This is a genomic window from Roseateles noduli (genome assembly GCF_050626985.1).
Taxonomy (GTDB): Bacteria; Pseudomonadota; Gammaproteobacteria; order Burkholderiales; family Burkholderiaceae_C; genus Roseateles; species Roseateles noduli_A.
This window is the reverse complement of record NZ_CP192463.1, coordinates 1-57,671: the sequence shown is the minus strand read 5'-3', so window position 1 is coordinate 57,671 and position 57,671 is coordinate 1. Positions and strand designations below refer to the sequence as shown.

Sequence of the window (57,671 nt, the reverse complement as noted above, 5' to 3'; positions counted from 1 at the left end):
TTCGGCGACAGCTTCGCCGCGGATTCGGTCAGCTTGTCCTGGTCCCACCCCCAAGCCAGCGCGGAGCCCAGGCCCGCCGCACACACCAGCACCGTCAACGCCAACGCCCGTTGCGCCGGCCGGATTGTCCGGCCGGCGCGTGACGCTGTACGAGTGACGAAACGTGACATGCGCTGCAATGTATCTGCCCCGGCGCGCTCCGGCGGGCGAAGTGCGACATGCAATGCGCCCCCGGGGACGCCCCTTCCGACAAGCGGCAATTTGCCGCATCCCCCGCGCCCGCCGGGTAGGAGAGCGCCGGGATAATCCGGCTCTCACATGAAGACCCAAGCCATCCGCCAGGAACTCGATCAGGCCCGCGCCAACGGCCCGCTGCGCCAGATCCAGATTCCGCCCTGCCCCGAGCTGCTGCAGCGCCTGCGCGCGGTGATGGCATTGCCTCAGCCCGACCTCCACGAAGTCGGCCGCGTCGCCGCCGCCGACGTCGCCATGTCCGCGACGCTGCTGCGCGTGGCCAACAGCCCGTTGCATCTGGTGGCAGGCAACGTGCCCTGCACGACCGTCGGCCAGGCGATGTACCGCCTGGGCCTGGATGAGAGTGTCGCGCTGATGCAGGCCTTCCTGGTCCGTCATGCGATCCCCGTCAACAGCCCTCACCTGCTGCGCTTCTGGCAGCGCTCGACCAAGCGTTCGGTCGCGATGGGCTTCATCGCCGGCCAGTTGCCCGGCATGCGCGTCGACCTGGCGCAGAGCTACGGCCTGTTCTGCCATGTCGGCATGCCGGTGTTGCTGCAGAGCGTGCGCGGCTATGGCGCGACGATGGTCGAAGCCGGCGCCCGCATCGACCGCCCCTTCATCGCGACGGAGAACGCCAACCACCGCACCGACCACGCTGTCGTCGGCGCGCTCGTGATCAAGGTCTGGCACCTCGCGCCGGAACTGATGACGGCGATCCGACTGCATCACGACTTCGAAGCGCTGAAGGACGCGAGCATCGAACCGGAGATCCGCTCGCTGATCGCCGCGGGGCTGATCGCCGAGCACCTGATGCGCCAGCACGAGGGGCTGGACGAGGACGTCGACTGGGCCGCCAACCGCGACGCGGCGCTGGCTTGGCTGCACCTGTCGGAGGACGAGCTCGAGCAGTGGGACGACGCGATGCGTCCGTTGCTGGACGAGGCCTGAGTTCGGCTTGCGGGGCCAGGGGGCCGGCCCTCATACGTCTCGCAGGCTCCACAAATCGGGCCGACCCCCTGGCCCCGCAAGCCTCCAGCTCGTGGTGGGCGTCGGCGTGGCGTGCGACGGTCAGGTGGCACGTACGGCCACACGGGCGGCCGCCAGGTCCCAACGCGCGCAACCGACACTCTTGAACAACCGCGTGCGGGCGTCGTTCACGGGCCGTTGACCGAGCACGAGGTCGTCGAGCGCGTCCTGCGGCTCGAAGCGGCCGGCCGCCATCAGGTCGCCGGCCTCGGCCTGCGCGCCGACCGGGTCGTCGACCCAGATCTGCGCGCCGCGGACCAGCTCCTGCGGCAGCTCCACCATGTCGTCTCGGAAGGCGCCGACACCGATCACCACCGCGCCCTCGCCCACGCCGGGACGCAGCACCGGCACGCGACTGGTGGTCGCGCACACGATCACGTCCCAGGGGTGACGCGTCTGGGATTCCGCCGGCAGCGGCTCGACGCCGAGCTCCTCGACAAAACCTGGCACCGTCTGGTGCCCTTGCACGTGGATCGTCGCCTGCGGATGCAGCGCCTGGAGCGCCTCCACATGCGCGCGCGCCTGCACGCCGCCGCCAACCACCAGCGCGCGGCGCGGCGCCTGGCGGACCAGGTGCTGCAAGGCCAGCATGCTGACGGCGGCCGTACGGCGCGCCGTCAACGCGGGCCCGTCCAGCACCGCCAGGCGCTGGCCGGTGCGGCTGTCCAGCACGACGACCTCGCCCGAGATCGTCGGCAGGCCGAGCGCCGCGTTGAGCGGATGCACGCTGACGAGCTTGGTGATCGACAGCGTGTCGCTCAGGCAGGGCATCACCAGCAGCACGCCGTCCTGGCGCAGCGGCAGCACCTGCCGCGGCGGACAGGTGAGCCGGCCGTCGCGATGTTCGCGGCAGACCGTCGCGATCTCCTCCATCAGGAGGGACCACGGGAGCGCGCGCGAAGTCGCGGCGGCGTCGAGGACCAGCATCCGGGCGCGGGCTCCGTGGACGGCGCTTACTTGCGCGGCGGCGGGACGTCGGTGCACGAACCGTGCGCGACTTCCGCGGCCAGACCGATCGACTCGCCCAGCGTCGGGTGCGGGTGGATCGTCTTGCCGATATCGACCGCGTCGGCGCCCATCTCGATGGCCAGCGCGATCTCGCCGATCATGTCGCCCGCATGCGTGCCGACGATGCCGCCGCCGATGATGCGGTGGGTCTCCTCGTCGAACAGCAGCTTGGTGAAGCCCTCGTCGCGGCCGTTGGCGATCGCGCGGCCGGAGGCCGACCAGGGCAGCAGGCCCTTCTTGACCTTGATGCCGCGGGCCTTGGCCTCGTCCTCGGTCACGCCGACCCAGGCGACTTCCGGATCGGTGTAGGCGACGCTGGGGATCACGCGCGCATCGAAGCGCGACTTGGCCAGCGCCTCGTCGCCGAGCAGCTCGCCGGCGATGACTTCCGCCGCCACGTGGCCTTCATGCACCGCCTTGTGCGCCAGCATCGGCTGGCCGACGATGTCGCCGATCGCGAAGACGTTGGGCACGTTGGTGCGCATCTGCACGTCGACCGGGATGAAGCCGCGATCGCTCACGATCACGCCGGCCTTGTCCGCGCCGATCTTCTTGCCGTTGGGCGTGCGGCCCACCGCCTGCAGCACCAGGTCGTAGACCTGCGGCTCCTTCGGGGCGCCCTCGCCTTCGAAGGTCACCTTGATGCCTTCGGGCGTCGCTTCCGCAGCCACCGTCTTCGTGTTCAACATGATGTTGTCGAAGCGCGGCGCGTTCATCTTCTGCCAGACCTTGACCAGGTCGCGGTCCGCGCCGGTCATCAGCGTGGGCAGCATTTCCACGACGTCCAGGCGCGCGCCCAGCGTCGAGTAGACCGTGCCCATCTCCAGGCCGATGATGCCGCCGCCGACGATCAGCATGCGCTTGGGGCGGCTGGTCAGCTCGAGCGCGCCGGTCGAGTCGATCACGCGCGGGTCGTTCGGCATGAAGGGCAGGCGCACCGCCTGCGAGCCGGCCGCCAGGATGATCTTGCGGAACTTCAGCGTCTGGGTCTTGCCTGTGCGTTCCTGGGCCTCGCCTGCGGTCTCCTCGACCGACAGGTGGTTGGCGTCCAGCAGCGTGCCGTAGCCGCGCACGACGGTGACCTTGCGGCCCTTGGCCATGAAGGCCAGGCCGCCGGTCAGCTTGCCGACGACCTTCTGCTTGTGGGCGAGCAGCTTGGGCAGCTCGACGGTCGGCTCGCTGAACGAGACGCCCAGGTCGGCGAAGTGCTTGACCTCGTCCATCACCGCCGCGACGTGCAGCAGCGCCTTGGACGGAATGCAGCCGACGTTCAGGCAGACGCCGCCCAGCGTGGCGTAACGCTCGACGATCGCGACCTTGAGGCCGAGGTCGGCCGCGCGGAATGCCGCCGAATAGCCGCCAGGACCGCCGCCGAGCACGATCACGTCGTACTCGCCTTCGGCCGGGCCGGTGTAGGTCGCGGCTTGAGGAGCCGGTGCCGCCGGAGCGGCTGCAGGCGCAGCCGTCGGAGCGGGCGCAGGCGCCGCTGCGGCCGGAGCCGGCGCAGCAGCAGCCGGTGCCGGAGCTGCGGCGGCATCGCTCTCCAGCACGACCAGCAGGTCGCCCTGGTTGAGCTTGTCACCCAGCTTGACCTTGAGTTCCTTGACCACGCCGGCGACGGAGGACGGGATCTCCATCGAGGCCTTGTCGGACTCGACGGTCACCAGGCTCTGCTCCACCTTCACCGTGTCGCCGACCTTGACCAGGACTTCGATGATCGCGACGTCCTTGAAGTCCCCGATGTCGGGAACCTTGACTTCAACTTGTGCCATGTTGTCTCTCACTCACGGATTCTTGGCGCGCCCGGCCGACGCCCGGCCGCCCCATGGCTGCCGGGTACGCGCCCGCCGGGTGCACATCACAAAGCGATGCGGCGGAAGTCCGCCAGCAGGGACGCGAAGTACACGTTGAAGCGTGCGGCCGACGCGCCGTCGATGACGCGGTGGTCCCAGCTCAGCGACAGCGGCAGGATCAGGCGCGGCTGGAACTGCTTGCCGTCCCACACGGGCTGCGTCGAGGACTTGCACACGCCCATGATCGCGACTTCCGGCGCGTTGATGATCGGCGTGAAGTAGGTGCCGCCGATGCCGCCCAGCGACGAGATCGAGAAGCAGCCGCCGGTCATGTCGGCCGGGCCGAGCTTGCCGTCGCGGGCCTTCTTGGCCAGCTCCGACATCTCCTGGCTGATCTGGAAGATGCCCTTCTTGTCGCAATCGCGGATCACCGGCACGACCAGGCCGTTCGGCGTGTCCGCGGCGAAGCCGATGTGGAAGTAGTTCTTCAGGACCAGCGTGTCGCCGTCGAGCGAGGCGTTGAACTCGGGGAACTTCTTCAGCGCCGCGACGGTCGCCTTGATCATGAAGGCCAGCATCGTGACCTTGATGCCGGACTTCTCGTTCTCCTTGTTCAGCTGGACGCGGAAGGCTTCCAGCTCGGTGATGTCCGCGTCGTCGTGGTTGGTGACGTGCGGGATCGTGACCCAGTTGCGATGCAGGTTGGCGCCGCTGATCTTCTTGATCCGCGACAGGTCCTTGCGTTCGACCGGGCCGAACTTCTCGAAGTCGACCTTGGGCCAGGGCAGCAGGCCGGGGAAGGCGCCACCACCGGCAGCGCCGCCGGCGGGCGCCGCGGCCTTCTGCGCGACGGTCTGCGTCGTGCCGGCCATGACGGCCTTGACGAAGCCCTGCACGTCGGATTCGGTGATGCGGCCCTTGGCGCCGGAGCCCTTCACCTCGTCGAGCGGCACGCCCAGTTCGCGGGCGATCTTGCGGATGCTCGGCGACGCGTGCGGCAGCTTGCCGGAGGGCTTGGTCGGCTCGTGCGGCGGCAGCGCGGCGGTCGGGACCTGGCGGTCCGACGGCGCCGCGGCCGGCGCGCTCGCGGCGGCCGGCGCCGGGGCGGCGGCGGCTTGCGCGGGAGCGGCAGCAGCCGGTGCCGGCGCGGCGGCACCGCCCGCGGCCTCGATCACGGCGATCTTCGAGCCCTTGGCGACCTTGTCGCCGAGCTTGACCAGCAGTTCCTTGATCACGCCGCCGTGCGACGACGGGATCTCCATCGAGGCCTTGTCGCTCTCGACGGTGATCAGGCTCTGCTCCTGCTTGACCGTGTCGCCGACCTTGACCAGCACCTCGATCACCGCGACCTCGTCGAAGTCGCCGATGTCGGGCACGACGATGTCGACGGCACCTGCCGCTGCGGCCGGGGCAGCCGGCGCGGCGGCCGGAGCCGCTGCGGGTGCGGCCTGCGGCGCGGGCGCGGCAGCCGCCGGTGCGGGCGCTGCGGCGGCCGGGGCCGGAGCGCCGGCGGCGTCGCTCTCGAGCACGACGATCAGGTCACCCTGGTTGATCGTGTCGCCGATCTTGACCTTCACTTCCTTGACGACGCCCGCCACCGAGGACGGGATCTCCATCGAGGCCTTGTCGGACTCGACGGTCAGGAGGCTCTGTTCGACTTTCACCGTGTCGCCGGGCTTGACCAGCAACTCGATGATCGCGACGTCCTTGAAGTCCCCGATGTCGGGAACCTTGACTTCCACCAATGCCATTTGTGTTGTCTCCGAGTCCGACGCTTAGGCGTACAGCGGGTTGATCTTGTCGACGTTGATGCCGTACTTCTTGAGCGCTTCCGCGACCTTGGCCTGCGGGATCTTGCCCTCGTCGGCCAGGCTCTTCAGCGCGGCCACGACGATGTAGTGGCGGTTGATCTCGAAGTGCTCACGCAGCTTGGAGCGGAAGTCGCTGCGGCCGAAGCCGTCGGTGCCCAGCACCTTGTACGAACGGCCGGCCGGGATGAAGGCGCGGATCTGCTCCGCGTAGTTCTTCATGTAGTCGGTCGACGCGATCACCGGACCCTGCACCTTGCTCAGCTGCTGCGTCACGTAGGGCACGCAGGCCAGTTCGGTCGGGTGCAGCAGGTTCCAGCGTTCCGCGTTCTGGCCGTCGCGGGCCAGCTCGTTGAAGCTGGGGCAGGACCAGACGTTGGCGCCGACGCCCCAGTCCGATTCCAGCAGCTTCTTGGCGGCCTGGCTCTCGCGCAGGATCGTGCCCGAGCCCAGCAGGTTCACCGTCAGCGGCTGCGCGCCCTGCGGCTGCACGGCCTCTTCCAGCAGGTACATGCCCTTGAGGATCTGCTCCTCGGTGCCGGCCTTCAGGCCGGGCATCGGGTAGTTCTCGTTGAGCAGGGTCAGGTAGAAGTAGACGTTCTCCTGGTTCTCGACCATGCGCTTCAGGCCGGAGTGCAGGATGACGGCGACTTCATGCGCGAAGGTCGGGTCGTAGCTGATGCAGTTCGGGATCGTGCCGGCCAGGATGTGGCTGTGGCCGTCCTCGTGCTGCAGGCCTTCGCCGTTCAGCGTCGTGCGGCCCGACGTGCCGCCCAGCAGGAAGCCGCGCGCCTGCATGTCGCCCGCCGCCCAGGCCAGGTCGCCGATGCGCTGGAAGCCGAACATCGAGTAGTAGACGTAGAACGGGATCATCACGCGGTTGTTCGTCGAGTACGACGTCGCCGCGGCGATCCAGCTGGCCATGCCGCCCGCTTCGTTGATGCCTTCCTGCAGGATCTGGCCGGCCTTGTCCTCGCGGTAGTACATGACCTGGTCCTTGTCGACCGGCGTGTAGTTCTGGCCCGCGGGGTTGTAGATGCCGATCTGGCGGAACAGGCCTTCCATGCCGAAGGTGCGCGCCTCGTCGACCAGGATGGGCACCGTGCGCGGGCCCAGGTCCTTGTCGCGCAGCAGCGTCGTCAGGAAGCGGACGTAGGCCTGCGTCGTCGAGATCTCGCGGCCTTCGGCCGTCGGATCCAGCACGGCCTGGAAGGTCGCCAGGTCGGGCACCTTCAGCGACTCTTCCGCCTGCGGACGGCGCTTGGGCAGGTAGCCGCCCAGCGTCTTGCGGCGCTCGTGCAGGTACTGCATCTCCGGCGTGTCGTCGGCCGGCTTGTAGAACGGGATCTTCGACAGTTCGCTGTCCGGGATGGGGATGTTGAAGCGGTCGCGGAAGGCCTTGATGTCCTCGTCCTGCAGCTTCTTGGTCTGGTGCGCGGTGTTCTTGCCTTCACCGATCTTGCCCATGCCGTAGCCCTTGACGGTCTTGATCAGCATGACGGTCGGCTGGCCGACGGTGTTCACCGCCTTGTGGTACGCCGCGTAGACCTTCTGCGGGTCGTGGCCGCCACGGTTCAGGCGCCAGATGTCCTCGTCGGACATGCTCTCGACCATCTTCAGCAGCTCGGGATGCTTGCCGAAGAAATGCTTGCGCACGAACGCGCCGTCATTGGCCTTGTAGGCCTGGTAGTCGCCGTCCAGCGTCTCCATCATGACCTTGCGCAGCAGCTCCTGCTTGTCGCGCGCCAGCAGCGGGTCCCAGTACGAGCCCCAGATCAGCTTGATGACGTTCCAGCCGGAGCCGCGGAATTCGCCTTCCAGCTCCTGGATGATCTTGCCGTTGCCGCGCACCGGGCCGTCCAGGCGCTGCAGGTTGCAGTTGACGACGAAGATCAGGTTGTCCAGCTTCTCGCGCGCGGCCAGGCCGATCGCGCCCAGGCTTTCCGGCTCGTCCATCTCGCCGTCGCCCAGGAAGACCCAGACCTTGCGCTTGGACGTGTCGGCGATGCCGCGGGCGTGCAGGTACTTCAGGAAGCGCGCCTGATAGATCGCCATCAGCGGGCCCAGGCCCATGGACACGGTCGGGAACTGCCAGAACTCGGGCATCAGCTTCGGATGCGGGTAGCTCGACAGGCCCTTGCCTTCGACTTCCTGGCGGAAGTTGTTCAGCTGGTCCTCGGTGATGCGGCCTTCCAGGAAGGCGCGGGCGTAGATGCCGGGCGCGCTGTGGCCCTGGATGTAGAGCAGGTCGCCGCCATGGACGCCGCCCTCCGCGGTGTCATCGCCGTGCCAGAAGTGGTTGAAGCCGCAGCCCAGCATCGTCGCCAGCGAGGCGAAGCTCGAGATGTGGCCGCCCAGGTCGCCGCCGTCTTCCGGATGCAGGCGGTTCGCGCGCACCACCATCGCCATCGCGTTCCAGCGCATGAAGGCGCGCAGGCGCTCTTCCATCTCGATGTTGCCGGGGAAGCGCTCTTCCTTGTCGGCCGGGATGGTGTTGACGTAGGCCGTGGTGGCCGAGAAGGGCACGTCGATGCCGGCCTGACGCGCGTGGTCGATCAGGGTCTCGAGCAGGAAGTGGGCGCGATCACCGCCTTCCTCACCGATGACGGCGGACAGGGCGTCCAGCCATTCCTTGGTTTCGAGGGCGTCGGTGTCATTGGCGGCTGCGCCGAGGAACGACTGGGGCTGCGCGGACATGTCTTGTCTCCTAGCTATCTCAATCACGGCCTTCTGGCGGGCTGGTTGCCACGCGAGGCTCTCGGTTCGAACGGGTCACTGTGCCCGAACTTGCGAGAACCGTCATGCGTGCGCCGTCATGCGTTCGCACGCGGCAAACCCCACCGGAAGGGCTATGGCGGCGGAGTGTCGCATAAGCCGCTCATTTTCCAAATAGCGCGATGCGTTTCCATATCATGAAATGCAATAGCCTTTGGAGGCCTCGTTTCGTGACGGATGTCTTTCACGATGCGATCCGGGAATGCCCGGATCGGGAATGCCCCGGGGCCGCCCGGCCCGGGGCGGGCTGAACGCGCCGGGATAATCGCGCCCATGTTGTCCCGCCTCGATGTCCAAGGCTTTGCGCGCCGTGCCCTGAATCCCGTCAAACGCCTGATCTCGGCGTGGTGGCGCCGGCAGTCCCCGTCCCGGCAGGACCGCTTCGCGACCTTGGGGCCGCTGCTGTCGGTGGTGCTGTTCCTGGCGGCGATCGTGTCGGCCTTCTGGTACCTGCGCAACGAGGAGATCGAGCGCGAAGCCGAGGCCGTCAAGCGCGACACCGAGATGGCGCAGCAGCAGATCCGCTCGCGCCTGATCGAGAACGAGGACCTCCTGATCCCGCTGCAGCGCGACCTGGCCAACCGCTCGATCGACAACCTCGAGTTCACGCAGCGCGCGATGGCGATCGCGCGCAACCGGCCCGAGATCACCCACATCACCTGGCTGAACGCGCGCCGCGAGAAGCGCGTCAGCGTCGCGGCGATCGGCGAGCAGGCCGAGTCGCTGATGACGCTGGAGGGCAGCGACCCGTCCATGCCCAACGGCCACGCCAACAGCGAGCCCGAGCGCGCCTTCCAGGGCGCGCGCGACCGGCGCACGCGGACGTATTCGGCCTCCTTCGCCGACGCCAACAACTCGACCGTCTTCCAGCTGCAGCTGCCGCTGAGCGACCGCGCCGGCTTCGCCGGCGTGCTGATCGCCGAGTACGCGGTCGAAGGCCTGCTGCGCTACTCGGTCCCCAACGAGCTGACCTCGCGCCACGCGGTCGCGGTACTCGACCCGCGCGAGCAGGTCGTCGCCAGCACGGTCACGCCGATGCCGGGCAAGCGCATCACGCGCGCCCCGATCTATCACGAGGTGCCGATGGCCCCCGCGCCCGGCCTGGTGTTGCGCGGCCAGGGCTATCGCACGTCGATCGGCCTGATCTCCAACACGCTGTTCTGGATGGTCATGGCACTGTCGGTGCTGACCGTCTGGATGCTGCTCGGCACCTGGAAGCACATGCGCCGCCGCGCGCAGGTGCAGAACGCGCTCGCCGCCGAGACCAACTTCCGGCGCGCGATGGAGAACTCCATGCTGACCGGCATGCGGGCGATGGACCTGGAGACGCGCATCAGCTACGTCAATCCGGCCTTCTGCGCGATGACGGGCTTCGCCGAGTCCGAGCTGATCGGCCGCAAGCCGCCCTTCCCCTACTGGCCGCCGGACCGCTACGAGGAGAACCTGCGCCTGCTGCAGCAGGAGATGCAGGGCCGCAGCCCGGCCGGCGGTTCCGAGGTGAAGGTGATGCGCAAGGACGGCAGCATCTTCGACGCCCGCATGTACGTCTCGCCGCTGATCGACCCCAAGGGCAAGCAGAACGGCTGGATGACCTCGATGACCAACATCACCGAGGCCAAGCGCGTGCGCGACCAGTTGTCGGCCTCGCACGAGCGCTTCACCACGGTGCTGGAAGGCCTGGACGCGGCGGTGTCGGTGCTGTCGGTGCAGCAGGGCGAACTGCTCTTCGCCAACCGCAGCTACCGGCTGTGGTTCGGCGCCGATCCGAAGGGGCACGCGATGCTGGCGGGCTCGCAGCCGGCCGGGCTGGCCGGCGCGACGAGCACTCAGGAGGCGGGCTACGCGGCGGGCGCGGGCGGTGACGGCGGCCATGGCGAGGAAGAAGACGTCGACGGCTACGGCGGCCTGCCCGCGCAGCACCTGACCGAGGTCGGCGGCGATTCGCGCGAAGTGTTCATCGCGCAGCTCGACATGTGGTTCGACGTCCGCGCGCGCTACCTGCAGTGGACCGACGGCCGCCTGGCGCAGATGCTGATCGCCACCGACATCACCGCGCGCCGGCATGCCGAGGCCCAGCAGCAGCAGCAGACCGAGAAGGCGCAGGTCACCAGCCGGCTGATCACGATGGGCGAGATGGCGTCGAGCGTCGCGCACGAGCTCAACCAGCCGCTGACCGCGATCACCAACTACTGCAACGGCATGGTCTCGCGCGTGCGCGGCGACAACATCCAGAAGGACGACCTGATCGTCGCGCTGGAGAAGACCGCCAAGCAGGCGCAGCGCGCGGGGCAGATCATCCACCGCATCCGCGCCTTCGTGAAGAAGAGCGAGCCGCAGCGCCAGCCCGCGTTCGCGGCGTCGATCGTCGAGGATTCGGTCGAGCTGGCCGGCATCGAGCTGCGCCGGCGCAACGTGCAGATCCACACCTACGTCGCGCAGCGGCTGCCGGTGATGCGCGTCGATCCGATCCTGATTGAACAGGTGCTGCTGAACCTGCTCAAGAACGCCGCCGAGGCGATCGACAACGCGGCGCTGCCGCCCTCGCGCCGCCACATCGAGTTGCGCGTCGTGCCCAAGCACACCGCCGAACTCGGCGCCAACATCGAGTTCTCGGTGACCGACATGGGACCGGGCCTACCGGTCGAGGTCATCGAGCGCATGTACGAGGCCTTCTTCTCCACGAAGGCCGATGGACTGGGGATCGGCCTAGGGTTATGCCGGTCCATCATCGAGTCCCACCAGGGTCGGATCCGTGCCGAGAACCTCTACAATGGCCCGTCCATCGTCGGGTGCCGGTTCGCCTTCACGATCCCCGTGGACATTCCGCGTCCGGAGTCTTCACTCGCCCCTCTGGACAAGAGCGGCGACGCAGGGACGGGCACTGCACACAACACCGCAGCAACACCATGAGCTTGATTCCGAAGAAGGGTAACGTCTATGTCGTCGACGATGACGAGGCCGTGCGAGATTCCTTGCAATGGTTGCTGGAAGGCAAGGACTACCGGGTCAAGTGCTACGACTCCGCCGAGAGTTTCCTGAGCCGCTACGACCCGCGCGAAGTCGCCTGCCTGATCGCCGACATCCGCATGGAAGGCATGAGCGGCCTGGAACTCCAGGACAAGCTGATCGAACGCAAGAGCCCGCTGCCCATCGTCTTCATCACCGGCCACGGCGACGTGCCGATGGCGGTGCAGACGATGAAGAAGGGCGCGGTCGACTTCATCGAGAAGCCGTTCAAGGAAGAGGAACTGCTGTCGCTGGTCGAGCGCATGCTGGACCAGGCCCGCGGCGCCTTCGCCACGCAGCAGGAAGCGGCCAGCCGCGACGCGCTGCTGTCGCGCCTGACGACGCGCGAGGCGCAAGTGCTGGAACGCATCGTCGCCGGCCGCCTGAACAAGCAGATCGCCGACGACCTGGGCATCAGCATCAAGACGGTGGAAGCGCATCGCGCCAACATCATGGAGAAGCTGAACGCCAACACCGTGGCCGATCTGCTGAAGATCGCGCTCGGCGCGAACACGCAGGCCAAGGCCGGCTGATCCGACGACGACACCGAGAGGCCGCTGCGAAGCGGCCTCTTTGCATTCCGGGCAGAGCGATCCTCTGCCCTTGCGCTTTTCTGCTTTTCCAGTTTCTGCTTTCCCCGTTTTTGAGTCACTGAATCCGGAGTACCGACATGACCGCACAACTGATCGACGGCAATGCCCTGTCCAAGCAACTGCGCGCCGAAGTGGCGACGCGCGCCGCCGCGCTGACGGCCAAGGGCGTGAAGCCTGGCCTGGCCGTGGTGCTGGTCGGCGAGAACCCCGCGAGCCAGGTCTACGTGCGCAACAAGGTCAAGGCCTGCGAGGACGCCGGCCTGCACTCGGTGCTGGAGAAGTACGCCGACACGATGACCGAGGCGGAGCTGCTCGCGCGCGTCGACGCGCTGAACAACGACCCCACGATCCACGGCATCCTGGTGCAGCTGCCGCTGCCCAAGGGCATCGACGCGCACAAGGTCATCGAGGCGATCGCGCCGGAGAAGGACGTCGACGGTTTCCACGTCGCCAGCGCCGGCGCGCTGATGGTCGGCCAGGACGGCTTCAAGCCGTGCACGCCCTACGGCTGCATGAAGATGCTGGAGTTCATCGGCTATGACACCAAGGGCAAGCACGCCGTCGTGATCGGCCGCAGCAACATCGTCGGCAAGCCGATGGCGATGCTGCTGCTGCAGGCCAACGCGACCGTGACCGTCTGCCACAGCGCGACGCCGGACCTGGCCCACTTCACGCGTCAGGCCGACATCGTCGTGGCGGCGGTGGGCAAGCGCAACGTGCTGACCGCCGACATGGTCAAGCCGGGCGCGGTGGTGCTGGACGTCGGCATGAACCGCACCGAGGAAGGCAAGCCCTGCGGCGACGTCGACTTCGACGGCGTCAAGGAAGTCGCCGGCTGGATCACGCCGGTGCCGGGCGGCGTCGGGCCGATGACGATCACGATGCTGCTGGTCAATACGATGGAGTCGGCAGAGCGCGCTGCCGCCGCTCGCTGATCCTCATCGCACCATGACAAACGGGCGGCCAGTGGCCGCCCGTTGTCGTTGAAGAGCGCGTCCGTACTGCCACCGCCGCTGGCCCTCACCCCCTGCCCTTGTATGTAGCAAAGTAGCCCAGGCCGTCACAGGCCGACCAGCCCAGGGTAGGCGCTTCGGCGCCATGCCGAGGGAGAGCGAGGGTCGTGGTGGCCGACCTCATTCGCCATGACGGACAGCCCGAACGGTTGTGAGGTCCATTGAGGCCGTATCGAACGCAAGGAAGGGCGCTGTCATGAGCGAAGAGATCTTCATCGGTATCGACGTTTGCAAGGCTTGGTTGGACGTGGCTCAGGTGCCCGCTCCGCCTTGTATGTAGCAAAGTAGCCCAGGCCGTCACAGGCCGACCAGCCCAGGGTAGGCGCTTCGGCGCCATGCCGAGGGAGAGCGAGGGTCGTGGTGGCCGACCTCATTCGCCATGACGGACAGCCCGAACGGTTGTGAGGTCCATTGAGGCCGTATCGAACGCAAGGAAGGGCGCTGTCATGAGCGAAGAGATCTTCATCGGTATCGACGTTTGCAAGGCTTGGTTGGACGTGGCTCAGGTGCCCGCTCCGCCTGCCGACAAGTCCGGTGCGTTGGCCACGAGGGTGGACAACGACGAGCCCGGACGAGCAGTGCTGGTGTCGCAGCTCAAGAAGCTGGGGCCCACGCTGGTGGTGATGGAGGCCACCGGTGGCTTCGAGGCGGCGCTGGCGGGTGAGCTGTGCGCGGCGGGAATCGCCGTGGCGGTGGTCAATCCCAAGAAGGTGCGCGACTTCGCCCGGGCCGCCGGCGTCCTTGCCAAGACGGACCGGCTGGACGCGAAGGTGCTGGCCGAGTTTGCTCAGCGCATGCGTCCGCAGGTGTACGCGCTGCCGGATGAGACGCAGCAGGAAATCATCGAACTGGTGGATCGGCGAGCGCAGTTGGTGACCATGCGCGCACAGGAAAAGAACCGCTTGTCCACGGTCAAGCACGTGGCGCGCACGAGCGTGCGACAGCACATCGAGTGGCTGGATAAGCGGATCAAGGAGATCGACAAGGATCTGGACGGTCGCTTGAAGGACTCGACGATCTACCAGCCCAAGTACGAGCTGCTGGACAGCGTGCCGGGTATTGGCCGAGTCACGATCACGATGCTGCTGGGACGCCTGCCGGAGTTGGGCAGCTTGGACCGCAAGCGCGTGGCGGCGCTGGTGGGCCTGGCGCCGTTTGCCGACGACAGTGGCAAGCGGCGCGGCCAGCGCTACATCCAGGGCGGACGAGCAGACGTCCGCACGGCGATGTACATGGCTGCGCTCACGGCCAAACGATGCAACGGGCCCATCAAGGCGTTGTACGAACGCCTGCGCTTGGCGGGCAAGCCCTTCAAGGTCGCGATGACTGCATGCATGCGCAAGCTGCTGATCATCCTCAACGCCATCCTCAAAACCGGCCAACCCTGGAGAAACGCCGAAGGCGCTTGACACGGTTGCTCTCCCGCAAGCGGGAGAGGGGGTAAGAAGAGCTCAGTTCGTATCGGCCTCGCGCAGCGTCTGGACGACCGGGCGCTGCAGCACCCCGCGCAGCGCCCACCAGCCGGCCAGTTGCGCCAGCACGGCGCCGCCGATGGTCGTGCCGATCAGCACCCAGGGCTTGAACTGCCATTCGAAGTCGAAGGCGTAGTGCGTCAGCGCCCACCCCAGCGCCTGGGCGGCGATGCCGGCGAGGAAACCGGCGAGCGCGCCCAGCCCGAGCAACTCGGCGCGCTGCACCGCGGCGAGCAGCGCGCTCGACGCGCCGAAGGCCCGCATCAACGCGAACTCCCGCGTGCGCGCATCACGTGACCCCACCGCCGCCACCAGCAGCACGACCACGCCCAGCGCCAGCGCCACCGCGAACAGCAGCTGCACGGCCATGATCACCTGCTCCAGCACCTGCTGGACCTGGTGCAGTTCCGCGGACACGTCGATCAGCGTCAGGTTGGGGAACTCCTTGACCAGCTTGCGATCGAGCGCCGCCGCGGCGCCCTGCCCCTCCGGCGAGCGGTACGCGGAGATGAAGCTGACCGGCAGCTCCGGCATCTCCGCGCGCGGGTACAGCACGAAGAAGTTGACCCGCATCGATCCCCAGTCGACCTTGCGCAGCGAGGTGATCTTCGAGTCGACCAGCACGCCCGCGATGTCGAAGCGCATCGTGTCGCCGAGCTTCAGGCCGAGCTGCTCCGCGAGGCCCTGCTCGACGCTGACGCCGTCCTTCTCCTCGGCCGTCCAGGTCCCGCCGGCGATCAGGTTGTGCGACGGCAGCGTGCCGCTGTGACTGAGGTTGAACTCCCGCTCCACCAGGCGCTGGGCGCGCTCCTCGGTGAAGCGGCTGGCCTTGATCGCCTCGCCGTTGATGGCGACCAGCCGGCCGCGGATCATCGGGTACCAGTCGTAGTCCTTGACGCCGGCCTTGTCGAGATCGCCACGGAAACCCGGGCCCTGCTCCGGCTGGATGTTGATGACGAAACGGTCCGGCGCGTTCACCGGCGTCGCGGCGCGCCAGCTCTCGATCAGGTCGGTGCGCATCAGCACCAGCAACGCCAACGCGAGCAGCCCCAGCGACAACGAGCCGACCTGCAGCACCGCGAAGGCCGGCCGCGCGGCGACTTGCCGCGTCGCCAGCAGCAGCCAGCGCGGCGCGCCGGCCTGCGGCACGAGCCGACGCAGCGCCAGCACGGCGCCATAGGCGAGCAGCGCGAAGAGCCCCAGCGCAACGGCGAAGCCGCCGGTGGCGAACAGCCCCAGCCGCCAGTCCGCCGACAGCGCCGTCAGCACTGCGGAGAAACCGATGACGCCTGCCAGCAGCACGGCGATCGAGCCCATCTTCGGTCGGCCCAGTTCACGCCGGATCACGCGCAGCGGCGGCACGGCCGCCAGCTGCAGCACCGGCGGCAGACCGAAGCCCAGCAGCAGACTCATGCCCATGCCCAGTCCCAGCAGGACCGGCCAGATGCCGGGCGCCGGGAGATTGACCTCGATCAGTCCCGCGAGCATCGCGATGAAGCCGTAATGCAGCAGGAAACCGAGCAGCACGCCGATCGCGCTGCCGATCAGGCCGACGGTGGCGAACTCCAGCGTGAACACCCAGGTGAGCCGGCGCTGCGGCTGGCCGAGCACACGCAGCATCGCGCAGTCGTCGAGGTGGCGGTTGGCGAATTCACGCGCCGCGAGCGCGACCGCGATGGCGGCAAGCAACGCGGCCAACAGCGCGACGAGGTTCAGGAACTTGGTCGCGCGGTCCAGCGTCTGGCGCATCTCGGGGCGGCCGGTCTCGAGCGACTCCAGCCGCACGCCGCGCCAGTTGCCGTCCTTCAACTGCTGACGGGTCTGCGCGTTGAACTGCTGCACCGAGGCCGCCTCACCGATCACGGCGAAGCGATAGGTGATGCGGCTCGCGGGCTGGATCAGCGCGGTCGCGGCGATGTCGGACTGCGCCAGCATCACGCGCGGCGCGAAGTTCATGAAACCGGCGCCGCGATCGGGCTCGTTCGAGATCTCGCCGGCGATCTTCAGCGTCGAATCACCGAGCAGCAGCGGATCGCCGACCTTCAGTCCCAGTGCGCTCAGCACGCCCGGATCGACCCACACGGTGCCGGCCGCCGGCGCGCCGACCTGGCGACCGTCCTTCAGCGACAGCGCGCCGCGCAGCGGATAACGCGGGCTGACCGACTTCACCGCCACCAGCCGGCTGCCGCCGCCCTGGTCCTCGTTGGCGCGGGCCATGCTGGGGAAGTTGAGCGTCTCGACGCTGCTCAGGTTCAGGCGCTGGGCAAGCTCCTTCAGCGGCGCGGGCGTCGGTTGATCGCTGGCGACGACCGCGTCCCCGCCCAGCAGCTGCGCCGCGTCGCGACGCAGGCCCTGGTCCAGCCGATCCGACAGGAAGGCCACCGCGCACACCGCGGCGACGGCCAGCATCAGGGCCAGGATCAGCAGATGGAGTTCGCCCGCGCGGAAGTCGCGCCAGGTCTGCAGTCCCATCTGCCGCCATAACGACGGCGGTCGGCGGCCGATGGGAGAACCGGAAGCCGGCCGGGCCGAGGGGGTCCCGGCCGGCGTGCCGGCAGATGCGCCGGCAGGTGCGCCGGCGGGGGTGGCGGACGGAGAAGACGGGTGCGCGCTCATGCGCGGACTGTAGCGAACCGCATGCCCGCGCGCTGGCACAGGGGTGCGGCCATGCAATCGGCTTGAACAGTCCGTGCAACCGGTTTTGACGATGCGGCTCCTGCCCGGGCGTTCAATGGACTGCATGAACACCCACTTCCCTCCCCTGTTCGTCTCCCATGGCTCGCCGATGATCGCGCTGGAGCCCGGCGAGGCGGGCGCCTTCATGCAACGCCTCGGCCGGACGCTGGACGCCGTCTGGGGCCGGCCGAAGGCGGTGCTGGCGATCTCCGCGCACACGACCGCGCGCGAGGCCGTCCTGCTCGGCACGGATCGCCACGAAGCGGTGTACGACTTCGGCGGATTCCCGCCGGCGCTGTATCAGCTGCGTTACGACGCCCCTGGCGATCGCGCGCTGACCGCGCGGATCGGCGAGACGCTCGCCCTCCCCGTCTTCGACCACGGCGGGCTGGACCACGGCATCTGGACCTCGCTGCGATTCCTCTATCCCGATGCCGACGTGCCGGTCATCCCGCTCACGCTGACGGCGCAGGCCTCGCCGGCGCAACTGTTCGAGCTGGGCGAAAGGCTGCAGGCGCTGTCGCGCGAGGGGGTGCTGATCCTGGGCACCGGCAGCATCACGCACAACCTGCGCCTGCTGATGCGGGCGACGGCCGAGGGTCTGCCGGAGATGGCCGAATCGGCAGCCTTCCGAAGCTGGTTCGCGGAACGCTCCGCCGCACGGGATTGGGACGCGCTGGCAGCCTATCGGACGCAGGCGCCTGGCGCCGCGTTGATGCATCCGACGGATGAACACCTGCTGCCCTGGTATGTCGCCGCGGGCGCCGGCGGTCGCGACGACGCGCCGATCCGCATCCACGAAGGCGTGACCTTCGGCGCGCTGGGGATGGACGCCTACGCGTTCGGTCCCCAGGCCGGGCGCCTGTCCCAGGCGCTGGTCGGTTGAACGGTCGGCAGCTCTTGAAGCCTCAGCGCCCCCGAGGGATCGGGGGCGTCCGAAGCGCCGAAGACGTCAGAGGAAGATCGCCGCCAGGATGCCGAGGATCAGCGCCCACTTGACGACGTAGTAGCCGGTGCGGGACTTCGCCTTGAACGCCTTGAAGAACAGGCGCACCTTGTAGGCGTGATAGAAGAACTTGTTGAGGCCGCCGATGGGCTCGCTCTCCAGGTTCTGCGTCGCGGCGGACGTCATCACCAGCTTGCCGAACGCGCGATTCAGCCAACGGATCGGCGCGAAGTGGACCGGGCGCTCCACGTCGCAGAACAGGATCACGCGCTGATGCGTCGTGGTGTTCTCGGCGTAATGGATGAAGGTCTCGTCGAACATCACGTCCTCGCCGTCCTTCCAGTGGTACTTCTCGCCGTCGACGTCGATGTAGCAGCCCGGATCGTTGGGCGTCGTCAGGCCGAGGTGGTAACGCAACGAGCCCGCGTACGGGTCGCGGTGGCGCACCAGCTTCGCGCCCGGCGGCAGCGACGCGAACATCGCCGCCTTCACGCCGGGGATCTGCTTGAGCAGCTCGACCGTTTTCGGGCACAGCGCGTTCGCCGAGGCCATGTCCCGGTCGTACCACTTCAGGTAGAAGCGCTTCCAGCCGGTGCGGAAGAACGAGTTGAAGCCGATGTCGTTGTAGCCGGACGCGGCCTTGATGTAGCCCTCGTCGTTGAGCTTCAGGGCTTCCTCGCGGATCACCTGCCAGTTGTCGCGCAGCAGGCTGAGCTCGGGGAACTCCGAGGTCTTCAGGTAGGGCGTGGCCGGCGCGCGGGAGAACAGGTACATGACCGCGTTGATCGGCGAGATCAGCACGGTGAAGTCGGTCAGCGCGCGGGCCAGCTTGAAGCGGACACGCCCGCGGAAGTGGGCATACAGCGCCGAGGCGATGAAGATCGCCAGCACCCAGTAACGCGTGGGCGGCAGCCAGTCGGCCATGTGCGGGACTCCAGCAAGAGAAGCCCGCGATTATCGACGATCGAACGCGAGCGACACGGCCCAGAACATCAAGCCCCCGAACGCCAGGGCGACCCCCACCCATCCAGTGGACGTCCAGCCGTGGCCGGCGGCGATCGCCAGGCCGCCCAGCCAGGGGCCGAGCGCGTTCGCCGCGTTGAAGGCCGAGTGGTTCAGCGCCGCGGCCAGCGTCTGCGCCTCGCCGGCGACGTCCATCAGCCGGGTCTGCAGCACGGCACCGAGACCGCCGCCGCAACCGATCAGGAACACCACCGGCAGCAGCGTCCACAGGCTGCCGGCCGCGAACGGGTACAGCGCCAGCGAGGCCGCGCTCCACAGCAGCAGCCCCCCGATGGTGGGCATCAGCGCGCGGTCGGCGGCCCAGGCGGAGACCAGCGTGCCCGCGGTCATGCCCATGCCGAACACGCTCAGCACCACCGGCAGCATGCCGGGGCCGGTGCGGGTGACCTCCAGCAGCGTGGAGCCGAGGTAGGTATAGACGGCGAACATGCCGCCGAAGCCGATCGTCGCGATCCCGAGCGTCAGCCAGACCTGGCGACGGCCGAGCGCGCCGAGCTCGCGCATGGCACTCGCGCCCGGCTGGACGCGATCGCGCGGCGCGTGCAACGCGACCAGCGCGGCGGTCAGCAACGCCAGCAGCGTCACGACGCCGAAGCCCCAGCGCCATCCGGCCCATTGCCCCAGCGCGTTGGCCAGCGGCACGCCGACGATGGTCGCCACGGTGAGTCCCAGCATCATGAGACTGATTGCCTGCGCGCGGCGCGCCGGCGCGACCAGCGAGGCGGCGACCAGCGCGCCGACGCCGAAGTAGGCGCCATGCGGCAGGCCGCTGAGGAAGCGGAATAGCAGCATCGCGTGATACCCGGGGGCGAGCGCGCTCAGGCCATTGCCGACGGCGAAGGCCAGCATCAGCGCGATCAGCAGCGTGCGTCGCGGCACCTTGGCGCCGAGCACCGCCAGCAGCGGTGCGCCGACCACCACGCCCAGCGCGTAGGCGCTGATCACGTGGCCCGCCGTCGGGACATCGATGCCGAGATCGGGCGCGAAGAACGGGACCAGGCTCATCGCCGCGAATTCGGTCGTGCCGATCGCGAAACCGCCGATCGCCAGCGCGAGCAGGGCCCAGCCCGTGTGCGCGACCGGCGTCGGGTCGTCGGAGAGCTGGGGAGAAGCGATCGGAGAGGCGGCGGACATGTCGGACGGCTGAAAGGAAACGCTCAGGGAGCGTTCAGGAAACGTTCAGCATTGCAACACGGATCGGGTCGCCCCACCGGTGGCGGGGACTGGAGAGCGCCCTGGGGAAGGGGCTGGGACCGCCTGCCTGGAGCGGCGCCGTAGGCACTCGTCGGAGGCGTGTCTCTGGAGCGGGCGAAGGGAGTCGAACCCTCGTCATTGGCTTGGGAAGCCAAGGTAATAGCCGTTATACGACGCCCGCGGAGGAGGCGCATTATGGCCCAAGCGAGCGGCGGTCTAGCGGCCCCAGGCCACCGCTCAGCGGGTGCGCTGACCGATCAGTTGAGACAGCAGGCGCTGGAGTTCTGCTTCGGCCAGCGGGTTCAGGCCCACGAAGCGGCAGCCGATGTGGACCTGTTCGCCGGCCAGGAACGACCGGAAGCTGCGCCGGATACGCACCTCGAGATCGGTCACCAGCACGAGCTGATCGCCGACCATCACCCTCGCCTGCGAGACCTTCTGCCCGAGGAACAGGCCGCGTCCCTCCTCGACCGTGCCGCGCAGCCCAAGACCGCCCAGCGACACATCGTCCACGCTCAGGCTGCGGGCGCGGCCCAGCAGCACGAACTCGACGCGCACCGCGGGCCCGAGCGGCACATCGCGGCGCGGGGTGCTGCGGCGCTCGTCGCCGTCGCCGTCGCCGTCGCCGTCGACATCTTCGGGCGCTGCGCCAGCGTCGGCCTCAGCCGCAGCCGCAATCACATCGACGGCGTCGACGTCGGCGGCAGCGGGGGCGATGCCTTCGGCGGCGACTGGCGCTTCATTGGCCGCAGGTGGTTTCGGTCGGAATCGGAGGCGGAACATGGGAAGGTCGGAAAGCACAGGCCCCCGGGTTGTATGCGCTCCGGGTGAACGCCTTCATGTCTGGCCGACCTGGAAACGTGACCGATTTCACGCCCGCGAACATCCGCTTACAGGACCCACCCGCCGTCGATCGTGAGGCTGGCGCCGGTCATGTAGCCCGACTCGGGGCCGGCCAGGTAGGACACCAGGGCCCCGATCTCTCGGGGCTGGCCCATCCGGCCCAGCTTCAACTTGTCCTGGAGGTAATCCGCGAACGGCGCGGTCATGTCAGTGGCGATCGGCCCCGGCTGCACGTTGTTGATCGTGATGCCCCGCGGCGCGAGATCCAGTGCCAGGTTCTGGACCATCGACGCCACCGCGGCCTTGGTCATCGCGTACACGCTGCTGCCCGGCGAACCGGTGCGGACCGCCGTGTTGCTGCCGATGGTGATCACGCGCCCACCATCGCGCATCTGCGCCACCGCGGCCTGGATCGCGAGGAAGACGCCGCGTACGTTGACGCTCAGAGACAGGTCGAGGTCTTCGAGCGACACGACGTCGATCGTCCCGTGCCGCAGCACGCCCGCGTTGACGACGACCGCGTCCAGCCGTCCCAGCCGCTCGGCCGCCTCCGCCACCGCCGCGCGGATCGCGACCGGGTCGGCGCTGTCGGCCTGGATCGCCAGGCCTCGCCCGCCGGCGGCCTCCACCACGCCGAGCGCCGCTTGCGCCGCGTCCGGCCGCGACACATAGGTCAGCGCGACGTCGAAACCGTCCTTCGCGAGCCGCTCCACGATGCCCGCGCCGATGCCGCGCGAACCGCCGAAGACCAGCGCGACACGTCGAGTGCCCTGCGGCTCCGGGTTCATGTTTTCGTCCTTCACGGCTTCCACTCTTTTCTGGAACGATCGTTCCACAATCGGTCAAAAAAAAGCAGGCTCACTTCAGAGCCTGCAGCGACAGTCGCGCCAACGCGCGCAATTCGGTGTCCGTCGCGCCCCCGCGCGCAGCCAGACGCAAGGCGGCGATCTGCGCGAAGACGAAGGCCACCGCGTGTTTCGCTTCGACCACCGCGGACAGCTCCCCCTTGGCCTGCGCATCCCGGATGCGTTCCAGCAGCGCCGCCTGCATCGCCCGGCCGCCCGCCGCGCGGATCTCGACCAGCGCCGCACTGCCCTCGCTGTCCATGCCGAACTCCTGCACCGAGCCCACGCCCAGGCACGGGAGGTGCGCCTCGTTCACGACGCGCTTGAGCAATCGCTCGATGCCGTCCAGCGCGGTCTTGCCGCTCTTGAGCGCCTCGATGTGCCGGCTGGTCTCGCTCTGCGCGTAACGCTGCAACGCCGCGCAGTACAGCGGCCACTTGCCGCCGTAGGTGCTGTACAGGCTCTGCTTGCCGATGCCCATCGAGGCAGTGAGCATCTCCGCGGAACTGCCCGCGTAGCCGTGCTCGCGGAACACCGCCACCGCGGCGTCCAGCGCCTCGTCGGGATCGAACTGCTTCGGTCTGGCCATGGGGCGGACTGTAGCCGTTCTGGAATGACCGTTCCATAAATGAGGCTTTCACCTCGGACCGGCGCCAGGATCGAACCGACCTCAGTCCCAGGCGGGCGCGAAGTCCGGATTGGCCAGCCGTTCGCCGCGATCGAGCGTGGCGATGCGGGCCATGTCGTCATCGCTCAGGCGCAAGCGCAGCGCTTCCAGATTGGCGGCCTGGTTGGCGGGCTTCGTCGACGACGGGATCACCGCGAATCCCCGTTGCAGCAGCCAGGCCAGCGACACCTGCGCCGGCGTCGTGCCATGCCGCGCGGCGATGTCGAGCAGCACCGGCTCGGTCATGACCTTGCCGTAGGCCAGCGGCATGTAGGCGGTCAGGTGCAAGCCCGCCGCCTTTGCATGATCGACGACCTGGTGGTTCTGCAGGAAGGGGTGGATCTCGACCTGGTTGGTCGCCAGCTCGTGGACGCCGACGAGATCGATCGCTTCACGCATCTGCGCGACGGTGAAATTGGACAGGCCGATCGCCCGCGTCAGGCCGAGGCGCTTCGCTTCGATCAGCGCGTCGAGCGTGTCCTTCAGCGGCACCGCGCCGCCGGGCGACGGCCAGTGGATCAGCGTGAGGTCGACAGCCGCCATGCGCAGCTTCGCGAGGCTCTCACGCAGGCTGGGAATCAGGCGGTCGCCGGCCAGTTGCTCGGTCCAGATCTTGGTCGTGACGAACAGCTCGGCGCGCGGCACGCCGCTCTCGGCGATCGCCTGGCCGACCTCGGCTTCGTTGCCGTAGATCTGCGCGGTGTCGATGTGGCGGTAGCCGAGCGACAGGCCGCTCTTGACCGCATCGATGACGATCTGGCCCTTCAGGCGGAAGGTGCCGAGGCCCAGCGGCGGCATGGGGATGGCGACGGGATAGGAGGTGGGGTGGGAGGTGGGTGTGCTCATGAGGAACTCCGGAAGATGCGGGACAGGCGCAGCGAGCGTGCGCGATCAATGGCCGACGGCGATCGGCGCGGCGCCGGCGGCACGCGCCGGCAGCGGGAAGCGGCGGTCGAGGCGACCTGCCAGCACGGTGAGCGCGAAGGCGCCGAGCACGACGATCGCGCCGATCCAGGGCGTGTGCAACAGGCCCAGATGCTCGACGATCAGACCGCCGCCCCAGGCGCCGCCGGCGATGCCGAGGTTGAACGCGGCGATGTTCAGGCCCGAGGCGACGTCGACGGCCTGTGGCGCATGCGCTTCGGCCTGCTGGACGACGTAGAGCTGCAGCCCGGGCACGTTGCCGAAGGCGAAGGCGCCCCAGGCGAGCACGGTCAGCACGGCGAAGACCGGTGACTGCGCGGTGAGGCTCAGCACGAACAGCACGGCGGCCAGCCCCAGGAAGATCAGCTTGAGCGCGCCGATCGGGCCGCGCTTGTCCGCGAGCTTGCCGCCCCAGACATTGCCGACCGCGACCGAGAGGCCGTACACGAGCAGCACGAGGCTGACGCCGTTGGCGGAGATGCCGCTGACCTGCTGGAGGATCGGGGCGAGGTAGGTGAAGGCGATGAACGAACCGCCGTAGCCGACCGCCGTCATCGCGTAGACGAGCAGCAGGCGCGGCTGACGCAGCGGCTCGAGCTGGTGAAGCAGGCTGGCCGGCGCGGGCTGGGCGAGCTTGCGCGGCACGAAGGCCAGGCTGGCGACGAAGGCGATGAGGCCGAGCGCCGCGACGGCGAGGAAGGTTGCGCGCCAGCCGAAGTGCTGGCCGACGAAGGTGCCCAGCGGCACGCCGGTGACCAGCGCGACGGTGAGCCCCGAGAACATCGTCGCGATGGCGCTGGCCGCCTTTTCGCGGGGGACGAGGCTGGTGGCGATGGTCGAGCCGATCGAGAAGAACACCCCGTGCGCCAGGCCGGTCAGCACGCGGGCGACGACGAGCGCGCCATAGCCCGGCGCGAGCCATGCGAGCAGGTTGCCCGCGGTGAACAGCAGCATCAGCGCGAGCAGCAGCCGCTTGCGCGGCCAGCGGCCGGAGAGCGCGGTGAGGACGGGGGCGCCGACGGCGACGCCCAGCGCGTACAGCGAGACCAGCAGGCCCGCGGACGGCAGGCTGACGCCGAGGTCGGCGGCCATGGTCGGGATCAGGCCCACGATGACGAATTCCGTGGTCCCGATGGCAAAGGCGCTGACGGTCAGCGCCCACAAGGCGATCGGCATGAGGGGCTCCTGCAAAGCGTGGAAAGTGAGGGAACGGTCGCCAGTGTTCCCTTTTCCAACTTGCAGAAAAAGCCGTCAATCTTCAAAACATTGTTGATTAAAAGGCAAGTTCCAGTGAGCCAACCGATGCGGCGCACCCTTCAACTGGCGAACCAATTTCACGGGCGCATCACTGCGAAGCTTCCTTCCTGCAAGAGCGCCCGCCATGCCCCTTTCATTTCCAGCTTCATTCCGGAGCATCCCCTCTTCATCCGCTCAGATTCAGCACCCGACCACTGGACAGAGCCATTCGTACGGACCAGACCCCTACAAGCTGCAACGCTTCCTCGATGCGCAGAAGCAGAGGGACAGCGGGCGTGACCTGATCGACGTCGACATCAACTCAGGCCAGGTGCAACACGACTGGATGTGGTACGTCTTTCCCCAGGTCAAAGGCCTCGGGAACTCAGCGCTCTGCAATGACTACGGCATCAATTCATTGGCGGAGGCTGAAGCGTTCTTCAAGCACCCCGTCCTTGGCAAGAAGATGATGGAGCGGCTCGACACGATTGACCATGCCCTCAGGACTCAGTACTGCATGAACGCCGACATCTACCTCGGAAAGCAGCGTGCCCCGAAGCTCGCGGCGTGCCTGACGCTCATGTTCCAGGCGACCGGCGACAAGAAGATCGAACGCTTTCTGAAGGACCACTTCGGCTCAAACCATGAGCCGACCATGAAGGTCCTGCGCGGATGGCAAGACTGGCACTACCGCCAGACGAGCGTGGACCCGTACAACCTCGAGCGATTCTTCGATCGCGATCCAAAGCGGTTTGACCGGATCGTCCAAAACCTCAGCAGAGGCTCGATGGAGCTTCAATCCTTGCCTTACATCTTTCCGCGGATGCGTCGCGCCGGCGAAACGCAACGGATGGATCGAGCAGGCATGACCTGCGAGGATGAGATGTGGACCTACGCGTACCGTCCCGAACTCCGCCGCAACTTGAACTTGGCCATGGATGCGCTGCTCGCCAACAGGGCGGGCGTCACCGCGCAGGACATCTTTGGCAAAGCCGGTGCCACGCAGGTCGAGGCGTCGATGAGATTCATCAACAGGAGCGTGGATCTGACGGACTTGTTCGACAAGTCAAAGGAGATTCTTGAACGATTCTTCGGCGCGGAGGACCGCCGAGCGCCCAAGGCCTCGCCATCCGTCGCCGACGCCACGACGGCACGTCCACACGCGCAGCCTGATCGGAACCAACGCGTCAACGCGCAGCGACTCCCGGCGGCTCATGTCGGCACTTCCAAGGCGGCAAGCTCGCACGCCACGCTTGGGCAGACCGTTCCTTTCAACCCGGAACGCTTCCTGAAGACCCATGGTCGGACGATCGACAACTTCGTCAACGAGTTGCGGGCAGGCCGCAAGCAGACGCACTGCATGTGGTACGCGTTTCCTCAGCTCGAAGGCCTGGGCAAAAGCAAGGAGGCCAGGACCTACGCGCTCAGGTCGATGGACGATGCCCGTCTCTACCTGGCTGAGCCCCTCTTGAGACGGAACTACGAGCGCTGCCTCGATGCGTTGATGGATGACAGGAACAAGGGCCGCGACGCCTTGTCGATTCTGGTGAATCCGATTGACGTGCAGAAGCTCCAATCCTCGCTGACCCTCTTCCGGTTTGCCGCTGACGACGACACCTTGATCACGAAGATCGACGACGTCCTGGCGCGCTACTTCGGCCACCACCTCTGCCAGCGGACGAGGGACGCCTGCTTGAATCAGTCAATGTCACGCTGACGCAGGCGCTGCGCCACTCGCCTTGCGAGCGCGTGACGCGGGGCCGGCTCTATCATCCGGCCCTCCCCGCGCCCTCACGCCGTCGATGAAAAGCTCCCTCGATGAACTCGCCGTCCTCGCCGCCATCGTCGATGCGGGATCGATCAGCGCGGCGGCGGAGCAGTTGGGGCAGACGGTCTCCGCTGTCAGCCGCTCGCTGAGCCGCCTCGAGCAGAAACTGGGCACGACGCTGATGCGGCGGTCCACGAGACGTCTGGAACTCACCGAGGAGGGCCAGTTCTTCCTCGCCCGCGCCCGCAACGTGCTGGCCGCGGTCGAGGACGCCGAGGAACAACTGGCGCTGCGCCGCGATCAGCCCGCAGGGCGGCTGCGCGTGAATGCGGCCTCGCCGTTCATGCTCCATGTGCTGGTGCCGTTGATCGGCGGCTTTCGCGAGCGCTATCCGCAGATCGACCTCGAACTCAACAGCAGCGACCAGATCATCGACCTGCTGGAGCAGCGCACCGACGTCGCGCTGCGCATCGGCACGCTCGCCGACTCTTCGCTGCATGCGCGACCGCTCGGCAGCTTCCGGCTGCGGGTGCTCGCGAGTCCCGCCTACCTCGCCGCGCGCGGACGTCCGACCCAGGTCGAATCGCTCGCGAACCATTCGCTGCTCGGTTTCACCGCGCCGGAAAGCCTCAACACCTGGCCCCTGCGCTGGTCCGGCGGCGAGGGCTATCCGATCAAGGCCGCGGTGAGCGCGTCCTCGGGCGAGACGCTGCGTCAGTTGGCGCTCGCCGGCCAGGGCCTCGTGTCGCTGTCCGATTTCATGACCGCGCGGGACCGCGCCGACGGCACGCTGGTGCAGGTCCTCGCGACGCACACGGTCGACACGCGCCAACCGGTGCACGCGGTCTATTACCGCAACACCGCGCTGGCCTCGCGCATCAGCTGCTTCCTCGACGACCTCGCAGCCCAGATGGCGAACCTCACTGCCTGACCTACCCTGTCGTGCCCGCGTCGATGCGCGCCGGACCGCGTCATGCGACCTTCACTTGTTCACGTCGCCCATGCACAGGTACTTCGTCTCGACGTATTCATCGATGCCCTGGTGCCCGCCCTCGCGGCCCAGGCCCGACTGCTTGACGCCGCCGAACGGCACCTCCGCCGTCGAGATCAGGCCCGTGTTGATGCCGACCATGCCGTACTCCAGGCCTTCGGACACGCGCGTGATGCGGCCGATGTCGCGGGCGTAGAAGTAGCTCGCCAGGCCGAACTCGGTGGCGTTGGCCAAGGCGACGCCCTCGGCCTCCGTGCCGAAGCGGAACACCGGCGCCACCGGACCGAAGGTCTCCTCGCGCGCGCACAGCATGTCGGCCGTCGCGTCAGACAGCACCGTCGGCTGGAAGAAGCGGTCGTGCAGCCGCGCGCCGCCGACCAGCACCTTCGCGCCCTTCTCCACCGCGTCGGCGACGTGGCGCTCGACCTTCTCGATCGCCGCGTCCTCGATCAGCGGCCCCTGCGTCACGCCGGGCTCGAAGCCGTTGCCGACCTTCAGCCCGCCGACCTTCTCCGCCAGCTTCGCCACGAACGCGTCGTACACGCCCGCCTGCACGTAGAGCCGGTTCGCGCACACGCAGGTCTGGCCCGCGTTGCGGTACTTGCTGGCGATCGCGCCCTCGACGGCGCTGTCGATGTCGGCGTCGTCGAAGACCAGGAACGGCGCGTTGCCGCCCAACTCCAGCGACAGCTTCTTGATCGTCGGCGCGCATTGCGCCATCAGGATCCGGCCGACCTCGGTCGAGCCGGTGAACGACAGGTGCCGCACCACGTCGCTCTCGCACAGCACCTTGCCGATGGCGATGGAGTGCTCCCCGTCGCCGGTGATCACGTTCAACACGCCGGCCGGCATGCCGGCGCGCTGCGCCAGCTCCGCCGCGGCCAGCGCGGTCAGCGGGGTCTGCTCCGCCGGCTTGATCACGACCGGGCATCCGGCCGCCAGCGCCGGCGCCACCTTGCGGGTGATCATCGCCAGCGGGAAATTCCACGGCGTGATGGCCGCGCACACACCCACCGGCTGCTTGATGACCATGTAGCGCTTGGTCGCGTCGGTCGTCGGCACGATCTCGCCGCGCACGCGCTTGGATTCCTCCGCGAACCATTCGACGAAGCTCGCGCCGTAGACGATCTCGCCGCGCGCCTCGGCCAGCGGCTTGCCCTGCTCCGCCGTCAGGATGCGCGCCAGGTCGTCCGCATGCTGGATCAGCAGGTGGTACCAGCGCATCAGGATCGCGGCCCGCTCCTTGGCCGTCTTCGCCCGCCAGGCCGGCCAGGCGGCGTTCGCGGCCGTCACCGCCGCGTCGGCCTCGGACGCGCCCAGGTTGGCCACGTGCGTCAGCAGCGCGCCGGTCGCCGGGTCCTCCACATCGAAGCGGCTCGTGCCGCCCACCCACTCGCCGTTGATCAGCGCGTCGGTCTTCAGCAGGCTCGGGTCCTTCAGCTGCGCCAGCGGGGAGGTCTTGGGGTCCATCGTCGCCATGTCATATCTCCGCGTCCCGTCTCCGGGCAAGACAGGCATCCTAGCGGCGCCACCGGGGCCCCCATGTCAACGCCGCGTCACCTCCTGTGCGCCCGTGTACGGCTTCCCGGCCGGTGAAGCCGCTCCTCCGGCGCCGGTTGACTCCGCATCACAACACTGCGGCGAGGGCCGGGAGGGCCCGCTCCTATAATCGAAAGCTTCGCGAAATCAGGCGCTTGCAGGCGGCCGCCCGCCGCCCCGGCGTCGATCCCGGGCGGACATGCGCCCGGATCGGAACCGGCAGGCCGCGCAGCCGCGAAGACACAACTGGATTCACATCGCAGCGTCGTCTGCGCCACACCCGACCCGCCAGGCCCATCAAGCAAAGGACAGGCATGAAAGCCGCAGAGATCCGCCACACCTTCCTGAAGTTCTTCGAGTCCAAGGGCCACCAGATCGTCGCGTCCAGCCCGGTCGTGCCCGGCGACGACCCGACGCTGCTGTTCACCAACGCGGGGATGAACCAGTTCAAGGACGTGTTCCTGGGCTTCGACAAGCGCGCCTACTCGCGCGCCACCACGGCGCAGAAGTGCATCCGCGCCGGCGGCAAGCACAACGACCTGGACAACGTCGGCTACACCGCGCGTCACCACACCTTCTTCGAGATGCTGGGCAACTTCAGCTTCGGCGATTACTTCAAGAAGGACGCCATCGGCTACGCCTGGGAACTGCTGACCGAGCACTTCAAGCTGCCGGCCGAGAAGCTGTGGGTGACGGTGTATTCCGAGGACGACGAGGCCTACGAGATCTGGAACAAGCAGGTCGGCGTGCCCGCCGAGCGCATCGTGCGCATCGGCGACAACAAGGGCGGCCGCTACATGTCCGACAACTTCTGGATGATGGGCGACACGGGTCCCTGCGGCCCCTGCACCGAGATCTTCTACGACCACGGCCCGGACGTGGCGGGCGGCCCTCCGGGCTCGGCCAACGAAGACGGCGACCGCTACATCGAGATCTGGAACAACGTCTTCATGCAGTTCAACCGGACTGAAGACGGCGTGATGCACAAGCTGCCCAAGCCCAGCGTCGACACCGGCATGGGCCTGGAACGCCTGGCGGCCGTGCTGCAGCACGTGCACTCGAACTACGAGATCGACCTGTTCGTGAACCTGCTGGCCGCGGCCAAGCAGAGCGTCGACGCCGCAACGCCTGGCACCGGCGACTGCGACAAGGAATCCCCGTCGCTGAAGGTCATCGCCGACCACATCCGCGCCTGCTCCTTCACCGTCGTCGACGGCGTCATCCCGGGCAATGCCGGCCGCGGCTACGTGCTGCGCCGCATCGCCCGCCGCGCGATCCGCCACGGCTATAAGCTGGGCGCGCGCGCGCCGTTCTTCCACAAGCTCGTGGCCGCGCTGGCCAAGGAGATGGGCGAGGCCTATCCCGAGCTGCGCCGTGATGAAGCCCGCGTCACCGAGGTGCTGAAGCAGGAAGAGGAACGCTTCTTCAAGACCATCGCCACCGGCATGGAACTGCTGGAATCGGCCCTGGCCGGCGGCGCGACGCAGATCGACGGCGACACCGCCTTCAAGCTGCATGACACCTACGGCTTCCCGGTGGACCTGACCGCCGACGTCTGCCGCGAACGCGGCGTGACCGTCGACGAGGCCGGCTTCAACCGCCTGCTGGAAGAACAGAAGGACCGGGGCCGTCAGGCCGGCAAGTTCAAGATGGCGCAGGGCCTGGCGTACACCGGCGCCGCGACCACCTTCCACGGCTACGACCACCTCGCGCGTGAAGACGCCCGGGTCGTCGCGCTGTACGTCGACGGCAGCGCGGTGCAGAGCGCCGACGCCGGCGACGACGTCGTGGTCGTGCTCGACCACACGCCCTTCTACGCGGAAAGCGGCGGGCAGGTCGGCGACGCCGGCGAGCTGCGCAACGCCACGACCCGCCTGGTCGTCGACGACACGTTGAAGATCCAGGCCGACGTGTTCGGCCACCACGCGCAGGTCGTCGAAGGTTCGGTCAAGGTCGGCGACACCTTCGCCGCCAAGATCGACGCCGAACGCCGCGCGAAGACGGTCCGCAACCACAGCGCGACCCACCTGATGCACAAGGCGCTGCGCGAAGTGCTGGGCGCGCACGTCCAGCAGAAGGGTTCGCTGGTCAACGCCGAGCGCACCCGCTTCGACTTCGCCCACACCGCGCCGATGACCGCGGACGAGATCCGCAAGGTCGAAGCCATCGTCAACGCCGAGATCCTGGCCAACGCCGACACGCAGGCCGCCGTCATGGCGCTGGACGATGCGCAGAAGAGCGGCGCGATGATGCTGTTCGGCGAGAAGTACGGCGAGACCGTGCGCGTGCTGAGCATCGGCTCGTCGAAGGAACTCTGCGGCGGCACGCACGTGCGCCGCACCGGTGACATCGGCCTGTTCAAGATCGTCGCCGAGAGCGGTGTCGCAGCTGGCATCCGTCGCGTCGAGGCCGTCACCGGCGACAACGCGCTGCACTACCTGCAGTCGCTGGAGACGACGGTGCAGGCCGTCGCCGGCACGCTGAAGGCGGCGCCCGCCGAACTGGAGCCGCGTGTCCACGCGGTGCTGGAGCAGCTCCGCGCGCTGGAGAAGGAACTGGCCGCCGCCAAGAGCAAGTTGGCGTCCGCGCAGGGCGACGAGCTGCTGTCGCAGGCCGTCGACGTCAAGGGACTGAAGGTGCTGGCGGCGACGCTGGTCGGCGCCGACGCCAAGACGCTGCGCGAGACGATGGACAAGCTCAAGGACAAGCTCAAGACCGCCGCGATCGTGCTGGCCGCCGTCGACGGCGACAAGGTCCAGCTGGCCGCGGGCGTCACCGCCGACGCGACGGCCAAGGTCAAGGCCGGCGAGCTGGTCAACTTCGTCGCGCAGCAGGTCGGCGGCAAGGGCGGCGGCAAGCCGGACCTGGCGATGGCCGGCGGCACCGACGCCAAGGCCCTGCCCGCCGCGCTGGCGAGCGTGCAGGCCTGGGTCGGCGAACGCGTCTGACTCCCCCCTCGAACAGACTCCGGGACACGGGCGACGATCGAACCGCCCACCCCGGAGTTTCGACGAACAACCTCTTCAAGGGCCCCGGTCGGGCCCTTGTCGTTTCAAGCCACTGGAGCAACCATGACTGACACCCCGATGGACGACGACTTCGGCGACTCGATCGACGTCGAGAACGCGCAGCGCCTAGGCGAGCTGCTGGCCGTGCTGGCCGGACAGGCCGATCCGGATGCGCCGGCGATCACGCTGGACACGATGGACGGCTACCTGACCGCCTTGCGGGTCGGACCGTCCGACGCCGCGCCCATCCAGGCGATGGACGCGCTGTTCGGCGAGGACTGGCCCGCCGGTCTCGACGAGCAGGACCTGACCGACGCGTTCATGGAAGCCTTGCACGTGCGCTGGAACGAGATCGGCGACAGCCTGGAACCCCAGCCCCTGCTGGAAGCGCCTGAGCAGATGCACCTGACGCCGCTGATCTCCGAGTTCGACGAGGAGACCAAGGCCGAGCTGGTCGCGCAAGGCACGATCACCGCGGAACTGCTGGAGCGCATGCCCGCGCCCGGCGCGATGTGGGCGCAAGGCTTCCTGCAGGCGGTCGAGGACACGAACGCATGGTCGCTGCCCGCCGGTGACGGCGCCGACGACCTGCAGGCGATGCTGGAAGCGATCGAGGCCGTGACGCTGGCCGAGGACACCACGCCGCGCGCCGAGTACGTCCAGCGGGCCTACGAGGAGCCGGAAGGCATCGACCAGAACGCCCTGATCGACGACATGCTGTTCACCGTGCAGGACCTGCGCCTGTTCTGGATGCAGCAACGCGTGATGAAGGAAGCGATCTCCGGACTGACCTCGGATCCGGACACGACGCACTGATCGCGCGGATCAGGCGGACCCCACGCATCGAAGGCGGACTCGGGCCGCCACGCACAAACGCCGGCCTCGCGCCGGCGTTTTTCATGGCGCCGGCGACAAGGCGGCGCTCAACGCGGCGCTCAACGTGGCGCTCAACGGGGCGCTCAACGGGGTTCGCCTCAAAGCCGGCCCTTGCAGTTCGGCGCACCGCAGCGGCAACGCAACCGGCCTTCGTGATGGCTCTCGCCGTAGTCGGCGCAGATCTCCTCGCCCGGGGCGATGTCGCGGATCGCGTAGAACTCGGCCCGGCCCTGCCGGATGCGCAACACGGCATTCGGCGCGCAGCTGTGATTCACGTGGCGCAGCGCGCAATCGGACTTCGTCGCATCGATCGCGGTCTTGTCGGTCACCTCGACCACGTGGATCCGGCGCCGGCCCTCGATGCGCCGCCGGGCCTCGCGCACCGGGACGATCTCGCCGCGCATCTCGCCGATCTTGCGGCGCGCGGGAATCGACTCGGCGGCGAAGACCCCGAGCCCGTCGATCGGACTCTTGTCCACGGCCAGCGCGAAGCGCTCAGCCGGTTGCGGCTCGCCCTTCGGGCGCGAGGCCGTGTCGGCGGCGGAGGCGGGGGCAGGAGCGGCAGCGACGGAACTCAGTCGAGGCATGAAGGCGACGCGCGGCGCCGGCCGCGACGAAAAGGGGAAACGCGCATTGTCGCGCCCTTGCCACTGGTCTCACGGAGAGCGCGCTTGACGCGTCCGGCGCGTCGCCAAGATACTGGTTCGCATGTCCTTCGCGCTCCGCACCACCCGCCTCGTCCAGATGTGCTGCCTGCATCCGCTGCAGGCGCACCTGTGCGCACGCGGCCAGGGACGGCGTCGAACGCGGCAGACGCCCCCAGGATCCCGGACCCCACGGTCCTGAAGCGATCCACCGGATCCCCCTGACAAGGCCCGCGCAACCCGCGGGCCTTGTTCATTTCCGCCCCCCTCGGTCCTTCCATCCCACCAGGAGAACTCCGATGCAGACCTCGACGAATCCGACCCGTTCCACCGACGATCGCGACGCCGGCTATCGCGCCGTGCGCATCGCCGAGGGCCTCACGCTGCGCCGCCCTCGTCCCGAGGACGCACGCGCGCACGCCGAGCTGGTAGGGCACCCGGGTGTGCAACCGTCGCTGCTGCAGGTGCCTTACACCTCCGAGCTGCTCTGGCACGAGCGCTTCTCGAAAGTGCCCGACACCAACAGCGGCGAGTTGCAGCTGCTCGCATTCGACGGCGAACGATTGCTGGGGTCCGCCGGACTGCATTCGGTCGGACCGCAGGCGCGGCGCCGGCACGCCATGATGCTGGGCATCGGCGTGCATCCGGACGCGCAGGGGCGCGGTGTCGGCGCCGCCCTGATGGACGCCCTCATACGGCAGGCGGACGACTGGCTCGGCGTGCTGCGGATCGAGCTCACCGTGTTCGCCGACAACGCACGCGCGATCAGGCTCTATGAGCGTTTCGGCTTCGAGCACGAGGGCCGCCTGCGGGGCTACGCGTTGCGCGACGGTCGCTACGTCGACGCGTTCACGATGGCGCGGCTGCATCCGCGGCCGCCCGTGATCGAGCGGACCGCGGCCTGAGCCGGGAGCGCGACGGGCCCAGCCCGTCCGTGGCGGTCAATCGGCAGCCAGCGCGGGCGCCTGCGCCTCGACCACGCCGTTGACCAGGCGCCACAGGTCGTCACCGTCCAGCAAGGTGAGCATCTGCGGCCCGTGGCCCTTGAGCAGGTGCACCTGCGCCTGCGCGGCCCAGCCCGGTCGCGTCGGGCTGGGTTGCAGTTGCTCGGCGCCTGCCACGAAGACCTGCCCCAGTTGCTGGACCGCCAGCACCAGGCGTTGTCCGGCGCCGGTCTGGCAGACCATCAGCGCGGCTTCGTCGCCGCAGGGACGGTGGAACAGCAACTGACCGAGGTCCAGCACAGGCAACATGCGGCCCTCGAAGCTCAGCATGCCGCGCACGGCCACGGGGGCCGTGGGCCAGGCGGTGATGCGCTGGCGCTCCAGCGCCGCGACCACCTGCATCGCGGGGAGTCCCAGCCACTGGTGGTCGACGAGGAAGCTCGCCACGTCCAGCGTCTTCGCGCCCGCTGGCGGCATCGGCTGGAACGCCACGGGCATCGCGCCTGCGCCGGCCGACTCGCCGGCCGCCAGACGTCCGCCCAGCGGCAGCATCACCAGCGCGGCGAGATCGGTCGCGTCGGGCGGCGTGAGGCGCCGGTACTCCCGGTAGCCGCCCGACATCGCCAGACCATAGGCATGGACACAGCCATCGAGCTCCAGCTCGCCGGTCACATGCTGATCCGACGGCAACGTGGAGAGCGCAGGCAGCGCCATCGGCAGTCGATCGCCCGGCGACCAGCGCGCATCGCTGCTCGCCACGACCTCGCCCGCGCGCGTCACCAGCAGCGCCGCCGCACCGGCCTGGTCAGGCAGGGCCGCACGCAGCATCGCGCGGAACTGCGGCGCGCCGTCGAACACGATCGCGATGCCACCGACCATGGCCGCACCATCCGGATGCGGCACTCCGGCCGCGTAGACGAGACAAGGCGCATGGCCGTCGTCGCCGTAGAGGCCGGAAGGCGCATGCGACGACACCACATACTGGCCGGCATCGCGCAAGCCGAGCGCGCCGGATACCCAGTCCCCTTGCAGGGAACGCCCGACGTGATGCGCCTGGGTCGGATCCGACACGGCGACCACGCACCCGGCGTTGTCGAAGACGAGCAGCAACGAGTAGACGGTGTAGAGCGCGTGGATGCTCGCGAGCACCGCTCCGGCCGATGCGGCATCGCCGTCGGCGAGCGCACGTTGCAGTCGCGCGTCGAGCGCCCACCAGCGGCAGTCGTTGGCGCGTTCATAGAGGTTGCGGTTGACGATGGAGATCGCCAGTTCCGCCTGGAAGCCGGCCCCATCGAAGACGGCGTCCAGCGCGCCGTCCTCGAGCTGCGCGATCGCGCGTTCGAACACCTGGCGCAGTTGGTCTCCCGTGCGTTCGACCTCGTTGAGCAGGGTCACGGCGAAGGCGTTCCCGCCAGCCTGGCCAGCCACGGCGCCCTCGCCGGCGCGAGCACCGGGCTGCGCATGGGCGCGGCTCTTGAGCTTGCCGTTCCACAGCGAGCGCGACAGCTCGCGCTGGATGCGGCGCGCTTCGATGGGGATGCTGCGCAGTTCCTCGTCGAACAGCTCGCGCGTGTCGAGGTCGCGCGCGCGGCCGGCCTGGCGCTCGGCGGGCGCATCCGCGAAGGCGTGCTGCAGCGGCTGCAGCATCTGCGCCCGCCAACCGGGTCCGAAGTAGCCTTCATAACCGCTGGCCGTGCTGTCGCAGGCCAGGTAGTCCCGACCGGCGAAATCGAGTCGCCAGCCTTGCGCTTCGCCGGCATCGGCCAGCGGCGCGCCGAGCGGGATCTGCCAGGGGTCCGACGTCAGCAGCACGCGCCCTTGCGCGTCCTTGAGCACCAGCACCGAGCGTGGCACGCCCGAGCACAGCGCGCGGAAGAGGCCGAGCATCTCGTCCTCCAGCTTGAAGGACAGGCACAGCAGACCGCGCGCGCCGTCGTGGCCGCTCACCGCCGCTGCGTAGATCAGGCCGCTGCGGCCACCGAGCAGCCCGGTCGGGCCGTGCACTTCGACGAAGGCGCGGCCGGGCTCGAAGGCACCCTGCAGCCGTGCGTCATCGACGACGGGCGCGCAACTCGATTCATCCAAGGCCGCCAGACGACGCCCGTCGGCGGCCAGCAGCGCGACCTGGTCGTAGACGGAGTACTTGGCGACGTAGGCGGCAAAGCGGCGACGCAGCGCCTCGACCTCGGCGGCATCGATATCTCCGGCCGCATCCGCCTGGAGCAGCGCGCGCAACGGGCCGTCGCTGGCGAGGAAACCGACATCGGCGGTCCGTTCGAAGAGGTTGCGCACCAGGATGTCGATCGCGACCTGCGAACGCCCTTGCAAATGCCCGACCGCATGTCGCAGTTGCCGGCGGGCCAGGCTGTCCAGCAGCCGTCCGGTCAGCGCCTCGAACGCGGTGCGGGTGTCGGCCATGTCGGTGGCCGCGCCGCTCATCTGGCCCAGCAGCGCCAGGCTGTCCCAGGCGCCCTGCAAGCGCAGCAGCGGCTCCCGGTACTCCTCCAGCAGCGGCATGGCGGTCAGCAACGGCGCCACTTCGGCGCTGAACGGCAGGCCTTTCCGATAGACCTTGTTGGATCCCTGCGTCATCTCATTTCCTCCCAACGACCACGCCCTCGTGAGGCGACGCGCGGCAGTGTGGCGCGCGTTGACGACGTTGTCAGGGGGAGAAACGCACGGTTTCCGAGAGTAACTTCGTTGATCGCACGACGATCAGCGATGCAGTACCGCGCTGGTGCGGCGATGCCGCGAGTTGGGGAGAAAACCCCCGGGCGATGCGACAGCCTGGTGCGTCAGTCCATCGAGACCGCGGCACCCTCGGAGGTACGGCGCTGCGTCTGGGCGTGGACTTCGCCGTCGGATGCACGGCTCTGGGGCTGGCTGGTGGCATCGGTGCCGCGTTCCGGCGCCGCAGGTTGCGGCGCGGGCGGGCGGCTCGGCTGGCGCTTGCCCGTGATCAGCAGCCGGGCCAGCTTGACGACCTCGCTGGCCTGGGCGGGCGCGGCCGGCACCCACAGCGCGGCGCCGAGCACGGCGACGCCCAGCACCCTCCAAAGGGGCCGGTAGGCGGTCAGCGCTTGTTGTTGTCGGCTTTGCATGGTCTCCCCGCGCGAATCTGCATCTTAGCGACGATGAGAGGAGTATCGAAAGTCAGCCCCCGGGCCGCCAGGGGGCGGCGACGAACTGCGCCTTGGAGCGGTTGACTTGCGGAATGGGGGGACGGGAGTCGCCCTTGGGCGGGAGCCCCTGCCTCAGCCCGGCTCCGCGCACCTCGAAGCGCACCTCCTGCAGCACCCGCCCGCGCGCATCGAGCAGCGCCAGTTCATGCCGTCCCGGCATCGGCAGCCAGTCCCAGCTCGCCCCGCGCCCGATGACGCGGCCATCCAGCCGCCATGCCGCGAGGGCGCCACGGTCGAGTCGACCCTCGTGCGTGAATCGCAGCCGTTGCGCCTGCGGCGGGATATCCGGATCCAGCGCGTAGATCGCGCCGTCGATCGGATTGCTGAGCGCCACGGAGGTGCCCGCCGACTGGATGACCGCCTGCTCGGTGCCCGCGACGAACCACTCGCGCCGCACAGGCTCCTGACTGCCCTCGAAGCGCGTGTCTCGCGGCACGACACCGGCCGGCGGCCTGATCGCCGGCGGCACACCGCCGGCATGAAGCGCCAGCATGATCTCGCGCCACACGGGCGCCGCACCGCTCACGCCAGACACCTGATGCATCGCTTCGCCGCTCGAGTTGCCGACCCACACGCCCACCGTGAACCGGCTGGTCCAACCGATGCACCAGTTGTCGCGCATGTCCTTGCTCGTGCCGGTCTTCACCGAGGCCGGGAACGGCAATGCCAGCGCGCTGGACAGTCCGAAGGTCAGCGCGCGGGCGTTGTTGTCGGCCAGGATGTCGCCGACGATGAAACTGGCCTGGGGATCCGCGACCCGGCGCGATGCCACGGGCAGCGTTCTGGCCTGCTGGCGCGCATCGCTCCGAGGCGCGCTCACCTCGGCATATCGCCCCCCATTGGCCAGCGCACGGTACGCGTTCGTGAGGGCCAGCAACGTCACGTCGGCGCTGCCCAGTGCCAGCGAGGGGCCATAGAAGCCGCCCGTTTCCGGCAGCTGCAGGCCCAGCGCGTTGAGCCGTTCGAAGACCGCCTCCGGCGTCAGCATCAGCGCCAGCCGCACCGCCGGCACATTCAGGCTGTTGCCGAGCGAGGCTCGGGCGCTGATCCAGCCGCGGTGCCGCTTGTCGTAGTTCTGAGGCAAGTACATCCCTGCCCCTGTCGCGATCTGCGCCGGCGAGTCGTCCAGCAGGCTGGCCGCGGTGATCAGGCGACGCTCGATCGCCAACTCATAGAGGAAGGGCTTCAGCGTCGATCCCGGCTGCCGGCGAGCAAGCACATGATCCACCTGGGCCGCATCCGACAGTTGGCTGCCACTCGATCCGACCCAGACGCGGATCTCGCCGCTGGCGTTGTCCAGCACAAGCACCGCCCCGTCCTCGACCTGCCGGCCGGACAGCTCCGCCAGGTGCCGCCGCAGCGACAGCACCGCCACGCGTTGCCAGGTCGCATCGAGCGTGCTGCGTTGGACCGGCGGCCCGTCCGCTCGCAGTGCGAGGCGCACGTAATGCGGCGCCCACTGCGGCGCATCCGCGACTGACAGCGCCTTGCGCCGCAGCACGGCGCCGACCTCGTCGACGAGCCCGTCACAGCCCTGCCCCATCGCGCGCAGCACGCCGCAGGCGCGCGTCGCGAGGGTCTCGCTCGCGGCGTTCGGTCCGCGCAGCATCGCCGCGAGCAATGCGGATTCGCGCGCGTCGAGCCCGCCGGGGCGCTTGCCGAAGAGCGCCTGGGCCGCTGCGGGCACGCCGACAAGCTCGCCACGAAGAGGCACGCGGTTCAGGTAGGCCTCGAGGATCTGCGCCTTGGTCCACCGCTTCTCCAGTCGTGCGGCCACCCACGCCTGCCCGAGCTTCTGCGTCATGCTGCGTCCGCCGCGCCGGGCCAGATCCTGATCGAGGAGGCCCGCGAGTTGCATCGTCACCGTCGATGCACCGCGCGTGCGGGTGTTCCACAGATTGGCCCAGGCGCTGGCGGCGACGGCCGACCAGTCGACGCCGCTGTGCTCGTAGAAGTGCTGGTCCTCGGAGACCAGCATCGCTCGCAGCAGCGAGGGCGACATCTGGTCCAGCGGCACCCAGGCGAGCACACGCCGATTGGGATCGACGCGCAAGGTCTGCAGCAGTTCGCCTCGACGGTCCAGCAGTTGGAAATCCGACAAGGGATGCGCCGCGCGCGTCTGCGCGAACGAGGGCAGATCCGCGGCCTGCGCCGCGACGACGGCTCCGGCGCCGAGGAGCGTCACGGCCAGCGTGCGCCTCCACCGCGCCAGTCCGCGCAAGCGCCCGGCCGCGGGCGTCTTCAAGGCTGCACCTCCAGGGTCGCATTCGGGACCTCGCCGAAACGGTCGGGCGAATACATCGCCTCGGCGCGCGTCGTCGGCATCTGGAAGCGTCCGGCGTTGTTGAGGCGGATCGTGTACTCGAGCACATGCCTGCCGCGCGGCAGGTAATCGAAGTAGGCGCGCCACGCCGTGAAGCTGCGTTCGATGAAGCTGGGCCACGCCTGACCCTCGGCACGCTCGCCCTGCGTATCGATCGTGCCCTCGACCACGGCCGCGCCTGTCGGCATCGGGTCGCTGAGCACCACCCAGGACATGTCGGCGGCCGCGTCGACCTCCAGCCGCACGCGCATCACGTCGCCGCGCGACCATCGCGGCGCCGCCTTCTGCGACACGGCAGTGATCGTCCGCTTGATCGCATAACCGGCCGTGAGCGGCGCCTTCAACGGGACGGCGGACAGGGCCTGCACGGTGGCCCAGGGCCGGCCGTCGCCCGTCTGCGTCACGGTCAGCGTGCCGTTGCCGGAGGCGGGCCATGGCAGACGCAACTCGCCGCCCTCGGGCTTCGTCGCCCAGTCGAGCGCGACACTTGAAGCCGCCAGCTTGGCCTCGGTTCTCCCCTTGACCGGCTGCGATTCGAAACGCGCCGAGAACTTCTCGAGCGCCAACGCGCCCCACAGGTTCGCCGTCGTGTTGAACCAGGCGCCCCGCTCCTGACGCGCCAGCGCGCCGACGACCATTCGGGGCAGGTCCTCCTTCCAGCCGGGGTCGTCCACCAGCGCCAGGATCGCGCGCGCCGCCGTCGCGTCGCCGCTGCCCATCAGCCACCACCAGGCGTCGGACTCTTCGTTGACGAAACGCAGCGTCGTCCCCGCGAAGCTCAGCCGACTGCGCAACTGGTTCTGCGCCGCGGCAATCTGGTTGGCGCGGTCGGGCGCATCGGTCATCCGCTGGTGCAGCACCAGCCAATCCACGAGGGTGCCGGTCGGCCAGGTCGTCAGGTTGCGGCCCTCCACGGTGCCCAACTGTCGAGGCGTCGCCTTCCCATACCGTGCCAAGGCGGCCAGCGCCGCAATGCGCCGCGGTTCATCATCCGGGCGCGGGGCCCAGTGGCGGCGCTCCAGTCGTCCCTCGACGAATGCAGCCAAGCCATCGAGCGCCTTGCCCAGTTGCGACGCAGGCAAGGGGCGGCCGGCCTCTTGCGCCACCGACAGCAGATGGGCCGTCAGGACGTCGCTCCCCTGCGTCAGATGCCTCGAAAGCGGGAAATAGGCGAAGAGTCCATCGGCGTCCTGGTAGGTCGCCAACTGCCCCATCAGCCCATCCCATGCGGCGCTGTCATGCAGCGCGATGAACTTCGAACTCTGCTGCTCGAGGCAGGTATACGGGTATTGCTCGAAATAGCGACGGATGCCCGGCAGCGCCGTCGACAGCTTCGGTTGCAGGCCGATCTGGAGGCCACCCCGCTTGATGCCTTGCGCAGGGAGCGCGTCGGCGGGCGCGCCGACCGGGATGCTGATCGGCGCGTCGAGTTGACGCAGCGTCGCCTGCAGCACCCGTACAGGCACCGCGGGCTGGACAGCCTGCGTGGTCCGCATGGCGTCCTTCGCGCCACCGCCCTGCTCCTGGGCCTGCGCCTCCCAGACGATGCGCTGGGCGCCCTCGGGAATGACCACGTCCCACGTCAGCTCCTGCGCTTGACCCGCGGCCAGCTTGACGGTGCGCGCCTCGGCGGGCACCGCCTGGTCGCCGCTCTCGCCGCTCGCCTTGCCCGTCAGCGTCACCTTGAGGTCCATCGCACGACTCGTGGCGTTGCGAAGCGTGAGCATGGCTTGGACCCGGTCGCCTTCGCGCACCAGCGGCGGCAGGCCGGAAAGCAGCTGCAGATCCTGGCTCACGTTGATGCTGGCCTCGCCAGTACCGAACCGCTGTCCCGGCGCATCGACCACGGCCACCAGCCGGAAGCGCGTGAGCGAATCGTTCAGCGGCACGCGCACGAGCGCCTCGCCCCGTGCATCGACGGCGACCAGCGGCTGCCAGGTCAGCAGCGTGTCGAACAGCTCGCGCGTCGCGAACCCGCCCCCGCCCCCGGCGGCCACGGCCTTGCGACCGTAATGCCGCCGGCCAATGATCTCGCTGTGGCCGGTGGCCGTCGTCACGCCCCAGGGGCGCGTCTGGATCATGCCGTCCAGCAGCTTCCAGCTCGGGTTGGGCGCCAGGGCCAGCAGCCCCTCGTCCACCGCCGCGAACGCGATCTGAGCGTCGGGAACCGGCTTGCCGTCCTGGGTCACGCGCAGCTTCACCTGCGCGCTCTGCCGCACGCCGTATTGCGCCTGCTGCGGTACGACCTCGACCTGCAACCGGTGCTTGGCCTGGCCGATCTCGATCGGTGCCATGCCCAGCTTGAACGACGGCTTGGACAAGTCGACCATGGCGGTGGGGGCTTGATAGTCGCCCGAGGCACGCCACTCCCGCCACCAGTTCACCGGCTCGCGCCAGCCCCACGAGAAGAACGAATACCACGGCACTTCGCGCAATCGGCCGCGCAACACCATCACGCTGACAAAAGCGTTCGGCGTCCAGTTGCTGTCGATCTTCAACTCCAGCCAGGGGTCGCGCCCCGACAGACGGCGGACCTCGCTGTACAACACGCCTTCCCGCTCGACGGTGATCAGCGCGGTGGCGTCGCGATAGGGCATGCGCACCTGGAACCGGGCCGTTTCGCCGGGCTCATAGCGCCGCCGTTCCGGGATCACATCGATACGATCGTCGTTGTCCTGCGCGAACCAGAGTTCCCCAGCCTTCGTCACCCACAGGGACCGGGCGGCACGTGCGGTGCGACCACCATCGTCATTGGAGGACCCGATCAATTCGATCTGCCCGCCTTGACTCAGCTTGACTTCGCACTGCATGAGCCCCAGCGCATCGGTCTTGCCGCTGCAGAGCTCGCCCAGGTCTTTCAGGTTCCGTTGATGCTCGTAGGCATAGAAGCCGCCCACCAGTCGCTTGCGCGTGCTCAGCGTCTGGATCTGGCGTGCACTGAGGGTGATCTTCCGATTGGCCATCGGCTTGCCATTGGTGTCCAGCGCCACCGCCTGGACCGACAACGCCTGGCCGTTGGCCACCCAGGTCGCTGCGCGCAGACCGACGATCACATCGGCGGGCCAGACGACCTGGGATGCGGAGCGCGTGTGCGTCTGTCCATCGGGGTCGCGGTAGTTCAGCTCAACTCGCAGTTCGGCGGGACGGTCGATGTTTCCCTTCAGCGGCACCTTGAACGACGCACCGCCTTTCGCGTCAGTCTGCAGTGCGAGCTTGTCCAGAACGAGTCGGCTCGCCCCGGGCGTGCCGCCGCCGGATTCACCGTCGCCCTCGTCCATGTCACCCGCAGACCCGGAATCCTGTGGCCCCGCCGGCGACGGTGGTTCAAAGGCGAAATCATCGAACCCGGGGAAGTTGGTCCAGCGGGGCTGCAGCATGGCACTGACTTCCACCGGCGACTTCGCCATCGGGCCACCAGCCATGTAGTTCAGTTGGGCCGCCCAGGCCTGTTCTTTTGCACCTGTCGCTGGTGCTTTTGGCGGGATGAGGCGCGCATCGACGAGCGGCACGCGGAATTCCTCGACGCGTACGCTGCCACTGTCCCACGTCCGACGCCCACCGCGCGCGTCCCCTCGCTCCATCACGAAGCGATATCGACCGAGCTTGGCCTCCGGCGGTACCTTCCATGAGCTCAGCGCGTAGCGAGCGCCTTGCCATCGCAGGTCCAGCGTCGCGACGTCCTCCCCGGTGCCTTCAAACACGACACGCAGCTTGTCAGGCAACTGGTCTGGTGTCGCATCCGTCAGCCCCTGCACGGTTTCCAGGCGGAAGAAATGCTTCATCGACAGCGTCTCGCCGGCGCGCAACAGCGGGCGGTCGGTGACGGTATGGGCGCGCGCCGCGCGCTCTGAGCCCCACGCAGTCGGCACATTGAAGCGCCACGGCTCGATGCCTCGGCTCCACCCGCTGAACATGAACGACTGGTCCAGGGCCTTCCCTGGCTGAGCGAGCCTCGCCGTGATGAACAGGCCCGCCTCGGCGATGCACTCGCCGCCGCCGCTGTCGCGGTCCAGGTTCGGCCGATCAATGCGCGCCAGGCCTTGCCCATCGGTTCGGCCGCTCCAAAGGGCCTTGCCGCGGCAGTCGTAGACCGACACCTGAGCCCCTTCGACTGGCCGCCCCTTGTCGAGCGATGTCACCCACACCAAGCTGTCATCCTTCCCGAGCTTGAAATGCAAACCGAGATTGGTGACGAGCGTCCCCGTCCGAACGAACATGGGCTGGATCGGATCAAGGAGCGACTGGCCCAGGCGTGGCGACTTCAGCTCAAGCACGTGATAGCCCGGCTGCGACAGGGGAATGCCGATCACATCAATGACCTTGTCCGGATTCGGCGGGGGCACCGTCATCGACTGAAGGTCCGAGGCATCTTTCAACCACTCAGCCTTGCGGTCCTCCCACTCGTTCTGTCGGAGCAGGCGCCCATACCAGCGCAGGATCTCCACATCGTCAGTCAGTCTTCTGATCCGCAAATGTCCACTGGCGCGCGGCTGCAGGTCGGCTTGCACATGCCGCAAGCTCAGAGGAACCAGACTGGGTCCCACCGCCTCCCATTCGACGATCCCGAAGGGCGCCGCAGCGAACTTCGCCAGAGGCGGCGCCTCCGACGTTCGGACTTTCATCGGGAAGCTGGCAGCGTTCGAGAGAGGCCGGCCGCTCTCGTCTTTGATCCCGCTCGGAAGCTCGAGCAGATACTCCTGTTGCTCCGCCAAGGGCGCAGGGAAGCGCACCGTCGACAGCCAATGGACCGATTGCTGCTCCTGATCGACCGGCGCCAATGGCGCCACGCTCGTACCATTCGGCCCTTTGAGGCGAACCTTCAATGCAAGGTCTCGCGCAATCGGCTCAGAGAAGCTCACCGTGATCGGGCGGATCGACAGGCATGGCGCATTCGCGCGCTCTCGCTCACACGAAAGCTCTGCAGTCAGCGGTCCTCGGACTGAGAAGCGGATTCGCCGATCGGCTCGCGTCCTCACAGAATCGTTGGCCGCCGCCGCAATGCCTGCCCCCCACACCAAGGTCGCCTCTGCGCCGGCCGGCAAGGGACGGGTGCAGGCCACGAGGATCCAGCTCTGGCGCTTGGTGTTCCCCAGCTTTAGGGAACGGAGTAGCTCGTCTCGCTCAGACACGCTGCGAAGCTCGACCGGGATACGCTCTCCAAGTGCCTTCGATTCGCACCACATGTGCGGCGCGATCGTCTCGGATTTGGCGTCACCGGAGAGTTGCAGGAGAAATCGTTGGTCTTCCTCGATCCTGCTGCCCTCCCAAGGACTGACTCGCCGTATGGCGGGCGCTCCCAGTTGAAACGAGAACTCGCGCGTTCCGCTCCATCCGATCGCCGCGCCAGGCGCTGTGGGCCGGAAGTCGTCCTTCGCTGCCACGAGGCATTTCGACCCAGCGGGCAAGGGGCGGGAGAAGTCGAAGGCCCATTCCCGATCGTTGATCCACCGTCCGCTCCCCTGCGGTGCTGAATCTCCACAGCGAACGGTGACCGGTTCGGGTAACCGCAAATCGCCCAACCTAGATGTTGGGGCTTTGAATCGCACGACGACGTTCTGGACCTGCTCCACCTCACCCTGAGGCGAGACTGATGCAATTTCCGCCGCATGCCCCTCTGGACTGCCCAACAGCAAGCCAATTGCCGCACATGCTGGCAGTGAAACAAACTTCGCTTTTTTCCAGAAACGCTGCATACGCTCCCCGTCATGCTCGAACGAGGGAGTCAGTCTATTCTGAGGTCGAGCAAAAATCAGTCCCACAAAAGGGGCGGGTTCCAATGCACTTACGCCATGTTCCTGCATAACTCAGCCCCCTCAAATCAGTGATTTGATAGCAGAGAAGCTACGTCAGGAAAAACTGCTTCCGGAAAAGGCAAAACCCCTCGACCATGGCTGATCGAGGGGTTTGGCGGGGTATTAGCCTGACGATGACCTACTTTCACACGGGAATCCGCACTATCATCGGCGCTGAGTCGTTTCACGGTCCTGTTCGGGATGGGAAGGGGTGGGACCGACTCGCTATGGTCATCAGGCTTGACTGGTTGGCTTGCTGAGGGGCTCAGCAGGCCCAATTCGGTAGAGTCAAATCAGCTTGGTTTGATTGCGTCTTCAGGTTTGAAGAACGGTTTTGATCGGGCATTCCCAGCATGAGCGGGATGCGCGTCGATCTGCGTGACCACTCACCCTGACGTTTTGAGTGTCAAAGTTATAGGGTCAAGCCTCACGGGCAATTAGTACTGGTTAGCTTAACGCATTACTGCGCTTCCACACCCAGCCTATCAACGTCCTGGTCTTGAACGACCCTTCAGGGGGCTCTAGGCCCCGGCAAGACTCATCTTGAGACGAGTTTCCCGCTTAGATGCTTTCAGCGGTTATCTCTTCCGCACTTAGCTACTCGGCGATGCCACTGGCGTGACAACCGATACACCAGAGGTGCGTCCACTCCGGTCCTCTCGTACTAGGAGCAGGCTCTCTCAATCTTGCAGCGCCCACGGAAGATAGGGACCAAACTGTCTCACGACGTTTTAAACCCAGCTCACGTACCTCTTTAAATGGCGAACAGCCATACCCTTGGGACCGGCTACAGCCCCAGGATGAGATGAGCCGACATCGAGGTGCCAAACACCGCCGTCGATATGAACTCTTGGGCGGTATCAGCCTGTTATCCCCAGAGTACCTTTTATCCGTTGAGCGATGGCCCTTCCATACAGAACCACCGGATCACTTTGTCCTACTTTCGTACCTGCTCGACTTGTCAGTCTCGCAGTCAAGCACGCTTATGCCAATGCACTATCAACACGATTTCCGACCGTATTTAGCGTACCTTCGAACTCCTCCGTTACACTTTGGGAGGAGACCGCCCCAGTCAAACTGCCCACCATACACTGTCCCCAACCCGGATAACGGGCCAAGGTTAGAACCTCAAACACACCAGGGTGGTATTTCAACGTTGGCTCCACCTGATCTAGCGACCAGGTTTCAAAGCCTCCCACCTATCCTACACAGATCTGTTCAAAGTCCAATGTAAAGCTACAGTAAAGGTTCATGGGGTCTTTCCGTCTTTCCGCGGGGAGATTGCATCATCACAAACATTTCAACTTCGCTGAGTCTCTGGAGGAGACAGTGTGGCCATCATTACTCCATTCGTGCAGGTCGGAACTTACCCGACAAGGAATTTCGCTACCTTAGGACCGTTATAGTTACGGCCGCCGTTTACTGGGACTTCAGTCAAGAGCTTGCACCCCATCATTTAATCTTCCAGCACCGGGCAGGAGTCACACCCTATACGTCGACTTTCGTCTTTGCAGAGTGCTGTGTTTTTAATAAACAGTTGCAGCCACCGATTCTCTGCGGCCTCATTGGGCTCACCAAGTAAATGGATCACCTACTAAAGGCACACCTTCTTCCGAAGTTACGGTGTCAATTTGCCGAGTTCCTTCTCCAGAGTTCTCTCAAGCGCCTTAGAATACTCATCTCGCGCACCAGTGTCGGTTTGCGGTACGGTCGTCAATAGCTGAAGCTTAGTGGCTTTTCCTGGAAGCAGGGTATCACTCACTTCGTCTGCAAGCAGACTCGTTATCACCCCTCATCTAAGCCCGGCGGATTTGCCTACCAGGCACGACTACAGGCTTGAACCGGGACATCCAACACCCGGCTGAGCTAACCTTCTCCGTCCCCACATCGCACTATTGATCGGTACAGGAATATTGACCTGTTTCCCATCAGCTACGCATCTCTGCCTCGCCTTAGGGGCCGACTCACCCTACGCCGATGAACGTTGCGTAGGAAACCTTGCGCTTTCGGCGAGGGGGCTTTTCACCCCCTTTAACGCTACTCATGTCAGCATTCGCACTTCTGATACCTCCAGCAGGCCTCACGACCCACCTTCACAGGCGTACAGAACGCTCTCCTACCACGCACAGTAAACTGTGCATCCGCAGCTTCGGTAACTGGCTTAGCCCCGTTACATCTTCCGCGCAGGACGACTCGATCAGTGAGCTATTACGCTTTCTTTAAATGATGGCTGCTTCTAAGCCAACATCCTGACTGTTTTAGCCTTCCCACTTCGTTTCCCACTTAGCCAATTTTAGGGACCTTAGCTGGCGGTCTGGGTTGTTTCCCTCTTGAGTCCGGACGTTAGCACCCGGTGCTCTGTCTCCCAAGCTGTACTCTTCGGTATTCGGAGTTTGCATAGGTTTGGTAAGTCGCCATGACCCCCTAGCCTAAACAGTGCTCTACCCCCGAAGGTAATACTTGAGGCACTACCTAAATAGTTTTCGGAGAGAACCAGCTATCTCCAGGTTTGTTTAGCCTTTCACCCCTATCCACAGCTCATCCGCTAGTTTTGCAACACTAGTCGGTTCGGACCTCCAGCACCTGTTACGGTACCTTCATCCTGGCCATGGATAGATCACCTGGTTTCGGGTCTACACCCAGCGACTAAATCGCCCTATTCGGACTCGATTTCTCTACGGCTACCCTATTCGGTTAACCTCGCCACTGAATGTAAGTCGCTGACCCATTATACAAAAGGTACGCAGTCACCCTTGCGGGCTCCTACTTTTTGTATGCATGCGGTTTCAGGATCTATTTCACTCCCCTCCCGGGGTTCTTTTCGCCTTTCCCTCACGGTACTTGTTCACTATCGGTCGATTACGAGTATTTAGCCTTGGAGGATGGTCCCCCCATATTCAGACAGGATTTCACGTGTCCCGCCCTACTCTATTCGTGCCTAGTTCCACAATCGACATTTCTCATACGGGGCTATCACCCGCTATGGCCGGACTTTCCATTCCGTTCTGATATGCCAACTGCTAAAACACGAGGGCTACTCCGATTTCGCTCGCCACTACTTTCGGAATCTCGGTTGATGTCTTTTCCTCGAGCTACTGAGATGTTTCAGTTCACCCGGTTCGCCTCGCACACCTATGTATTCAGTGTGCGATACCTCTAAACGAGGTGGGTTTCCCCATTCGGAAATCTCCGGATCAAAGCTTATTTGCCAGCTCCCCGAAGCTTATCGCAGGCTATCACGTCCTTCGTCGCCTGTAATCGCCAAGGCATCCACCACATGCACTTAGTCACTTGACCCTATAACTTTGACATCCGCAGATGTCGTCAAGGACAGATGCTCAACAACTTGAGCATTTATTTGAGTATCACGCGTTCGCCGTTCTTCAATTTCTACTCTTTTCAGAGTTGAAGTTTGTTGACGCAATCAAATGTCGCTGGCGGCACGGTGCCGGACGCCCCTTTACGAGCGCCGGCTTTCCGCCAGCAACGCTGATTCGACTCTACGAATTGTTAAAGAACAACAGCCGACATGAATGTCGAGACTGGCAAACCACAACGCCATTCTTGACGCTGTGGTTTGCCACCCATGTGAAGTGATTGGTGGAGGATGACGGGATCGAACCGACGACCCCCTGCTTGCAAAGCAGGTGCTCTCCCAGCTGAGCTAATCCCCCAAGATCTTGACGACCCTCGTGGTGGGTCTGGCTGGATTCGAACCAGCGACCCCCGCCTTATCAAGACGGTGCTCTAACCGACTGAGCTACAGACCCACGCGTTTCATGCGTGCTCCTGTATCGCGCCAACCGGCAAGGCCAGCTCGCCAGGCTCACGCGTTTTCTCACTCACTGTTGTGTGTCTACAGCCGATAAGTGTGGGCGCGCTGAACTCGCATTTTTCAACTCGACTCTCCCGAGCTGCCTAAGCAACCCGACGGTCTCGTCATTCTCTAGAAAGGAGGTGATCCAGCCGCACCTTCCGATACGGCTACCTTGTTACGACTTCACCCCAGTCACGAACCCTGCCGTGGTAATCGCCCCCCTTGCGGTTAGGCTAACTACTTCTGGCAGAACCCGCTCCCATGGTGTGACGGGCGGTGTGTACAAGACCCGGGAACGTATTCACCGCGGCAAGCTGATCCGCGATTACTAGCGATTCCGACTTCACGCAGTCGAGTTGCAGACTGCGATCCGGACTACGACCGGGTTTCTGGGATTAGCTCCCCCTCGCGGGTTGGCAGCCCTCTGTCCCGGCCATTGTATGACGTGTGTAGCCCTACCCATAAGGGCCATGATGACCTGACGTCATCCCCACCTTCCTCCGGTTTGTCACCGGCAGTCTCATTAGAGTGCCCTTTCGTAGCAACTAATGACAAGGGTTGCGCTCGTTGCGGGACTTAACCCAACATCTCACGACACGAGCTGACGACGGCCATGCAGCACCTGTGTCCAGGTTCTCTTTCGAGCACTCCCACATCTCTGCAGGATTCCTGGCATGTCAAGGGTAGGTAAGGTTTTTCGCGTTGCATCGAATTAAACCACATCATCCACCGCTTGTGCGGGTCCCCGTCAATTCCTTTGAGTTTCAACCTTGCGGCCGTACTCCCCAGGCGGTCAACTTCACGCGTTAGCTACGTTACTGAGAAGAAACCCTCCCAACAACCAGTTGACATCGTTTAGGGCGTGGACTACCAGGGTATCTAATCCTGTTTGCTCCCCACGCTTTCGTGCATGAGCGTCAGTACAGGTCCAGGGGATTGCCTTCGCCATCGGTGTTCCTCCGCATATCTACGCATTTCACTGCTACACGCGGAATTCCATCCCCCTCTACCGTACTCTAGCCATGCAGTCACAAATGCAGTTCCCAGGTTGAGCCCGGGGATTTCACATCTGTCTTGCATAACCGCCTGCGCACGCTTTACGCCCAGTAATTCCGATTAACGCTTGCACCCTACGTATTACCGCGGCTGCTGGCACGTAGTTAGCCGGTGCTTATTCTTCAGGTACCGTCATGAACCCCCAGTATTAGTAGGAGTCTTTTCTTCCCTGACAAAAGCGGTTTACAACCCGAAGGCCTTCTTCCCGCACGCGGCATGGCTGGATCAGGGTTGCCCCCATTGTCCAAAATTCCCCACTGCTGCCTCCCGTAGGAGTCTGGGCCGTGTCTCAGTCCCAGTGTGGCTGGTCGTCCTCTCAGACCAGCTACAGATCGTCGGCTTGGTAGGCCTTTACCCCACCAACTACCTAATCTGATATCGGCCGCTCCAATTGCGCGAGGTCTTGCGATCCCCCGCTTTCACCCTCAGGTCGTATGCGGTATTAGCTGCTCTTTCGAGCAGTTATCCCCCACAACTGGGCACGTTCCGATATATTACTCACCCGTTCGCCACTCGTCGCCAGGTTGCCCCGCGTTACCGTTCGACTTGCATGTGTAAGGCATGCCGCCAGCGTTCAATCTGAGCCAGGATCAAACTCTACAGTTCGATCTTGAATAAACTCAACGGAATCGAACAAAGACTACTTTCATAGCTTCATTCATATCTTCCGTGAGCATCTAGCGATTTAACCTTCTCAGGTCGCTCGTCCAGACGCCCACGCTTATCGGCTGTAAATTCTTAAAGAACATCGAAGCAGCTTTCGCTTCAGGCTTTTCGCCTTGCTTCGTCGCACCGCTGATTTGTCGTCAGCAGCGCAGAGATGAGACTATAAACGAGTTCGTTTGAACTTGTCAAGCGTCTTTCACGATCATTCTCATGATCCGATCGACACCGCCTCAGCTCCAGAGATCAACGCTCCGCGAAGCGCTGATCTCTGCAAGCAGAGAAAGGAACGCCCGGTCCTCAGACCGGGCGCTTCCGGATATTAGCCTGACGATGACCTACTTTCACACGGGAATCCGCACTATCATCGGCGCTGAGTCGTTTCACGGTCCTGTTCGGGATGGGAAGGGGTGGGACCGACTCGCTATGGTCATCAGGCTTGACTGGTTGGCTTGCTGAGGGGCTCAGCAGGCCCAATTCGGTAGAGTCAAATCAGCTTGGTTTGATTGCGTCTTCAGGTTTGAAGAACGGTTTTGATCGGGCATTCCCAGCATGAGCGGGATGCGCGTCGATCTGCGTGACCACTCACCCTGACGTTTTGAGTGTCAAAGTTATAGGGTCAAGCCTCACGGGCAATTAGTACTGGTTAGCTTAACGCATTACTGCGCTTCCACACCCAGCCTATCAACGTCCTGGTCTTGAACGACCCTTCAGGGGGCTCTAGGCCCCGGCAAGACTCATCTTGAGACGAGTTTCCCGCTTAGATGCTTTCAGCGGTTATCTCTTCCGCACTTAGCTACTCGGCGATGCCACTGGCGTGACAACCGATACACCAGAGGTGCGTCCACTCCGGTCCTCTCGTACTAGGAGCAGGCTCTCTCAATCTTGCAGCGCCCACGGAAGATAGGGACCAAACTGTCTCACGACGTTTTAAACCCAGCTCACGTACCTCTTTAAATGGCGAACAGCCATACCCTTGGGACCGGCTACAGCCCCAGGATGAGATGAGCCGACATCGAGGTGCCAAACACCGCCGTCGATATGAACTCTTGGGCGGTATCAGCCTGTTATCCCCAGAGTACCTTTTATCCGTTGAGCGATGGCCCTTCCATACAGAACCACCGGATCACTTTGTCCTACTTTCGTACCTGCTCGACTTGTCAGTCTCGCAGTCAAGCACGCTTATGCCAATGCACTATCAACACGATTTCCGACCGTATTTAGCGTACCTTCGAACTCCTCCGTTACACTTTGGGAGGAGACCGCCCCAGTCAAACTGCCCACCATACACTGTCCCCAACCCGGATAACGGGCCAAGGTTAGAACCTCAAACACACCAGGGTGGTATTTCAACGTTGGCTCCACCTGATCTAGCGACCAGGTTTCAAAGCCTCCCACCTATCCTACACAGATCTGTTCAAAGTCCAATGTAAAGCTACAGTAAAGGTTCATGGGGTCTTTCCGTCTTTCCGCGGGGAGATTGCATCATCACAAACATTTCAACTTCGCTGAGTCTCTGGAGGAGACAGTGTGGCCATCATTACTCCATTCGTGCAGGTCGGAACTTACCCGACAAGGAATTTCGCTACCTTAGGACCGTTATAGTTACGGCCGCCGTTTACTGGGACTTCAGTCAAGAGCTTGCACCCCATCATTTAATCTTCCAGCACCGGGCAGGAGTCACACCCTATACGTCGACTTTCGTCTTTGCAGAGTGCTGTGTTTTTAATAAACAGTTGCAGCCACCGATTCTCTGCGGCCTCATTGGGCTCACCAAGTAAATGGATCACCTACTAAAGGCACACCTTCTTCCGAAGTTACGGTGTCAATTTGCCGAGTTCCTTCTCCAGAGTTCTCTCAAGCGCCTTAGAATACTCATCTCGCGCACCAGTGTCGGTTTGCGGTACGGTCGTCAATAGCTGAAGCTTAGTGGCTTTTCCTGGAAGCAGGGTATCACTCACTTCGTCTGCAAGCAGACTCGTTATCACCCCTCATCTAAGCCCGGCGGATTTGCCTACCAGGCACGACTACAGGCTTGAACCGGGACATCCAACACCCGGCTGAGCTAACCTTCTCCGTCCCCACATCGCACTATTGATCGGTACAGGAATATTGACCTGTTTCCCATCAGCTACGCATCTCTGCCTCGCCTTAGGGGCCGACTCACCCTACGCCGATGAACGTTGCGTAGGAAACCTTGCGCTTTCGGCGAGGGGGCTTTTCACCCCCTTTAACGCTACTCATGTCAGCATTCGCACTTCTGATACCTCCAGCAGGCCTCACGACCCACCTTCACAGGCGTACAGAACGCTCTCCTACCACGCACAGTAAACTGTGCATCCGCAGCTTCGGTAACTGGCTTAGCCCCGTTACATCTTCCGCGCAGGACGACTCGATCAGTGAGCTATTACGCTTTCTTTAAATGATGGCTGCTTCTAAGCCAACATCCTGACTGTTTTAGCCTTCCCACTTCGTTTCCCACTTAGCCAATTTTAGGGACCTTAGCTGGCGGTCTGGGTTGTTTCCCTCTTGAGTCCGGACGTTAGCACCCGGTGCTCTGTCTCCCAAGCTGTACTCTTCGGTATTCGGAGTTTGCATAGGTTTGGTAAGTCGCCATGACCCCCTAGCCTAAACAGTGCTCTACCCCCGAAGGTAATACTTGAGGCACTACCTAAATAGTTTTCGGAGAGAACCAGCTATCTCCAGGTTTGTTTAGCCTTTCACCCCTATCCACAGCTCATCCGCTAGTTTTGCAACACTAGTCGGTTCGGACCTCCAGCACCTGTTACGGTACCTTCATCCTGGCCATGGATAGATCACCTGGTTTCGGGTCTACACCCAGCGACTAAATCGCCCTATTCGGACTCGATTTCTCTACGGCTACCCTATTCGGTTAACCTCGCCACTGAATGTAAGTCGCTGACCCATTATACAAAAGGTACGCAGTCACCCTTGCGGGCTCCTACTTTTTGTATGCATGCGGTTTCAGGATCTATTTCACTCCCCTCCCGGGGTTCTTTTCGCCTTTCCCTCACGGTACTTGTTCACTATCGGTCGATTACGAGTATTTAGCCTTGGAGGATGGTCCCCCCATATTCAGACAGGATTTCACGTGTCCCGCCCTACTCTATTCGTGCCTAGTTCCACAATCGACATTTCTCATACGGGGCTATCACCCGCTATGGCCGGACTTTCCATTCCGTTCTGATATGCCAACTGCTAAAACACGAGGGCTACTCCGATTTCGCTCGCCACTACTTTCGGAATCTCGGTTGATGTCTTTTCCTCGAGCTACTGAGATGTTTCAGTTCACCCGGTTCGCCTCGCACACCTATGTATTCAGTGTGCGATACCTCTAAACGAGGTGGGTTTCCCCATTCGGAAATCTCCGGATCAAAGCTTATTTGCCAGCTCCCCGAAGCTTATCGCAGGCTATCACGTCCTTCGTCGCCTGTAATCGCCAAGGCATCCACCACATGCACTTAGTCACTTGACCCTATAACTTTGACATCCGCAGATGTCGTCAAGGACAGATGCTCAACAACTTGAGCATTTATTTGAGTATCACGCGTTCGCCGTTCTTCAATTTCTACTCTTTTCAGAGTTGAAGTTTGTTGACGCAATCAAATGTCGCTGGCGGCACGGTGCCGGACGCCCCTTTACGAGCGCCGGCTTTCCGCCAGCAACGCTGATTCGACTCTACGAATTGTTAAAGAACAACAGCCGACATGAATGTCGAGACTGGCAAACCACAACGCCATTCTTGACGCTGTGGTTTGCCACCCATGTGAAGTGATTGGTGGAGGATGACGGGATCGAACCGACGACCCCCTGCTTGCAAAGCAGGTGCTCTCCCAGCTGAGCTAATCCCCCAAGATCTTGACGACCCTCGTGGTGGGTCTGGCTGGATTCGAACCAGCGACCCCCGCCTTATCAAGACGGTGCTCTAACCGACTGAGCTACAGACCCACGCGTTTCATGCGTGCTCCTGTATCGCGCCAACCGGCAAGGCCAGCTCGCCAGGCTCACGCGTTTTCTCACTCACTGTTGTGTGTCTACAGCCGATAAGTGTGGGCGCGCTGAACTCGCATTTTTCAACTCGACTCTCCCGAGCTGCCTAAGCAACCCGACGGTCTCGTCATTCTCTAGAAAGGAGGTGATCCAGCCGCACCTTCCGATACGGCTACCTTGTTACGACTTCACCCCAGTCACGAACCCTGCCGTGGTAATCGCCCCCCTTGCGGTTAGGCTAACTACTTCTGGCAGAACCCGCTCCCATGGTGTGACGGGCGGTGTGTACAAGACCCGGGAACGTATTCACCGCGGCAAGCTGATCCGCGATTACTAGCGATTCCGACTTCACGCAGTCGAGTTGCAGACTGCGATCCGGACTACGACCGGGTTTCTGGGATTAGCTCCCCCTCGCGGGTTGGCAGCCCTCTGTCCCGGCCATTGTATGACGTGTGTAGCCCTACCCATAAGGGCCATGATGACCTGACGTCATCCCCACCTTCCTCCGGTTTGTCACCGGCAGTCTCATTAGAGTGCCCTTTCGTAGCAACTAATGACAAGGGTTGCGCTCGTTGCGGGACTTAACCCAACATCTCACGACACGAGCTGACGACGGCCATGCAGCACCTGTGTCCAGGTTCTCTTTCGAGCACTCCCACATCTCTGCAGGATTCCTGGCATGTCAAGGGTAGGTAAGGTTTTTCGCGTTGCATCGAATTAAACCACATCATCCACCGCTTGTGCGGGTCCCCGTCAATTCCTTTGAGTTTCAACCTTGCGGCCGTACTCCCCAGGCGGTCAACTTCACGCGTTAGCTACGTTACTGAGAAGAAACCCTCCCAACAACCAGTTGACATCGTTTAGGGCGTGGACTACCAGGGTATCTAATCCTGTTTGCTCCCCACGCTTTCGTGCATGAGCGTCAGTACAGGTCCAGGGGATTGCCTTCGCCATCGGTGTTCCTCCGCATATCTACGCATTTCACTGCTACACGCGGAATTCCATCCCCCTCTACCGTACTCTAGCCATGCAGTCACAAATGCAGTTCCCAGGTTGAGCCCGGGGATTTCACATCTGTCTTGCATAACCGCCTGCGCACGCTTTACGCCCAGTAATTCCGATTAACGCTTGCACCCTACGTATTACCGCGGCTGCTGGCACGTAGTTAGCCGGTGCTTATTCTTCAGGTACCGTCATGAACCCCCAGTATTAGTAGGAGTCTTTTCTTCCCTGACAAAAGCGGTTTACAACCCGAAGGCCTTCTTCCCGCACGCGGCATGGCTGGATCAGGGTTGCCCCCATTGTCCAAAATTCCCCACTGCTGCCTCCCGTAGGAGTCTGGGCCGTGTCTCAGTCCCAGTGTGGCTGGTCGTCCTCTCAGACCAGCTACAGATCGTCGGCTTGGTAGGCCTTTACCCCACCAACTACCTAATCTGATATCGGCCGCTCCAATTGCGCGAGGTCTTGCGATCCCCCGCTTTCACCCTCAGGTCGTATGCGGTATTAGCTGCTCTTTCGAGCAGTTATCCCCCACAACTGGGCACGTTCCGATATATTACTCACCCGTTCGCCACTCGTCGCCAGGTTGCCCCGCGTTACCGTTCGACTTGCATGTGTAAGGCATGCCGCCAGCGTTCAATCTGAGCCAGGATCAAACTCTACAGTTCGATCTTGAATAAACTCAACGGAATCGAACAAAGACTACTTTCATAGCTTCATTCATATCTTCCGTGAGCATCTAGCGATTTAACCTTCTCAGGTCGCTCGTCCAGACGCCCACGCTTATCGGCTGTAAATTCTTAAAGAACATCGAAGCAGCTTTCGCCTCAGGCTTTCCGCCTTGCTTCGTCGCACCGCTGATTTGTCGTCAGCAGCGCAGAAGCGAGATTATGAACGATTTCTTTCGAACCCGTCAAGCAGTCAGAGAAATTATTTTCATCAGCGACTGCGAGAATCTCGCCGCCAAATGAAA

Annotated in this window: 30 protein-coding genes, 5 tRNA genes and 6 rRNA genes (1 of these 41 running past the window's edge); 11 read left to right on the top strand and 30 right to left on the bottom strand. The window is 65.3% G+C overall.

Features of this window, described 5'->3' with window-relative positions; translation table 11 throughout:
* Positions 1 to 170 carry the start of a transglutaminase-like cysteine peptidase gene (locus tag ACQ4L4_RS00205; protein WP_431102237.1) on the bottom strand. Its footprint begins 532 nt before the window's first position, so only the first 170 of its 702 coding nucleotides appear in the window; it begins with the start codon at positions 168 to 170; its stop codon lies beyond the left edge, outside the window.
* A 148-nt stretch (positions 171 to 318) separates the two neighbouring features.
* Here ACQ4L4_RS00205 and ACQ4L4_RS00200 point away from each other — a divergent pair, with 148 nt between their 5' ends.
* Complete coding sequence (locus tag ACQ4L4_RS00200; protein ID WP_431102236.1) at positions 319 to 1,185, top strand: HDOD domain-containing protein; 867 nt, start codon at positions 319 to 321, stop codon at positions 1,183 to 1,185.
* A 120-nt stretch (positions 1,186 to 1,305) separates the two neighbouring features.
* Here the strand turns inward: ACQ4L4_RS00200 and ACQ4L4_RS00195 are convergent, their stop codons facing one another.
* The 4 genes from ACQ4L4_RS00195 to aceE all read right to left on the bottom strand — a co-directional run bounded on the left by ACQ4L4_RS00195 (position 1,306) and on the right by aceE (position 8,569).
* Positions 1,306 to 2,190, bottom strand: coding sequence for a delta(1)-pyrroline-2-carboxylate reductase family protein (locus ACQ4L4_RS00195; RefSeq protein ID WP_431102235.1), 885 nt, complete (start codon positions 2,188 to 2,190; stop codon positions 1,306 to 1,308).
* Positions 2,191 to 2,216: 26 nt separating this feature from the next.
* Positions 2,217 to 4,043: a dihydrolipoyl dehydrogenase gene (lpdA, locus tag ACQ4L4_RS00190; protein ID WP_431102233.1), complete on the bottom strand. Its 1,827-nt coding sequence runs from the start codon at positions 4,041 to 4,043 to the stop codon at positions 2,217 to 2,219.
* Positions 4,044 to 4,129: 86 nt separating this feature from the next.
* On the bottom strand, positions 4,130 to 5,815 hold the full coding sequence (gene aceF / locus ACQ4L4_RS00185; RefSeq protein WP_431102232.1) for a dihydrolipoyllysine-residue acetyltransferase: 1,686 nt from the start codon (positions 5,813 to 5,815) through the stop codon (positions 4,130 to 4,132).
* A 24-nt stretch (positions 5,816 to 5,839) separates the two neighbouring features.
* The gene (gene aceE, locus ACQ4L4_RS00180) at positions 5,840 to 8,569 is read right to left on the bottom strand and encodes a pyruvate dehydrogenase (acetyl-transferring), homodimeric type (RefSeq protein WP_431102230.1); all 2,730 of its coding nucleotides are present in this window, start codon (positions 8,567 to 8,569) and stop codon (positions 5,840 to 5,842) included.
* A 351-nt stretch (positions 8,570 to 8,920) separates the two neighbouring features.
* On the opposite strand from aceE, the gene ACQ4L4_RS00175 reads away from it, so the two are divergent.
* The 4 genes from ACQ4L4_RS00175 to ACQ4L4_RS00160 all read left to right on the top strand — a co-directional run bounded on the left by ACQ4L4_RS00175 (position 8,921) and on the right by ACQ4L4_RS00160 (position 14,668).
* Positions 8,921 to 11,557, top strand: a complete 2,637-nt coding sequence (locus ACQ4L4_RS00175) for a PAS domain-containing sensor histidine kinase (RefSeq protein WP_431102229.1) — start codon at positions 8,921 to 8,923, stop codon at positions 11,555 to 11,557.
* Entirely contained in the window at positions 11,554 to 12,186 is a 633-nt protein-coding gene (locus ACQ4L4_RS00170) for a response regulator transcription factor (protein ID WP_067268997.1), read from the top strand. Before ACQ4L4_RS00175 ends, ACQ4L4_RS00170 begins: the two co-directional genes overlap by 4 nt.
* Before the next feature lie 137 nt (positions 12,187 to 12,323).
* Positions 12,324 to 13,181 carry a bifunctional methylenetetrahydrofolate dehydrogenase/methenyltetrahydrofolate cyclohydrolase FolD gene (gene folD / locus ACQ4L4_RS00165; protein ID WP_431102227.1) on the top strand — a complete coding sequence of 286 codons (858 nt, stop codon included), beginning with the start codon at positions 12,324 to 12,326 and terminating at the stop codon, positions 13,179 to 13,181.
* 524 nt (positions 13,182 to 13,705) lie between these two features.
* Positions 13,706 to 14,668, top strand: coding sequence for an IS110 family transposase (locus ACQ4L4_RS00160; protein ID WP_431102186.1), 963 nt, complete (start codon positions 13,706 to 13,708; stop codon positions 14,666 to 14,668).
* Between the two features lie 42 nt (positions 14,669 to 14,710).
* Here ACQ4L4_RS00160 and ACQ4L4_RS00155 read toward each other — a convergent pair whose 3' ends face one another.
* On the bottom strand, positions 14,711 to 17,203 hold the full coding sequence (locus ACQ4L4_RS00155) for an ABC transporter permease (RefSeq protein WP_431102226.1): 2,493 nt from the start codon (positions 17,201 to 17,203) through the stop codon (positions 14,711 to 14,713).
* 268 nt (positions 17,204 to 17,471) lie between these two features.
* On the opposite strand from ACQ4L4_RS00155, the gene ACQ4L4_RS00150 reads away from it, so the two are divergent.
* Positions 17,472 to 18,293, top strand: coding sequence for a dioxygenase family protein (locus ACQ4L4_RS00150; RefSeq protein ID WP_431102225.1), 822 nt, complete (start codon positions 17,472 to 17,474; stop codon positions 18,291 to 18,293).
* Between the two features lie 66 nt (positions 18,294 to 18,359).
* On the opposite strand, the gene ACQ4L4_RS00145 is transcribed toward ACQ4L4_RS00150, so the two are convergent.
* The 8 genes from ACQ4L4_RS00145 to ACQ4L4_RS00110 form a co-directional block, all read right to left on the bottom strand.
* Entirely contained in the window at positions 18,360 to 19,277 is a 918-nt protein-coding gene (locus ACQ4L4_RS00145) for an aspartyl/asparaginyl beta-hydroxylase domain-containing protein (protein ID WP_431102224.1), read from the bottom strand.
* Between the two features lie 30 nt (positions 19,278 to 19,307).
* On the bottom strand, positions 19,308 to 20,510 hold the full coding sequence (locus ACQ4L4_RS00140) for an MFS transporter (protein WP_431102223.1): 1,203 nt from the start codon (positions 20,508 to 20,510) through the stop codon (positions 19,308 to 19,310).
* A 166-nt stretch (positions 20,511 to 20,676) separates the two neighbouring features.
* Positions 20,677 to 20,751 (bottom strand) — tRNA-Gly (locus ACQ4L4_RS00135).
* A 56-nt stretch (positions 20,752 to 20,807) separates the two neighbouring features.
* Complete coding sequence (locus ACQ4L4_RS00130) at positions 20,808 to 21,353, bottom strand: hypothetical protein (RefSeq protein ID WP_431102222.1); 546 nt, start codon at positions 21,351 to 21,353, stop codon at positions 20,808 to 20,810.
* Positions 21,354 to 21,460: 107 nt separating this feature from the next.
* Complete coding sequence (locus ACQ4L4_RS00125; RefSeq protein ID WP_431102221.1) at positions 21,461 to 22,201, bottom strand: SDR family oxidoreductase; 741 nt, start codon at positions 22,199 to 22,201, stop codon at positions 21,461 to 21,463.
* Positions 22,202 to 22,271: 70 nt separating this feature from the next.
* Complete coding sequence (locus tag ACQ4L4_RS00120; protein ID WP_431102220.1) at positions 22,272 to 22,847, bottom strand: TetR/AcrR family transcriptional regulator; 576 nt, start codon at positions 22,845 to 22,847, stop codon at positions 22,272 to 22,274.
* Positions 22,848 to 22,928: 81 nt separating this feature from the next.
* Positions 22,929 to 23,771, bottom strand: a complete 843-nt coding sequence (gene dkgB / locus ACQ4L4_RS00115) for a 2,5-didehydrogluconate reductase DkgB (RefSeq protein WP_431102219.1) — start codon at positions 23,769 to 23,771, stop codon at positions 22,929 to 22,931.
* 45 nt (positions 23,772 to 23,816) lie between these two features.
* On the bottom strand, positions 23,817 to 25,025 hold the full coding sequence (locus ACQ4L4_RS00110; RefSeq protein ID WP_431102218.1) for an MFS transporter: 1,209 nt from the start codon (positions 25,023 to 25,025) through the stop codon (positions 23,817 to 23,819).
* Positions 25,026 to 25,230: 205 nt separating this feature from the next.
* Here ACQ4L4_RS00110 and ACQ4L4_RS00105 point away from each other — a divergent pair, with 205 nt between their 5' ends.
* Both ACQ4L4_RS00105 and ACQ4L4_RS00100 read left to right on the top strand, forming a co-directional pair.
* Positions 25,231 to 26,802 carry a DUF1810 family protein gene (locus ACQ4L4_RS00105; RefSeq protein WP_431102216.1) on the top strand — a complete coding sequence of 524 codons (1,572 nt, stop codon included), beginning with the start codon at positions 25,231 to 25,233 and terminating at the stop codon, positions 26,800 to 26,802.
* A gap of 85 nt (positions 26,803 to 26,887) precedes the next feature.
* Entirely contained in the window at positions 26,888 to 27,784 is an 897-nt protein-coding gene (locus ACQ4L4_RS00100) for a LysR substrate-binding domain-containing protein (protein ID WP_431102215.1), read from the top strand.
* A 51-nt stretch (positions 27,785 to 27,835) separates the two neighbouring features.
* On the opposite strand, the gene ACQ4L4_RS00095 is transcribed toward ACQ4L4_RS00100, so the two are convergent.
* Positions 27,836 to 29,314, bottom strand: coding sequence for an NAD-dependent succinate-semialdehyde dehydrogenase (locus ACQ4L4_RS00095; RefSeq protein ID WP_431104838.1), 1,479 nt, complete (start codon positions 29,312 to 29,314; stop codon positions 27,836 to 27,838).
* Positions 29,315 to 29,697: 383 nt separating this feature from the next.
* On the opposite strand from ACQ4L4_RS00095, the gene alaS reads away from it, so the two are divergent.
* On the top strand, positions 29,698 to 32,331 hold the full coding sequence (gene alaS / locus ACQ4L4_RS00090) for an alanine--tRNA ligase (protein WP_431102214.1): 2,634 nt from the start codon (positions 29,698 to 29,700) through the stop codon (positions 32,329 to 32,331).
* Between the two features lie 123 nt (positions 32,332 to 32,454).
* Entirely contained in the window at positions 32,455 to 33,207 is a 753-nt protein-coding gene (locus ACQ4L4_RS00085) for a UPF0149 family protein (RefSeq protein WP_431102213.1), read from the top strand.
* A 158-nt stretch (positions 33,208 to 33,365) separates the two neighbouring features.
* On the opposite strand, the gene ACQ4L4_RS00080 is transcribed toward ACQ4L4_RS00085, so the two are convergent.
* Positions 33,366 to 33,854: an SET domain-containing protein gene (locus ACQ4L4_RS00080; RefSeq protein WP_431102212.1), complete on the bottom strand. Its 489-nt coding sequence runs from the start codon at positions 33,852 to 33,854 to the stop codon at positions 33,366 to 33,368.
* Between the two features lie 356 nt (positions 33,855 to 34,210).
* On the opposite strand from ACQ4L4_RS00080, the gene ACQ4L4_RS00075 reads away from it, so the two are divergent.
* Positions 34,211 to 34,816: a GNAT family N-acetyltransferase gene (locus ACQ4L4_RS00075; protein WP_431102211.1), complete on the top strand. Its 606-nt coding sequence runs from the start codon at positions 34,211 to 34,213 to the stop codon at positions 34,814 to 34,816.
* Positions 34,817 to 34,852: 36 nt separating this feature from the next.
* Here the strand turns inward: ACQ4L4_RS00075 and ACQ4L4_RS00070 are convergent, their stop codons facing one another.
* From ACQ4L4_RS00070 to ACQ4L4_RS00005, 14 genes are all read right to left on the bottom strand, one after another.
* Complete coding sequence (locus tag ACQ4L4_RS00070; protein ID WP_431102210.1) at positions 34,853 to 37,447, bottom strand: chemotaxis protein CheW; 2,595 nt, start codon at positions 37,445 to 37,447, stop codon at positions 34,853 to 34,855.
* A 203-nt stretch (positions 37,448 to 37,650) separates the two neighbouring features.
* Entirely contained in the window at positions 37,651 to 37,956 is a 306-nt protein-coding gene (locus tag ACQ4L4_RS00065) for a hypothetical protein (protein WP_431102209.1), read from the bottom strand.
* A gap of 52 nt (positions 37,957 to 38,008) precedes the next feature.
* Positions 38,009 to 40,282, bottom strand: a complete 2,274-nt coding sequence (pbpC, locus tag ACQ4L4_RS00060) for a penicillin-binding protein 1C (RefSeq protein WP_431102208.1) — start codon at positions 40,280 to 40,282, stop codon at positions 38,009 to 38,011.
* Complete coding sequence (locus ACQ4L4_RS00055) at positions 40,279 to 45,741, bottom strand: alpha-2-macroglobulin family protein (protein WP_431102207.1); 5,463 nt, start codon at positions 45,739 to 45,741, stop codon at positions 40,279 to 40,281. The genes pbpC and ACQ4L4_RS00055 overlap by 4 nt, the downstream gene beginning before the upstream one ends.
* A gap of 537 nt (positions 45,742 to 46,278) precedes the next feature.
* A 5S ribosomal RNA gene (gene rrf, locus ACQ4L4_RS00050) occupies positions 46,279 to 46,391 on the bottom strand.
* A 177-nt stretch (positions 46,392 to 46,568) separates the two neighbouring features.
* Positions 46,569 to 49,449 (bottom strand): 23S ribosomal RNA (locus ACQ4L4_RS00045).
* Between the two features lie 301 nt (positions 49,450 to 49,750).
* Positions 49,751 to 49,826 (bottom strand) — tRNA-Ala (locus ACQ4L4_RS00040).
* 19 nt (positions 49,827 to 49,845) lie between these two features.
* Positions 49,846 to 49,922, bottom strand: a tRNA-Ile gene (locus ACQ4L4_RS00035).
* A gap of 180 nt (positions 49,923 to 50,102) precedes the next feature.
* Positions 50,103 to 51,631, bottom strand: a 16S ribosomal RNA gene (locus ACQ4L4_RS00030).
* Positions 51,632 to 52,013: 382 nt separating this feature from the next.
* Positions 52,014 to 52,126: ribosomal RNA gene (gene rrf, locus ACQ4L4_RS00025) — 5S ribosomal RNA — on the bottom strand.
* A 177-nt stretch (positions 52,127 to 52,303) separates the two neighbouring features.
* Positions 52,304 to 55,184 (bottom strand): 23S ribosomal RNA (locus ACQ4L4_RS00020).
* A 301-nt stretch (positions 55,185 to 55,485) separates the two neighbouring features.
* Positions 55,486 to 55,561: transfer RNA gene (locus tag ACQ4L4_RS00015), tRNA-Ala, on the bottom strand.
* Between the two features lie 19 nt (positions 55,562 to 55,580).
* A tRNA-Ile gene (locus ACQ4L4_RS00010) sits at positions 55,581 to 55,657 on the bottom strand.
* A gap of 180 nt (positions 55,658 to 55,837) precedes the next feature.
* Positions 55,838 to 57,366: ribosomal RNA gene (locus tag ACQ4L4_RS00005) — 16S ribosomal RNA — on the bottom strand.
* The 16S, 23S and 5S rRNA genes sit together here with 4 tRNA genes alongside, the layout of an rRNA operon.
* Between the last annotated feature and the right edge of the window lie 305 nt (positions 57,367 to 57,671).

Bases quoted from the DNA above. Each gene is read 5' to 3' on its own strand.
- ACQ4L4_RS00125 (WP_431102221.1), bottom strand. From the start codon at position 22,201: ATGAACCCGGAGCCGCAGGGCACTCGACGTGTCGCGCTGGTCTTCGGC.
- ACQ4L4_RS00175 (WP_431102229.1), top strand. From the start codon at position 8,921: ATGTTGTCCCGCCTCGATGTCCAAGGCTTTGCGCGCCGTGCCCTGAAT.
- ACQ4L4_RS00080 (WP_431102212.1), bottom strand. From the start codon at position 33,854: ATGCCTCGACTGAGTTCCGTCGCTGCCGCTCCTGCCCCCGCCTCCGCC.
- ACQ4L4_RS00065 (WP_431102209.1), bottom strand. From the start codon at position 37,956: ATGCAAAGCCGACAACAACAAGCGCTGACCGCCTACCGGCCCCTTTGG.
- ACQ4L4_RS00095 (WP_431104838.1), bottom strand. From the start codon at position 29,314: ATGGACCCCAAGACCTCCCCGCTGGCGCAGCTGAAGGACCCGAGCCTG.
- aceE (WP_431102230.1), bottom strand. From the start codon at position 8,569: ATGTCCGCGCAGCCCCAGTCGTTCCTCGGCGCAGCCGCCAATGACACC.
- aceF (WP_431102232.1), bottom strand. From the start codon at position 5,815: ATGGCATTGGTGGAAGTCAAGGTTCCCGACATCGGGGACTTCAAGGAC.
- ACQ4L4_RS00075 (WP_431102211.1), top strand. From the start codon at position 34,211: ATGCAGACCTCGACGAATCCGACCCGTTCCACCGACGATCGCGACGCC.
- ACQ4L4_RS00200 (WP_431102236.1), top strand. From the start codon at position 319: ATGAAGACCCAAGCCATCCGCCAGGAACTCGATCAGGCCCGCGCCAAC.
- ACQ4L4_RS00140 (WP_431102223.1), bottom strand. From the start codon at position 20,510: ATGTCCGCCGCCTCTCCGATCGCTTCTCCCCAGCTCTCCGACGACCCG.
- ACQ4L4_RS00150 (WP_431102225.1), top strand. From the start codon at position 17,472: ATGAACACCCACTTCCCTCCCCTGTTCGTCTCCCATGGCTCGCCGATG.
- lpdA (WP_431102233.1), bottom strand. From the start codon at position 4,043: ATGGCACAAGTTGAAGTCAAGGTTCCCGACATCGGGGACTTCAAGGAC.
- ACQ4L4_RS00085 (WP_431102213.1), top strand. From the start codon at position 32,455: ATGACTGACACCCCGATGGACGACGACTTCGGCGACTCGATCGACGTC.
- ACQ4L4_RS00145 (WP_431102224.1), bottom strand. From the start codon at position 19,277: ATGGCCGACTGGCTGCCGCCCACGCGTTACTGGGTGCTGGCGATCTTC.
- ACQ4L4_RS00120 (WP_431102220.1), bottom strand. From the start codon at position 22,847: ATGGCCAGACCGAAGCAGTTCGATCCCGACGAGGCGCTGGACGCCGCG.
- ACQ4L4_RS00130 (WP_431102222.1), bottom strand. From the start codon at position 21,353: ATGTTCCGCCTCCGATTCCGACCGAAACCACCTGCGGCCAATGAAGCG.
- ACQ4L4_RS00070 (WP_431102210.1), bottom strand. From the start codon at position 37,447: ATGACGCAGGGATCCAACAAGGTCTATCGGAAAGGCCTGCCGTTCAGC.
- alaS (WP_431102214.1), top strand. From the start codon at position 29,698: ATGAAAGCCGCAGAGATCCGCCACACCTTCCTGAAGTTCTTCGAGTCC.
- ACQ4L4_RS00110 (WP_431102218.1), bottom strand. From the start codon at position 25,025: ATGCCGATCGCCTTGTGGGCGCTGACCGTCAGCGCCTTTGCCATCGGG.
- ACQ4L4_RS00195 (WP_431102235.1), bottom strand. From the start codon at position 2,190: ATGCTGGTCCTCGACGCCGCCGCGACTTCGCGCGCGCTCCCGTGGTCC.
- ACQ4L4_RS00160 (WP_431102186.1), top strand. From the start codon at position 13,706: ATGAGCGAAGAGATCTTCATCGGTATCGACGTTTGCAAGGCTTGGTTG.
- folD (WP_431102227.1), top strand. From the start codon at position 12,324: ATGACCGCACAACTGATCGACGGCAATGCCCTGTCCAAGCAACTGCGC.
- dkgB (WP_431102219.1), bottom strand. From the start codon at position 23,771: ATGAGCACACCCACCTCCCACCCCACCTCCTATCCCGTCGCCATCCCC.
- ACQ4L4_RS00155 (WP_431102226.1), bottom strand. From the start codon at position 17,203: ATGGGACTGCAGACCTGGCGCGACTTCCGCGCGGGCGAACTCCATCTG.
- ACQ4L4_RS00170 (WP_067268997.1), top strand. From the start codon at position 11,554: ATGAGCTTGATTCCGAAGAAGGGTAACGTCTATGTCGTCGACGATGAC.
- ACQ4L4_RS00100 (WP_431102215.1), top strand. From the start codon at position 26,888: ATGAAAAGCTCCCTCGATGAACTCGCCGTCCTCGCCGCCATCGTCGAT.
- ACQ4L4_RS00105 (WP_431102216.1), top strand. From the start codon at position 25,231: ATGCCCCTTTCATTTCCAGCTTCATTCCGGAGCATCCCCTCTTCATCC.